A 57,671-nucleotide genomic window follows, 5' to 3' on the forward strand; every position below is an offset into this window, starting at 1 on the left:
CGCGCTGCACAAGGAGCTGGTGGAGAAAGCGGCCGAGAACGACGAGACCCTGATGGAGCACTACTTCGACAAGGGCGAGCTCGATGAGGACGAGATGCGCAAGGGTCTGAAGCAGGGCATGATGAAACGGACCTGCTTCCCCGTGTTCTGCCTGAGCGCGCTGCGCAACATGGGCAGCGGACGCCTCATGGGCTTCATCGACAATGTGGCGCCCGCAGCGCTGGAGATGCCCGCCGAGGAGCGCGCCGACGGCGGCACGCTCGAATGCCGCGCTGACGGTCCGCCGGTGCTCTTCACCTTCAAGACCATGATCGAGCCCAAGGCGGGCCACATCACGCTCTTCAAGGTGATGAGCGGCGAGGTGGCCGAAGGCATGGAGCTGGTGAACGACAACACCGGCAGCACCGAGCGGCTCAACCAGCTCTTCATCGTCGACGGCAAGGAGCGCAAGCCGGTGGAGAAGCTCGCGGCCGGCGACATCGGAGGCACCATCAAGCTGAAGGACACCGCCACGGCCCACACGCTGCATGCGCCCGGCAAGGCGGTGAAGCTGCAGCCCATCGCCTTCCCCGAGCCGCGCCTGCGGCAGGTGATCAGGGCCACCGACCTGAAGCTGGAGGAGAAGCTGCACGCCGCGCTGGTCGAGATCCAGAAGGAGGACCCCACCATCGTGCTCCAGTACAGCCGCGAGACGGGCCAGCAGCTGGTGGGCGCGCAGGGCGAGCTGCACCTGAGCCTGCTGAAGTGGAAGCTCAACCACCACTACAGGGTCGACTGCGCCTTCAGCAGCCCGCGCATCCCCTACCGCGAGACCATCCGCAAGGGCGCCGAGGCGAGCTATCGTCACAAGAAGCAGACGGGCGGCAGCGGGCAGTTCGGCGAGGTGCACCTGCGGATCGAGCCGTGGCACGAGGGCATGCCCGAGCCCACCGGCGTGAGCGTGCGCGGCAAGGAGGAGCTCGAGCTGCCCACCGGCGGCAAGCTGGTCTTCTACAACTGCATCGTGGGCGGCGTCATCGACAACAAGTTCATGCCCAGCATCCTCAAGGGCGTCATGGAGAAGATGGAGCGCGGCCCGCTCACCGGATCGCCCGCGCGCGACATCCGCGTGGTGGTCTTCGATGGCAAGATGCACCCCGTGGACAGCAACGACATCAGCTTCAAGATCGCCGGGCTGCAGGCCTTCCGCGAGGCCTTCACCATGGCCGACCCGCAGCTGATGGAACCCATCCAGGAGCTGGAGGTGCGCGTGCCCGCCGACCTCATGGGCGATGTGATGACCGACCTGCAGGGCCGCCGCAGCATCGTGATGGGCGTGGACAGCAGCGGCCGCTACCAGATCATCCGGACGCTGACCCCGCTGGCCGAGCTGGACCGCTACAGCACCGCGCTGCGGAGCCTCACGCAGGGGCGCGGCACCTACACCGAGAAGTTCCATGCCTACCAAGCCGTGCCGGCCGAGCTGCAGCACAGGCTGGTGAGCGGGCACAAGGAGGAAGAGGTGCTGGCCTAGTTGCCATGCAGTCCGACCGCGCGCGCCCTGCGGGAAACCGCGGGGCGCGCGCGCTCACCTACCTTCACCCTGCCGCCATGCCAACCCCGCCCACCGCCCCTGCCCGCGCGATCGCCGCAGCGCTGGCGCTCACCGCGTTCGGGGCCGCGGCCCAAACGCCCTTGGAGTGGACGCGGAGCATCCTCACCGGCTTCACGTGGTACACCAGCGATGCCCCGCAGCTGTTCCGGGCACCCGATTCGGATCTCCTCGTGGCCGGCAATACCCTGGAAGGGGCATCGGAGAGCGACTTCCTCATCGCGCGCTACACGGATTCCGGCGATGCGCTCTGGACCTTCACCTGGGATGGCCCTTCCGGCTCGTACGATCACCTCGCCGCCGCTGCGGTCGATGCCGCGGGCGCCGTCATCGCAACCGGCTATGCACGCGTGGACAGCGCCGATACCGACCTGGCCGTCATCAAGGTGACGCCCGATGGCGAAGCGGCCTGGACCTACACCTTCGATGGCGGCGTGCAGCGACCGGATGCCGGCGTCGCAATCGCGCTGGATGCGGACGGCTCCATCTACGTGACCGGCTATGCGGCCATTGACACCCTGAGGCCCGCCAAGCTGCTCGTGCAGAAGCTCTCGCCGGAGGGGGCCCTGCTCTGGGCGCATGTGCTCGGCGCGGCAGACGAATACGATTGCAGCGGCCGCCTGGTGAAGGTGCTGGATGATGGCATCCGCGTGCTCGGGCACTACTGGCCGTACATCGGCAGCGCCGGCTTCACGCAGACTGTGGTGAGCGCGGACGGCACGCTGATCGCCCATGCCGAGGGCCCGGGCATACAGGGCTTCGGCAGCGCCCAATGCTACGCCATCGACGATGACGGCTACGGCTACGCGGGCGTGTTCGGCCGGTACCGCATCATGCGCATCCGGCCCGACGCCACCACCGACTGGCTCTACGAGCACCCCTCCAACCTCCCGTGGAACGTCTCGGCCGATGAATGCAATGCCCTGGCCATCGATGCCGAAGGGAGCATCCGGGCCACGGGGCGCATCGCCGGTCCCGACTACCTGGGGCCCACCTACACCAATTGCGATGTCCTCACCCTCAAGCTGGATGCATCCGGCACCCTTGCCTGGTCCGATCGCTATGCCTACCAGGATGCCAACTCGTGCGACATGGGCAACGCCATCGCCTTGGATGATGCGCTGAATGCGTACGCCGCCGGCCAGAGCCAGCATGGCGGCATCACCACCCACTATGATTTCAGCATCACCAAGGTGAGTCCGGAGGGCACGCTGATTGGGGAGCTGCGGTACGACGGCCCGGACTCCGGCGACGATGCGCTCACCAGCATCGCCGTCACGCCGTCGGCCATCTACGTCGCCGGCATCTCCATGGATGCCGCAGGACGCTCGCACCTGGTCACGCAGAAATACAGCAACACCGTGGGCATGGCTGAGGCGGCAGCCCCCCTCATCGGGGCGCCCAGCCCCAATCCGTTCAGCGCACGCTTCCTGCTGGAGACCGGGCCGGGCGCCCGGGACTCCGACCTCGTGCTCACCGATATCCACGGCCGCACGGTGCGTCGGCTGGGCCGTCCGCAGGGCGAGCGGATGACCGTTGAACGGGACGGCCTGCCAGCCGGCATCTATGTGCTGCTGGCCTTGCGGCACGGCGCACCGGTGCTGGCACGGCGCGTGGTGGCGGAATGACGATGGAGACCTGTACCCCGCACCGCATCCACGGCGAAGGCCTCCGGCAGCGATTGCCGCGGCTCCGCATGCGCCGCGCCACCGCGCTCCTCCTCCCGCTTCTCCTCCTCGCGCTTCCCGCCTGCAACCTCGCACGCATGCACGGCCGCATGAGTGACAAGCGTCTGGAGCGCCATGCATACACGGCGAGGCCCTTCCATGCGAGCGGGCCGCATTTCGCGTGGCACCGTGAGACGGGCAAGCCGAAGCTCCTGCTGCTGCATGGCTATACCGGCACGGGCGCGCTGCAATGGAGCAGGACCGCCAGCCTGCTGCGCAAGGACTACGATTGCATCCTTCCCGACCTGCTGAGCCACGGACAGAGCGCCAAGTGGGACAGCAGCCGGGCGGGCCTCAGCCTCGACGATCAGGCCGCCCACGTGCTCCTGATCCTGGACAGCCTCGGGGTACAGGGGCCGATTCCCGTTGTCGGCAATAGCTACGGCGGCGGTGTAGCGGCGCGCCTGGCCGAACTGCATCCGGACCGCATCAGCCGGCTGGTGATCTACGACGGCCTGGTGACGGACTACAGCGCGGCGCTCGCCGACAGCATCGCCCGCGCCCAGGGGGCGCCGAGCATGCTCGCGGTCATGCGCACGCCCTCGGCGGACGACCTGCGCTTCGGCATCCGCCTCTCGCTCTACCGCGATCCGCCGCTCCCCCGCTTCATCCTCAACCAGATCTACCGCGAGTTCGCCGCGCCCTACCGGGCTGCGCAGATCACCCTGCTGCAGGACCTGATGGCGCACGAGGGGGAACTGGTGCACAAGCGCTACGACTGGCGCATGCCCGTGCACCTCATCTGGGGCGAGCGCGACGAGCTCATCCCCAACGCCACCGGGCGCGCGCTGCTGCAGCGGCACGGGCTTCCGGAGGACCGATGGACGGTGATTCCGCGGACCGGTCACGTGGCCAACATCGAGCGGCCCCGGGCCTTCGTGCACGTGCTCCGCGAGATCCTCTCCCGTTAGGGGCGCACCAACCCCCGCGTGCCCTCGGGCAGCTCCACCCGGTCGTTCGCGCGGTCCATGTCGGCGGTGCGCTGCAGCCGATCGAGGATCACGGCCGCCAGCTGCGCGATGTCGCCGGGCACGGTGAGCGTGTAGGCCGGGTCGGTCCATTGCCAGCGCGGCAGCACCGTGAAGGCCGCGCGGTCGCTTCCGGGCGCTTTGGCGCCCCGCGCCAGGGAGAGCGGGATGTGGTAGCTGCGGCGCTCGCCCGTGCGCAACACCAGGTCGAGGTCCACCGGCATCAGCATCTCGCCCTTGCGCGCCACGGTGATGCGCAGCGAATCGCCCACCTGCAGCACCTCGGCGATGGCGTAGTCCAGCCGGCGCGTGGTGTTCACCCACTGGTCGAAGTACCAGTCCAGCTCCAGCCCGCTCTGCTTCTCCAGCGCGCGCTCCAGGTCGATGGGCTCGGGGTGCTTGAAGCGGCACGCGTCCCAGTAGCGCAGCAGCCCCTGCGCCAGGGTGCGCTCGCCCACCACCGCGCCCGCCTGGTGCACCAGCATCTCCCCGAAGCTGTAAGCCGTGGCGCCGTAGCCGGCGTTGGTGAGGAAATGGTCGGCATGCACGCTCGGCGGCTCCTGCTTTCCGCTCTCCACCAGGCCGATGTAGCCGTCGATGGCCGAGGCATGCGGGTCGCCCTCGCCGCCGAAGAGGTGGGCCATCACCTCGCTGCTGGCGTATTCGGTCATGCCCTCATCCATCCACGCGAAGCGCCCCTCGTTGCTCGCCAGCGCGCCATGGTACCAGCTGTGCACGCTCTCGTGCACGCTCACGCCCACCAGGCTACCGATACGGCGGCGGCCGGTGATGAGGGTGAGCATCGGGTACTCCATGCCCCCATCGCCGCCCTGCACGAAGCTGTACTGGGGCCACGGATAGCGCCCGAAGCGCTCGTTCATGAAGCGGAAGGTCTTCTCCATGTAGCCGGGCAGCTCGCGCCACACCGCCTCCAGCTCCGCCTGGTCCTTGTAGAAGAAATGGAGCTCGGGGCCCTCGGCCATCGGGCGCACCACATGCTTGTAGTCCTTGTCGGCCGCCCACGCGAAGTCGTGCACGTCCTTGGCGACGAAGCGCCAAGTGAGGCGCGTGCCCTCCGGGCGCTTCACCGGCTTGCGGCTGGGGTAGCCGTGGCCGATCCGCTCGGGGTTCTGCAGCACGCCGGTGGCCGCCACGGTGTAGGCGCTGTCGAGCGTGAGCTTCACGTCGAAATCGCCCCACACCCCGTGGAACTCCCGGCCCACGTAAGGGATGGCGTGCCAGCCGCGGTGGTCGTACTCGGCCAGCTTGGGGTACCACTGCGCCATGCTGTAGGCCACGCCCTCGGCATTGTCGCGGCCGCTGCGCCGGATCTGCACGGGCACCTGGCCGCGGAAGGCGAAGGCCAGCGCGGTGGTGCGCCCCGGCAGGAGCGGCTCCGGCAGCACGGCGCGCAGCACCGTGCCCAGATGCTCCAGCGCCACCGGCTTGCCGCCCTGCTCCATGCGCTCCACCACCAGTTCGCCCATCTCCTCGGGCTTCAGCTGGGCGATGCGGTCGCGCACCCGCGGGTCGGGGTCGGCGATGGTGCGCGAGCGCACATCCATCTCGCTGCCGGGCCGGAAGGCGTTGAAGTAGAGGTGGAAGAAGAGCTCGCGCAGGGTGTCGGGGCTGTTGTTGGTGTAGGCCAGCGCCGTGGTGCCGGTGTAGCGATGGGTGGCATCGTCGAGGGTGACGGCCATGTCGTACTTCACGCGCTGCTGCCAGCGGTCGCATTGGGCCGTGGCCGCAAAGGCCAGGGCCAGGGCCCCCAGGAGGGCGGCCGAACGGAAGGGAACGGGCATGGTGCAAAGGAACGGCGCATGCCGGAAGCCGCCGCCCCCGCGCCACGGACCGCAGGGAACGACGCAGAAGGCGTGCACCGCGCCGCCGATGGCCGGCATCCTGACGATCTGTCGCGGCCCCGGGCTTGGCAATGATGTTGCTTTGCATCCGCAAAACCTGGAAACGCGATGATGGAGGGCAATCCCATGATGGGCGCATACCTGATCGGTATGGTGATCATGGCCGTGAGCTGGCTGGTGAGCCAGCAATTGAAGAGCCGGTTCGAGAAGTACAGCCGCACCCCGCTGGCCAACGGCATGAGCGGGCGCGAGGTGGCCGAGCGCATGCTGCGCGACCATGGCATCAGCGGCGTGCGCGTGGTGAGCGTGCCGGGCGCGCTCACCGACCACTACAACCCGGCCAACCGCACGGTGAACCTGAGCGAGCCGGTGTACCATGCGCGCAACGCCGCCGCCGCCGCCGTGGCTGCCCACGAGTGCGGGCACGCCGTGCAGCACGCCACGGCCTACCGCTGGCTCACCATGCGCAGCAAGCTGGTACCGGTGGTGAGCGTGGCCTCGCAATGGATGCAATGGGTGCTGCTCGGCGGCATCCTCCTGCTCAACACCTTCCCGCAGCTGCTGCTGGCCGGCATCGTGCTCTTCGCCATGACCACGCTGTTCAGCATCATCACCCTGCCGGTGGAGTACGATGCAAGCAACCGCGCCCTGGCCTGGATCAAGCGCAACGGCATCGTCACCGCCGGCGAATACGCCCTGAGCGCCGATGCGCTGAAGTGGGCCGCCCGCACCTACGTGGTGGCCGCCATCGGCTCCATCGCCACGCTCCTGTACTACGTGATGATCTTCATGGGCCGCCGCCGCGACTGACCGCGCAGGGCCCGTGCACGCGAAGCCCCGGCGGTTGGCCGGGGCTTCGCGGCCATCAGTAGCGGCGCCGCCGCGCGGTTGTGCGGATGCCCAGCACGCCCAGCAGGCCGCGGGTGAGCTCGCGCACGATGGTGTTGCCCACCTGGCGCGCCATGGGGTTCTTCGTCATCTTCTCCAAGGTGCCTGGCTCGGGTTTGGCGGCGCGCTTCGGCTCGGGGGGCGCGGGCGCATCGGCCTCCCTGCCCTGCATCCGCTTCTCCAGAAGCTCGAAGGCGCTCTCCCGGTCAATCTCCTCGTTGTAGGTCCGCGCTAGGGCGCTGCGGGCCACCAGCCCATCGATCTCCAGCGGGCTGAGCACATCCATGCGGCTCACCGGCGCCCGCAGCAGCGTGTGGGCCAGCGGCGTGGGCGTGCCCTTCTCGCTGAGGGCGGTTACCAGCGCCTCCCCGATGCCGAGGGAGGTGATGAGCTCCTCCACATCGTAAAAGGGCGTGATGGGGTAGTTCTGCGCGGTCTTCCTGATGGTAGTGCGATCCTTGGCGGTGAAGGCGCGCAGGGCGTGCTGCACCTTGAGGCCGAGCTGGCCGAGCACGCTCTCGGGCACATCGCTGGGGTCCTGCGTGCAGAAGTAGACGCCCACGCCTTTCGAGCGGATGAGCTTGATGATGGTCTCGATCTGCTCGAGCAGGGCCTTCGTGGCGGTGCTGAAGATCAGGTGCGCCTCGTCGATGAAGAGCACCAGCTTGGGCTTATCGGGATCGCCCACCTCGGGGAAGGTGCTGTAGATCTCGGCCAGCAGGCAGAGCATGAAGGTGCTGAAGAGGCGCGGGCGGTCCTGGATGTCGGTGAGGCGCACGATGTGCACCACGCCCTTCCCGTCCCGCAGCTCCAGCAGGTCGTTCACGTCGAAGCTGCGCTCGCCGAAGAAACGGTCGGCGCCCTGCTGCTCGATCTCGATGAGCTTGCGCAGGATGATGTTCACCGTAGAGCCGCTCACCTGCCCGTACACCTTGCGGATCTCCTCCTTGCCCTCATCGGTCACGAACTGCAGCACGCGCCGCAGGTCCTTCAGATCCAATAACGGCAGGCCGTGGTCGTCGCAGTACTTGAAGACGAGGGCCAGCACGCTCTGCTGGGTATCGTTCAGTTCCAGGATGCGTCCCAGCAGCACGGGGCCGAACTCGCTCACCGTGGCGCGCAGGCGGGCGCCGGGCTCCTTGCTCAGGGAGAGCAGCTCCACCGGCAGGCCCTGCGGGGCGTACGGGATGCCGAGCTTGGCATGGCGCGCCTCGATCTTCTCATTGCCCGCACCCGGCGCGGCGATCCCGCTCAGGTCGCCCTTCACATCCATGAGCAGCGATGGCACCCCGTGCAGCGACAGCTGCTCGGCGAGCACCTGCAGGGTCTTGGTCTTGCCGCTGCCGGTGGCCCCGCAGATGAGGCCGTGGCGGTTCATGGTGCGCAGCGGCACCTTCACGGTGCAGCCGGGCGGCACCTCACCGTGGAACAGCGCTCCGCCCAGCTCGATGCTGCCCCCCTTGAAGGCATTGCCCTCGGAGATGGCACGGATGAATTCGTCGCGATCGCTCATGGCGCCAAGATCGCACCCGATCGCAATGGCGGCATCAGTCCTTGCCGAAGAGCTTGCCCAGACCGCCCAGCTTCCCGGCCGCGCCGCTGAGCAGGTCCTTGCCACCGCCGCCGAGCAGCCCGGAGAGCAGATTCTTGTTGCCGCCCACCTTCTCGGTCACCAGCTGCGTGAGCACGGGCATCACCAGATCCTTGATGGAGCCGGCCTTCGCGGCATCGAAGCCGAGCGGGCCCGTGAGCTTGCCCAGGAAGGACTCGCCCATGCTGCCCAGCAGCGCCGAGCCGTGCGCATCGTTGGCATCCTTGCTGAACAGGTTGAGCGCAGCGCTCAGGTCCAGGCCCTGGCCCATGCCCTCCTTCACGCTGTCGCCAGCGGCGTTCACGATGCCGTCCACCTTTGAGGGGTCGACGCCGAGCTTGCCGGTGAGCTCGCCTTGGAGCTTCGCCTTCAACTGGGGGATGATCTGGTCGAGCATGGTCGTTCGTGTTGATGATCCGGGATTGGGGTGGTGAAGCTACGGTATGCCGGAGGCAATCCGCCGCCGGACGAACCGGGACGCCCTTCCGCCTGTTGCCCTCCGGTGCTCATCCTCAACATCAGCTACAACGACTTGCGGGTGAAGCGCGCCCTGGAGGCCGTGTGCGGCCCGCCCTTCGGCTTCTGGGCGGGCATCCGGCGCGGCGGCACCGGCTCGGCGCGCTTCCGCCTGGAGCAGGGCCCGCCCGCGCTGCTGGAAGCCGTGGACCGCGCGGACGATCGCGGCTACTGCAGCCTGGAGGTGCGGCCCAAGGGACTGGTGATCCGCTTCCGGTCGCGGCTGGAGACCTTGGCCATCCCCATCGCGCTGGAGGACCTGCGCGAGGCGGTGCTGGGCAGCCCGGGTGGAACGCCGCGCGCGCCGCTGCTCATCGCGCTCCGCTCCGGCGAGCGCTTGCACTTCAGCCTCCATCGCGAGCAATTGGGCAGCCTGCACCGCCTGCTGCGGGGCGCGCTGCCGGCCGACCGCCTGCGCCTGAGCGCGGCCAGCGCGCTGGCGGCTACTTGAAGGAGATGCGGTCGACCGCGAAGCGGCCGCTGCCGGTGAACAGCAGCGCCACGAAGGCGAAGAGGTACACCAGCGCCAGCTCCTTCTCCCCGAACGAGGCGTCGCCCTTCACCATGAAGGCGATCACCGCCATGCCGATGATCAGCGGGATCACCGCCAGGCGCGTCCACAGGCCCAGCACCACGAGCGCCGCGCACAGCACCTCGGCCAGGATGATGAGCACCAGCGAGATGGCGCTGCCCAGCCCGAAGGGATCGGCGAAGCTGTCCATGCGCTCGCTGAAGTGCATGAGCTTGGGCCAGCCGTGCTGCCAGAGCATGGTGCCCCCGGCGGTGAGGCGCAGGAAGAGGTAGCCGAAGTCCTCCGAGATGGGTTCGCTGTTGAGCAGCATGGGGAATGGTGGAATCGGGTGCGGTGGCGGGCGGTGGTTCGAAGCGCGGACGGCGGGCCGTTGCAAGGCCGTGGGCGCAAGCGCCGTTCGCCAAGGCAAAATGAAGCCACGGGAAGCGGACCAGCCAGGCCGGCGGCGCCCACTTATCCACCTGCCCATGGGAACTTTCCCCTGGCGGATCCCGTTGCAGGGTCCGCCATGAGGACCTTGACCGCTCCCTTGCTGCTGGCCGCCTCCGCCCTCTGCGCTCAGGCTGACCAGCCCATGCTGGCCGGCATGACCGCCATGCGGCAGCAGGACCACACCGCCGCTGAGCAGGCCTTCTCCAAGGCCGTCGCCGCCGCGCCCGCCGACCTGAAGGCCTGGTACTACCGCGCCGTGAACCGCATCGGCATGGGCGACCTGGACGGGGCCCTGCAGGACCTGGACCAGGCCCTGGCCATCGACCCGCTCGACGCGCACAGCCTGCTCCGCCGCGCCGAGGTGCGCTCGCGCCAGGGCGCCGACCTCGCCGCCACCGCCGATCTGCGCCGCGTGCTGGCTGCCCGCCCCACGGGCCCGGCCGCCGAGCATGCCCTGCTGCACCTGGGCCATTTCGCCATGGGCCGCCGCGACTATGCGGAGGCGCGGGCCCTCTACGACCGCCTCATCGCCATCGCCCCCTACAACGCCTTCGGCTGGTGCGACCGGGGCATCGCCCTCGCCGCCATGCACCAGCACGACGAGGCCCTGGACGACCTGGACCGCGCCGTAGAGCTCGACCCCACGCTCGACCAGGCGCATGTGCAGCGCGCCCTCGTCCTCTTCCGCATGGACCGCAAGCAGGAGGCATGCGCCGCCCTGCACCAAGCCCATGACCTCGGCGACCGATCCGTGGAGGAGATGCTTCTCATCCACTGCGAATAACCGGCTTCCTGTGCCGACAGCCCGAACGGACCCTCGGGCGGTGACGGGGCTTCCGCGAGGAGGCCCCGCTGCTTTACGGATCACTCCTTCACCACGCGCGCATCGAAGCGCTGCCCCTCGGCGACGGCCACCACCGTGTAGAGGCCCGCGGCATGGCCGGTGAGGTCGATCGCATGCAGCCGGCCGGCTGCGCCCCGGCGCTCCATCACGGGCCGGCCCTGGGCATCGAAGATGCGGAGGTCAACCCGTGCGCTCTCCGGCACGCGCAGCAGCAGGCTGCAGGGGCCGGCGGTGGGCGACGGATAGAGGCGATGCGTGCTGCGGTTGAGCTGGTCGAAGCGCACGCGCTTCACCGAGCTGCGCCCCTCCGCCGCGAACGCGATGCGGTAGTGCAGGGTGCTCAGCTCCGGCGGGTCGGCATCGGCCCAGCTGTAGGGCACCGGAACAGCTGGGTCGCCGCAGAGCCCCTCAAGGCGGTGCACCGTCTCGAATCGCTCGCCGTCGGTGGAGCGCTCCACCGCGCTGCCGTCGCAGGTGGCGCCGCCCTGCATCACCCATTGCACCAGCACGCGCCCCTCCTGCACGGTGAGGTCGTACGACTCCAGGAAGGGGTGCTCGCCGCTCTGGGCGCCTGCCGCAAGGGCGAAGCCGAAGCAACCGGCGGTCCACGCGATGCGCATGGCCCCAAGGTAATGCCGCAGCGGGCCGAACTTCGCGCCCATGCTCGCCCACCGCCTGCTGCGCCACGTGCTGTCCTTTTCCCTGGCCGATGCGGAGCTGCCGCCGGGCGTGGGCGTGCTGGACCCCTTCAACGGGCCGCATGCCGCCGAGGTGAAGCGCATCGTCACCGCCTTCCACCGCAAGTATTACAGCGACGACCGCCCGCGCACGCTGATGCTGGGCATCAACCCCGGCAGGCTGGGCGCAGGCAGCACGGGCCTCTCCTTCACCGACACCAAGCGCTGCGAGAGCGACCTGGGCATACCGGTGCATGGCCTGCGGACGCACGAGCCCAGCAGCGACTTCTTCTACCGCATGGTGCGCGCGGCCGGCGGAGCGGAGGCCTTCTACAGCCGGGTCTACGTGCATGCCATCTGCCCGCTGGGCTTCGTGAAGGACGGCCCCAACGGCACGGCCATCAACCTGAACTACTACGACGACAAGGCGCTGGAGATGGCCGTAACGCCCTTCGTGGAGCACTGGCTGCGCACGTTGGTGGGCTGCGGCATGCGCACCGACCTCGTGCTCATCATCGGCACCGGCAAGAACGCCGCCTACTTCAGCAAGCTGAACGAACGGCTCGGGCTCTTCGAGAGGATCATCGCACTGGAGCACCCGCGGTACGTGATGCAGTACAAGGCACGCAGCATCGACATTTACATCGACAAGTATCTGGCTGCGTTGGAAGCCCTGTGAGCGCCTACCGGATGTCCTTCACCACCTTGCCGTCCTTGATGATCACGGTGAGGTTGCGCGCGGGATCGGCCAGGAGCTCCAGGTCGTGGAGCGGGTCGCCGTTCACCAGCAGCAGGTCGGCCCAGGCGCCGGGCTCGATCACGCCCAGCTTACCGGGGTAGGGATCGCGCGCGCCGGAGAGCTTCATCAGTTCGCCGTTGTCCGCCGTGGCCATCTTCAGCACCTCGAAGGGCGTGTACCAGCGCGTCATCTTCACCAGCTGCGCCCCCTGGTTCGAGGCGCCCGTGGGGCTGTGCATCACGTCCGTGCCCCAAGCGGTCTTCACCTTGTACTTCTTCGCCAGGACATAGGCGCGGTCGGTGCCCTCGGAGACCAGCAGCTGCTTCTTGCGCGCTTCGCCGGTCTTGGGGTTGGCGTGCTCATCGTCCAGGAAGGGCTGCAGGCTCCACCACACCCCTTTTTCGGCCATCAGCTTCACCACCTCCTCATCGGCCAGCTGCCCGTGCTCGATGCACTTCACCCCGTTCTCGATGGCGAAACGGATGGCACGCGGCGTGTAAGCGTGCACGGTGACGTAGGTGCCCCAGTTCTCCGCCGCCTCCACCGCCACGCGGAACTCCTCGGGGCTGTACTGCGTCACGTCCAGCGGATCGTACACCGACGACACGCCCCCGCCGGCCATCAGCTTGATCTGCGTGGCGCCCAGCGCCAGCTGCTCGCGCACGCGCTGCCGCACGGCATCCGGCCCATCGGCGATCATGGAGATGCCCTCCTTCTCGGTGAGCGCGGGCGAGGAGCAGCAGCTGCCCACGATCTCGTGCGGCAGGCGGAAGTCGCCATGCCCGCCGGTCTGCGACACCATGGCGCCGCTGGGGTAGATGCGCGGGCCCTTCAGCAGGCCCTGGTCCACGGCCATCTTCAGGCCCTGCGTTGGGCCGCCCACATCGCGCACGGTGGTGAAGCCGCGCATCAGGGTGGCCTCGGCCTCCTTGCCGCTCACGTGGTGTATGTAGGAGGAGGGCGCCGTCATCGCCGCCAGCATGGGGATGGCAGCGATGGTGAGGTGCACGTGCGCATCGATCAGGCCGGGCATCAGGGTGCGGCCGCCGCCATCCAGTACCACCGTGCCGCGCGTGGGGTTGAGGCCCGTGCCCACCTGCGCGATCCTGCCATCCACCACCAGCACGCTGCCCGCGCGCAGTTCCGGCGCGGTGCCGTTGAAGATGCGCACGTTGGTGATGAGGAGGGAATCCTGGGCCTGGGTGGCAGAAGGCAGTGCTGTGATGGCGAGCAGCAGGCGAAGGAGGCGATGCATGAGGGCGGGTGTTCGCTCGAGATGTAGGGCCCGCTCGGGAACCTGATCCGCAGGCCGCGAAGCTGCCGCAGCGCCCCGATCGCGCACGCCCCTATCTTGGGCGCATGCCCATCGAGCGCCTCTTCGACATCCCCGGCCACCAGCTGGCCAGCTACCCCAAGGCCGATGCCATCGCCACCAAGGAGGACGGCGAATGGCGCCCCTACAGCACCCAGGAGATCATCGACATCAGCGAGCGCCTCGCCCTCGGCCTCATGGCCCTCGGCGTGCAGCCCGGCCACAAGGTGGCCATCTGCAGCGGCAACCGCAGCGAATGGGCGCTGGTGGACCAGGCCATCCTCCGCATCGGCGCCGTTACCGTGCCCATCTACCCCACCAGCAGCAAGGAGGACTACGCCTACATCCTCAAGCATGCAGGGGTCAACGTGTGCTTCAGCGCCAACGCCGAGATCCACGCCAAGGCCGCGCAGCCCGGCGGACCCGCCCACTGCTTCACCTTCGACCGCGTGGCCGGCGCGCGCCATTGGCGCGAGGCGCTGGAACTGGGCCACCCCGACCAGCTGCCCGGGCTGCGGGCCTGCGAGCTGGCGGTGAAGGGCGCCGACCTGGCCACCATCATCTACACCAGCGGCACCACGGGCAAGCCCAAGGGCGTGATGCTCACCCACCGCAACATCATCAGCAACCTCGAGGCCAGCATCGAGCGCTTCCCGGTGGACCACAAGGCCCGCGCGATCAGCTTCCTGCCGCTCTCGCACATCTACGAGCGGATGCTCATGTACATGTACATGCGCACCGGCGTCAGCATCTACTTCCAGGAATCGCTGGAGGACCTCGGCGACCGCATCCGCGAGGTGCGGCCCGACGTGTTCACCGCGGTGCCGCGGCTGCTGGAGAAGATCTTCGACAGGATCATGGCCAAGGGCGAGGCGCTCACGGGCATCAAGCGCGCCCTCTTCTTCTGGGCGGTGGAGCTGGGCTTCAAATACGACGTGCATGGCCGCAGCTGGTGGTACGATGCGCAGCTGGCCGTGGCCCGCAAGCTCATCTTCAGCAAGTGGATCGAGGCGCTGGGCGGCCGCGTGCGCGTGGTGGCCAGCGGCAGCGCCGCCCTGCAGGTGCGGCTGGCCCGCGTGTTCAACGCCGCGGGCGTGCCCGTGATGGAGGGCTACGGCCTCACCGAGAGCAGCCCGGTGATCAGCGTGAACGACCTGCGCAACGACGGCCTGCGCTTCGGCACGGTGGGGCGCCCCATCCCCGGGGTGGAGGTGCGCATCGCGCCAGACGGCGAGATCCTGGCGCGCGGCCCCAACATCATGCAGGGCTACTACAACGAGCCCGAGCTCACCCGCGAGGCGCTCGACGCCGATGGCTGGCTGCACACCGGCGACATCGGCGAGCTCACCCCCGAGGGATTCCTGCGCATCACCGACCGGAAGAAGGAGATCTTCAAGACCAGCGGCGGCAAGTACGTGGCCCCGCAGGTGCTCGAGAACCGCCTGAAGCAGTCGCGCTTCATCGAGCAGGCCATGGTGATCGGCGAGAACCGCAAGTACCCCGCCGCCCTCATCGTGCCCGACTTCGCCTTCCTGAAGGACTATTGCGCGCTCAAGGGCATCCCCTTCACGGGCAAGGAGCAGGTGGTGCAGGAGCAGCGCATCGTGGACCGCATCTTCCAGGAGGTGGAGGAGGCCAATGCCGAGCTGGGCCAGTGGGAGAAGGTGAAGAAGATCGCCCTGCTGCCGGCCGAGCTCACGATCGACGGCGGCGACCTCACCCCCAGCCTCAAGCTGCGCCGCAAGCCCATCCTGGCCAAGTACGCCGCCGTGGTGGAGCGCCTCTACGCCGAGTAGCCCCCTGCGCCCCGGCGCATGTCACCGTGGCCCCGTGCCATGACCCGCTCGTGCGCGTCCCGCTTCTACATTTACGGTCCCTTAACCTCCGCGTGATGCTCCGTTCACTGCTGCCAGTGCTCCTGGCCCTCCCCCTGCTGCTCACCGCCTGCCGCAAGGAGCCCGGCGAAGGCGGCCGCGCCGAGATCCGCGGCTTCGTGTACGAGCAGCGCTACGGCGCCTCCAGCGGCAACCCCCAGGGCGACCCCTACCCGCTGGCGGAGGCGCGCGTCTACATCATCTATGGCGACGGCCAGTATGCCGATGACGACACCCGCACCGGGCCCAACGGCGAGTTCCGCTTCGCCTGGCTGCGCCAGGGCGACTACCGCATCTACGTGATCAGTGAGTGCAACGCCTACATCAACTGCACCGAGGGCATCTACCTCAACACCGAGGTCACCAGCCGCAAGGATGTGGTGAACGTGGGCCGCATCACCGTGCGCAACTACTGAGGATGCGCGGCCGCTCCCTGCTGATCACCGCCCTGCTGCTGGCGGCCCTCTCGGCCTCCGCGCAGGAGCCGCTGCGCCCGGAGCGCCGCCAGGAGCTCTGGCTCTCGGTGGCCGCCACCGGGCGCCTGCCGGGATTCCTGAAGGACCCCCTCGGCGACCGCTACAAGCGCTTCCGCCTGCGCGCCGAGCTCGGCTACCGCAGCGCCGACGTCTTCTTCGCCGGCCGCCAGACCTACCTGGACGTGAACCTGCGGTACAAGGCGGCCAGCTGGCTCAACGTGGCCTTCGAGCACCGCTTCGCCGCCCGCTCCGCGCAGACCGGCCTGCGCCACCGCAGCATCCTGCAGGCCGAGGCCAGCCACGAGATCGACCGCTTCACCGGCGAGTACCGCTTCGTGTACCAGCACACCTACATCCCCTTCGGCGGCCAGCGCGAGGTGCTGCGCAACCGCTTCCGCCTCGGCTACGACTTCCGCAAGTGGAAGCTCGACCCCGAGGTGAGCGTGGAGTTCTTCACCTGGGCCGGCTACAAGGGCTGGAGCTACTTCGGCACCCGCTGGTCCGTGGGTACCTCCTACGCCTTCTCCAAGGCGCACAGCCTCTCGGCCGCACTGGTGCACGACCGCGAGCGCGACATCGCCTGGCCCACCCACCGCTGGATCGCCTCGGTGACCTATGGGCTCAGCCTGCGCGATCTTTGAGGCGTGAAACGCCCGCTGCTCATCCGCCTGGCCGCCTTCGCCGCCATCACCGCCGCACTCATCGGCGCCGCCTACCTCATCATCCGCCCCTCCGATGCGCTGCCCGTGTTCCACCCCCGGCAGCTCGATCCGCGCCTGGTGGACCCCGCCGTGCGCAAGCACGAGGGCGAGCACCGCATCAGCGACTTCTCCCTGGTGGACCAGCAGGGGCGCACCGTCACCCTGGCCGATGCCGAGGGCCGCATCATCGTGGCCGACTTCTTCTTCACCACCTGCGCCACCATCTGCCCCAAGATGACCGCCAACCTCGAGCGCGTGCAGGAGGCCTTCCGCCAAGAGCCGCGCCTGCTCATCCTCTCCCACTCGGTGACCCCCGAGATGGACAGCGTGCCCGTGCTCGCCGACTACGCCGCACTGCACGGCGCCGACCCCGAGCGGTGGCGCTTCCTCACCGGCGACCGCGCACAGATCTACGCCCTGGCCCGCCGCAGCTACTTCGCCTGCCTCGATGAGGGCGACGGCGGCGCGCAGGACTTCGTGCACACCGAGAACTTCGTGCTGGTGGACCCCCTGCGGCGCATCCGTGGCTTCTACGACGGCACCCGGGCCGACGAGGTGGACCGCCTCATCGGCGACATCGGCCGGCTGCTGCAGGAGCAGCCGGAGCACCGCAACTGAGCCGCGGCAGCCCGCGCTCCGGGGCGGCCGCCTACTTTTCGGCCATGCGCAAGCTGCTCGACCGCTACTACGGCACCCTGCGGAAGCTCAAGGCGAGCTACGTGCTGCTCAACCTCTTCAACCTGCGGCGCCTGGCCCACACGCGGCGCATGTACCGCAAGTACGGCGTGCACCGCAGCGTGCTGCTGCCCATCAACAGCGCCCACATGCCCCAGGGGCCCGTGGAGACGCCCTGGCTCGACGGGCCCGACGCTGCGCAGCGCCTGGCCGCCGCCCCGGGCCTGCACGCCTTTCCACCGGACGTGCAGCAGGCCCTGCTCCGCTGGCCGCACGACGGCTATGTGGTGCTGCGCGGCCTCTTCAGCGCCGAGGAGGTGGCCGCCATCAACGCCGAGGTGGACCGCCTGATCCGCGACAAGGTGGTCGACTTCAACTTCACCGGCCGCAAGATCATGTTCGCCTTCCGCCACAGCGAGCTGCTGCGCCGCGCCACGCACGACCGCCGCATCCTCGACGTGATGGACTTCCTCCTCGGCCGCAAGGTGCGCGTCTTCCAGAGCATCAACTTCCTCACCGGCAGCGAGCAGCGCGCCCACAGCGACAGCATCCACATGACCACCCACCCGCTCGGCTACATGATCGCCGCGTGGATCGCCCTGGAGCCCATCACCGCCGACAATGGCTGCCTCGTGTACCACCCCGGCAGCCACAGGCTCCCCTACCTGCTCAACGACGGCTACGACCACGGCGGCAACCGCTACGTGATCGGCGACGATGCCTACGCCCGCTACGAGGAGGCCATCGCGCAGGCCATCCGGCAGGGCGGCTTCCCCGCCACCGAATTCCACGCCCAGCCCGGCGATGTGCTGCTCTGGCACGCCAACCTGCTGCACGGCGGCAAGCCCATGGCCACCCCGCACGCCAGCCGCAAGAGCATGGTCATCCACTGCTTCGCCCAGGATGTGCTCTGCTACCACGAGCTCACCCAGCGCCCGGCCATGATGGACGAGGACGGGCACTGAGGGCGCTGCATTGAACCGGAGCCTGGCCTGAGCCTGAGGTGCAGTTCCCCTGGGCAGCTTGTCCGGCAACGGCAGGTTCTCAACACGCCTTGCATATCCGGTGCGGGCCGATTACATTCGATTGCCCCAAACCCTACCACCATGTTCACGGTTCACGGGCGCTGGCTGGCTGCAGCGCTGCTGATCATGGCCGCCGCTGAAGGCGCTGCCCAGCTCACCGTCAGCCTGGCGCCCTCGGACTACAACGGCTACGGCATCTCCTGCTTCGGGCTGAAGGACGGGGCCATCAACGCCACGGTTTCCGGCGGCACGCCGCCCTACGCCTACTTCTGGTCCAACGGCGCCACCACGGAGGACCTCAGCGCGATACCCGCCGGCTACTACCGGCTCGATGTGCGCGATGCCGATTCCCTGACGGCCGGCGCGCAGATCACCCTGGTGGAGCCCACCGCCATGCGCGTGGCCGCCGTGCCGAACAGCTATCCCAACGGCTTCAACATCAGCTGCCACGAGTGCTTCAATGGCAGCATCGAGGTTACGGTGACGCACGGCGTTGCACCCTATGCCTACGATTGGGGCGACGGCACCTACACGCAGCAGCGGACCGGGCTGGGCGCTCAACGCTTCCGCGTGGCCGTCACCGATGCCAACGGATGCGTGGCCGAGTCGGAGACCATCATCCTCACCCAGCCCGAGCGGCGCGACTGGACCATGGTGGGCAACGCGAACACCAGCGACAGCCTCCACTTCTTCGGCACCCTTGACGAACAGGACGTGGTGCTCAAGAGCAACGGCGCCGAGCGGCTCCGCCTCACCAGCGAGGGCCAGGTGCGGCTCTCCGGTGACGCATTCGCGCCCGGTCCGGTGTACATCGACGCCGATGGTACCCTGCGCGGAGGCGGATTCCCGCCGGAAATACCGCCCAAACCCCCGGGGGTGCCCTGCTACAACCTCGACCAGTTGACGCCCTTCTGGGAAACCCAAGGCAACGATTTCGACGATCTATGCGCAGAGGACATGCCCTTGCTCGGCACGCGCAGCAACCACAACCTCTACTTCATCACCGGCGGCGAGGAGCGCATGGTCATCACCACCTCCGGCAAGGTGGGCATCGGCACGGCGCCACCTGCCGGCCCGGTGGAGGGCTACCGGCTCTACGTGGCCGACGGCATCGCCACCAACGATGTGCTGGTGAAGCTCGGCCCCTGGCCCGACTTCGTGTTCGCCGAAGGCTACCGCCTGATGCCGCTGAGCGCGCTGCGGGCATTCGTCAAGCGCCACAGCCACCTGCCCCACGTGCCCTCGGCCAAGGAGCTCGGGGCGAAGGGCGGCCTGCCCCTGGGCGAGCTGGCCCACCGGCTCACGCGCACCGTGGAGGAGCAGGCGCTCTACATCCTGCAGCTGGAGGAGCGGCTGGAGCGCCTGGAGCAGCGATTGGGCGCACTTGAAGCGTCGAAGTGATGCGCGCGCACCGGCAGATAGCAGGATCGCTGGCCGCGCTGATCGCCATGCACGCCGCGGCCCAGATGCCCTATCCCGAACTGACCATCCAGGATGCGGCGTGGACCGATGGCACGCACCAGTACGCGGTCTCCAACCGCATCCTCTCGCCCGGCGCGCCCCACCTGCCCGTTGACATCTCGGGCACCGCCGACGCCGAGTTCGTCTCCGCGGCATCGGTGCGCCTGCGGCCCGGCTTCCACGCCGGCGGATTCGCGGTGAACCAGGGGCGCTTCAGGGCGCGCATCGATGAAGGACTCGGCCAGCCCGCCGACCTGGTCATCATCAGCCCGGCACCCGATGGCAGCAGCCCCTATGGCAGCATCGAGGACAACGTGGTGCATGTGCACAAATGGGAGAAGGTGGAGCTGGGCTTGCGGCTGCCGGCCATCTATCAGGCGGCGATCGACAGCTTCTTCCACCACTACTATCCCCATCCGAATGATCCCTACCTCAGCGCCCCCGGCAACACGGACCCCGTACACGACCTCAATCCCTACGCGGACGACTCGCTGCAGCTGGTGATGACCCTTACGCGGCCCGATGGGTCGAGCACCATGCGCTGGGGCTTCTTCACGCGCGAGGCCACCTGGGACTCCACCGTATCCGACCCCGACATGGCCTGGCTGATCGAGGGCACCGGCAGCCCGCTCCAACCTTACGCCGTGCGTTTCCGCTTCGCGCCGGACCAGGAAGGCGCATGGAGCTTCAGGATCTCCGCGAAGGCACCGCTTACCTCCGATGCCCAGGGGGCGACGCTCCCCGAACTGCTCCACACGGGCTTCGGCCTGCAGTGCATGCCACCGCTGGCCGACAACAACGGCTACTTGCAGGTGAATGCCGCCAACCGCCGCCACCTGCAATTCCAAGGCGATCCGGCGCTGCAGGGCGACGAGACACCCTTCTTCGGCCTGGGCACCAACATGGCCAACATCAACCACGGCAGCTTCGGGGCAGGCGTCGTCCCGCCGGGCGTCACCTACATCAAGCGCGACCACCGCAACTTCCAGGAGACCATGGAGCGCCTGCATGCCGTGGGTGGCAATTACCTGCGCATGTACCTCCTGGAGAAGATCTTCTCGCCCGAATACGTGAACCTCGGGGTCTACGACCAGTACCGGTCGCAGCCGGCCTGCGCCAATGGCAATGCGCCCTCCTTCCGGGGCAACTGCCAGTACCAGTGCTGGGCCTTCGACCAGATGATCGACTGCGCCCGCGCCAACAACATCTACCTGCAGGTCTGCGTGGATGCCTACCCGCCGGGGATCAACTTCGAGAGCCTCGGCTGGGGCGCCAACGCCTACTGGCTCGCCTTCATCGAGCCCAACCCCCTGCCGCCGCCCCAGCGCTTCAACATGCGGAAGTTCTTCTACACCTACGGCGAGGGCCACCCCGACCGCTACACCAAGGGCGTGTTCTATTACTGGAAGCGCAAGTACAAGTACATGATGAGCCGCTGGGGCTGGTCGGTGAACATCGCCGCCCTCGAACCCTTCAACGAGATCGACCAGCTCCTCACCTACCGCACGGACACCATCGACGGCAACTGCAACGAGAACGACGGCGCCTGGGCCGCCGATGCGCAGCTGCCCGATACCATCAGCGCATGGTTCGGCGACATGGCCCGCTTCGTGCGCGGCACGCAGGACCCTGAGCACCCCGCCCGATCGCCCTTGGGCGAGAACAAGCTCTTCCTGGCCAGCTATGCCATGAACGACCCCGGCATGCCGGCCGCCGAGAGCTTCTATGCGCCCCTCACCAACCCCGAGGTGGACCTCATCGATGCGCACCTGGGCCTGTACCCCGACCTCCAGGCGGAGCGCGACCTGACCGACGAACGCATCCACCAAGGCATCCGGAATGCCACAGCCTTCTGGAACCGCTTCCCCGCAGCGCAGTCCGACTGGCAGGAACGCAAGCCCTTCAACCAGGGCGAGTACAACCACTACACGCAGTTCACCATCCCGAATCCCAACTTCCCGAACCTGGTGCTCTGGCGCAACGATGTGGAGAAGATCTTCCACAACTACGACGTCTCCTTCCACAACGAGCTATGGAGCAGCGCCTTCAGCGGCAAGTTCGCCGCAGGAACCACCTGGCACTGGGAGCGGGTATTCTGGTGGGAGGATGCGATGCCCCTCCCACCAGAGGATGACCTGAACAATGAACAAATTGGACTATTCACAAATCATTACCCTGGCACCAATAATTTGGATTTAGGCTTAGGTATTCCAATCCCAATCGCCAATCGTCCAATTCATCACCATTTTCAAGCAATTGCGGATTTCTTGAACCGCCCAAGTATACAAGATCTCGGAATATTCTCTGGCGCTTTCACCCCGAACGAGTTCTTTGATGACGATGATTCGGACGGTATCAACCCCTTGGAGGCGTACTACCTAAGGAGCGACCAGAGCACCGCTATTGGCTGGGTGCATAACCGCAACGCCTCGGTGGCCAAGAGCTTCTATGTGATGAGCGGGGCGGGCAATGAGAACTTCCTGGGGTGCACCGCCCCTGATTCAGCAAGCATCACGCTCTCTGGATTCTTTCCGCTGCATTCGCATTACATCACTTGGTTCCCCACGCGCATCGGTGCCACGGACCTTCCGCAAGACAGCGAATTCCCCAGTACGCTGCAGAGCGATGCCAATGGCGACATCGTCATCAACCTGGATGGTGAGTTCAACGGTGTGGACAACAACTACTTGGATACACTGCATGCTGATTATGCATTTGTGATCACGCCTGGTCCTTTCGTGAAAAGCCTCGCCCAAGACGCTGTTGAAACCGAAACGGACACAGACTGGGACTTCTCGCTCTACCCCAACCCCACTCGCGACTTGCTCACTCTGAGTTTCGCGGATGACACAAACAAGGATGTGGCATTGCTTGATGTTTCCGGTCGGATAGTAGCGCGACACCAGAACATTGTTACCCTGATGCTCCAGATACCAATAGGCCCACTCGCCAAGGGAGCTTATTGGGTGCATGTCACATCGGGCGACAACATGAAGGTCAAGAAAATGATAATCCGTTAAACCATGAGATCAAGTATCGCAGTGGTTACCATTTCGTTGGCTTGTGTTTCACAAGCGCAGCCCACTTTTGAGAAGATCTACTTGGCAACAGGAGCCTATAAGCGCAATCTTGTCGAACTCCCAAGTGGTAACATCCTTACCTCGATGGCCATCTATCCGGGCATTACAATACTGAACTCGTCCGGCGATTTTGTGTACTCTAATTGCTTCTGGGGAGATTCGGTGTTGACGATGCAGTCCATTCGTCCTATCACAGAGAACAACTATTTGTTCCTTTGTCTTTATCGCAAGGACTCGTGCAATTCATTCGGGAGTACTACCGTGCCATTCACCCATCCCGCCCTCGGGCGGATGGACAGCTTGGGGAACATCTCCTCCTTCAAGCATTATAGGCTGGCGCCTGCCGGATGCCTCACCCGTGCGGGCGACCTGGTCGTTCTGAGCGACTCTGGTGCGATGATATGGGGTCGGGATACCAATTTTTATGCGTTCAGGGTCGATGCGGACCTGAACGCGCTTTGGGGGCGGCGCTTTGCGGAGGATGGTGGGATCCATTTCATGAAGGAGCTCCCCAATGGGGACCTCATCGCTGGCATTAATCTTCGGGAGGGAGGAGCATCGGTGGCGCGATTTGATACTCAAGGCAACCTCGTTTGGAGCAAGTCATACTTCCGACCGAATGGCGTAATACACGACGCCTACGTAGATCCGGATGGTTCGTTAATTGTTACCGGCTTCACGGACAGCACCACCACCAGCATGTTCATACCATTACCAGCGGCATTTCAACCAAAGCTCTTCATGATGAAACTGAGCGGAGATGGAACAGTCCAATGGTGCCGTGGTTTCGATAGTGCGCCTTACTACTGGCATACACCAAGGTGGTCACGATTAATACGATCCTTGGATGGGAACTTCGTCATTGCAGTAACGTTGGGAACCGCAGGATACAACCTGCCTTCCCGGCCCTTGTTACTGAAGTTGAATTTCAATGGCGATACGCTATGGTCCAACGCCGTGGGCCACAATGGTTACTTGCACTACGTGTCTGATCTACTTGAGACAGCAGACGGAGGCTTCATGATTAATGGCAGTATACAGGGCGACCTTCCTGGAGGCTGGTCGGGTGCGCCGTATGTTTTCAAAGCTGATTCCTTAGGTCGGTTTCCCTGTTGGGATGAGCATCATTCAATTGAGACCTTAGAACTTTTCCCCACCGATAGCAGTGTAACGCTTACGCCGATAGATGGCATCACAACGCATGAAGCTTACGTGAGCGATACGACATTAGCTTCTCTTGCAACCTACGATGGTTGCACCTTCGCCACCAACATGCCCCCCCGCATGGAGCGCCGCGCGCCCATGTCCATCCGCCCCAACCCCAACACCGGCCACTTCACCCTCTCCTTCCCCGACCCCCTGATGGCCGAGAGCTACTACAGCGTGTACGACACCATGGGCAAGTTGCTCTTCCAACGGCCCTTGCCCCAGGGCAAGGAGACCGAGGAGGTGGACCTCTCGCGCTTCGGGCGCGGCACCTATGTGGTCCGGTTCACGGATAAGGAGGGGAGCTGCTACGAACGGGTGGTGGTGGAGTAGCTTTAGGGCATGGGCAGTCCGGCGCCCCCCTATGTGCAGGGTCCCCTCGTTCCTCGGGAGACCCTGCAGCGGTCTGAGGGCCTTGCGCGCGGCGCCTACTGGGTGCGCGCAACGGATGGCACATTCAGCGCCACAAAAAAACTCTTAGTGCATTGAGCCATGATGAATCGGTTGTTATTCTCCGTCGTGGTTGTGTTGCCAGCATCGCTTATGCAGGCGCAGCAGGGCTTCATCAAGTACACGAGCGCGGTTGGCGCATCCAAATTCAGCATGCATCAATTAGCTGAAGATAGAATCCTGATCGCATTGGCGAACAATTCAGGGTTCTCGATTCTGAATAGCGAAGCAATCATAGAACAAACGGTGCGCTTCGAGGTGGATACGTTGCTCGGAATTCAGGCTGTTAAACCGACACCGGACGGCGCGATACTCGCAGTTGGAACTTACCGGAAGGGAACTTGTCCTGTGAGCCAATGGGGAATGAATTACCCTGCGTGGTTCAAGGTGGTTTCGGATGGGAGTATTCCTGTCTCCTCGTATTACGAACTGAATGCAGAATACTGCTCCAACTATGCAGGTGATGCTGTTCTCACTAGTGATGGAAGTGTGATTCTATGGGGCTTCGACAAGTTCTTCTTTGTGCTAAGGGCGGAGCAGACAGGAGATATTGCTTGGGCAAGGAGATTCAGCCATACTACGAACGGTAGTATCCGCTTCATCAAGGAGCTCGCCAACGGCGACCTTTTGGCGGGCGTCAACATGGATACGGCTGGCGTCGCCGTGGGCCGCATGGATGCCGAGGGCAATTTCCTCTGGCTGAAGAGCTACTTCCGCCCCAAGGGCATGATCGCCGACGCCCTCATCGAGGACGATGGCTCTTTCATCATCACCGGCTTCACCGACAGCCTCGCCGCTCCCGGATTCCTCGACCCCCTGCCGCCCGACTACTGGCCCAAGCTCTTCGTGATGAAGCTCAGCGGCGACGGCGAGGTGCTCTGGTGCAAGGGTTACGACATAGCGCCCTACCGGTGGTACACGCGCCCGGGCGCGCGCATCGAGCGGCACCATGATGGCAACTACATCCTGCTGGGCAACATCGGCGGCCTCAACCACCCCTTCGGCTACCGGCCCCAGCTGATGAAGCTGGACCACAACGGCGACACGCTGTGGACACGCTCGGCGGGCCGCGAGGGCCATGTGCACGACATCATCAACATGACGGTGTGCTCCGACGGCGGCATCCTGTACAACGGGCAGAGCCTGAGCAACAGCCCTGACATGTTCATCTTCAAGACCGACTCCCTGGGCTACCTGCCGTGCTACAACCGCTGGCACGCCACCACCATCGTGGATCTCTTCCCTACCGACAGCAGCTTCACCCTCACCAGCATCGATGGCGCCACGGCCCATCCGGCCTTCATCACCGAGGCGGAGAACCCGCCCATCACCATCATCGATGGCTGCTCAACCGGCATGGAGCACACGGGGATGCGGCCCAGCGGCTTCCGCGTGTATCCGAACCCCACTCCGGGCCAATTCACCGTGCAGTTCAATGACCCGCTCATGGCCGAGAGCTATTATAGCGTGTACGATGCGCTGGGCAAGCTCCTGTTCCAGCGCCCGCTGCCGCCGGGCCGCGAAACGGAGGAGGTGGATCTATCGCGCTTCGGGGCGGGCACCTACGTGATCCGGTTCACGGATAGGGAGGGGAGCTGCTACGAACGGGTGGTGGTGGAGTAGCTTTAGGGCATGGGCAGTCCGGCGCACCCCTATGTGCAGGGTCCCCTCGTTCCTCGGGAGACCCTGCAGCGGTCTGAGAGCTTGATGGAAGCTGACGAACCGGAGATCCCTATCACGGGTGGCTGGGATTTCATGATTTATCCCAATCCCACGCGGAGCGAGTTCACCCTACGCTTTCAAGATGATAGCCCCAAGGATATCGCCATCATGGACCTCACAGGACGGCTGGTGGCTCGCTACGGCAACATAACGGGTGGCTTGGTGCAGTTCCCGCATTTGCGCCTATCACAGGGCGCCTATTGGGTGCGTGCATCGGATGGCCTCAGGGCTAAGGCCAAACAACTCATCATCTACTGAGCCATGGAACGAAGGCTGCTACTTGGGCTGTGTTTGTTCATTGCGTTTACTGTCAACGCGCAATCTAACTTCATGCGAATGTACCAGTCTGGTCCGAGCTTTGGCTTTGAGATCAATGAGTTACCCAGTGGGAACAACCTGGTCAATATGGGGCATTCGCATGTCATTGACGGTAATGGGTATATCAACCATTCCATGTCCTATATTGAGACCAATGTTGTTTACGGTTTGCAGAACATGAAGTACGTGGGTGGCGACCGGGTGCTCTTCGCTTCTGCAACGTGGGGTGTTCCATGTTCGTTTGGTTCTGGCGGTTATGAAGAGCCTGTCATCGGGCTTATGGATACAGTGGGAGCGATCATGACAATGAAACGCTATGTGTTGAATACCGGGGTTTGCAATGGCATTACCAAAGGGTTGCTACCCACAGCGGATAGTGGTGCGATCGTTTGGGGCAGGTATTATGGTCCCTTCGCGCTGCGCGTGGACGGCACATTGGACCCCGTCTGGTCCAAGCGCCTCATGGACGCGGGTGCCTTCAGCTTCTTCAAAGAACTGCCGAATGGCGATCTCTTGGCAGGCATCAACATGCAAACGGCGGGTGTGGTGGTGGCCCGCATGAACGCTGCAGGCGAAGTGCTATGGAGCAGGAGCTACATACGGCCACGGGGCGTGGTGAGCGATGCCATCATCGAACCGGACGGCTCCTTTGTACTGGTGGGCTATACCGACAGCACGGGTACCACGGATCCGATCTTCACGCCACTGCCGCCGGGATACAACCCGAAGCTCTTCATGATGAAGCTCAATGGCGAGGGCGATGTGCTCTGGTGCAAGGGCTACAGAAGCACCACCAACCTCTGGTACACCCGCCGCGATGCGGTGATCGAGCGCACCTTGGACGGCCAGTACGCGGTGCTCGCCACCCTGGGGCCACCGAACCAGCACGATTGGTTCAGGCCCTACCTGATGAAAACGGACCTGAACGGCGACACCCTCTGGACGCGATCCGTAGGACGGAACAACTATACCTACGTAACCCAGGACCTACAGGCCAGTTCCGATGGGGGCTACATGATCAGTGGCTTGATCTATGGCGATATGCCCGGTCCTTACTCTGGAATGAGTTTCATCTATAAAGCGGACTCATTGGGCTATTTCAACTGCTGGCAGAGAGTGCCGTCCATAGAAATAATGGACCTATTCCCAGTAGATAGCACGGTAGTGCTGAACATCATCAGCGGCATCGCCACAGCCACGCCGATGGCGTTCACGGACAGCATACTGGACTCGAGTATGGTCCCCTCATACGACGGCTGCACCTTCACCACGGGCATGCCTCTTACGATGCCGCGCAGCCGCTCCATTTCCGTCCGCCCCAACCCCACCCCCGGCCGCATCACCGTGGAGTTCCCCGATCCCCTGCTGCGCGATAGCTACTACAGCGTGTACGATGCCATGGGCAAGCTCTTGTTCCAGCGCTCCTTGCCCAAGGGCCACGAAACGGAAGAAGTGGATCTAACGTGCTTCGGAGCTGGCACTTACGTCATCCGCTTCACGGATCAGGAGGGCAGTTGCTACGAGCGGGTGGTGGTGGAATAGCTTTAGGGCATGGGCAGTCCGGCGCACCCCTATGTGCAGGGTCCCCTCGTTCCTCGGGAGACCCTGCAGCGGTCTGAGACACCCTTCTTCGGCCTGGGCACCAACATGGCCAACATCAACCACGGCAGCTTCGGGGCAGGCGTCGTCCCGCCGGGCGTCACCTACATCAAGCGCGACCACCGCAACTTCCAGGAGACCATGGAGCGCCTGCATGCCGTGGGTGGCAATTACCTGCGCATGTACCTCCTGGAGAAGATCTTCTCGCCCGAATACGTGAACCTCGGGGTCTACGACCAGTACCGGTCGCAGCCGGCCTGCGCCAATGGCAATGCGCCCTCCTTCCGGGGCAACTGCCAGTACCAGTGCTGGGCCTTCGACCAGATGATCGACTGCGCCCGCGCCAGCAACATCTACCTGCAGGTCTGCGTGGATGCCTACCCGCCGGGGATCAACTTCGAGAGCCTCGGCTGGGGCGCCAACGCCTACTGGCTCGCCTTCATCGAGCCCAACCCCCTGCCGCCGCCCCAGCGCTTCAACATGCGGAAGTTCTTCTACACCTACGGCGAGGGCCACCCCGACCGCTACACCAAGGGCGTGTTCTATTACTGGAAGCGCAAGTACAAGTACATGATGAGCCGCTGGGGCTGGTCGGTGAACATCGCCGCCCTCGAACCCTTCAACGAGATCGACCAGCTCCTCACCTACCGCACGGACACCATCGACGGCAACTGCAACGAGAACGACGGCGCCTGGGCCGCCGATGCGCAGCTGCCCGATACCATCAGCGCATGGTTCGGCGACATGGCCCGCTTCGTGCGCGGCACGCAGGACCCTGAGCACCCCGCCCGATCGCCCTTGGGCGAGAACAAGCTCTTCCTGGCCAGCTATGCCATGAACGACCCCGGCATGCCGGCCGCCGAGAGCTTCTACGCGCCCCTCACCAACCCCGAGGTGGACCTCATCGATGCGCACCTGGGCCTGTACCCCGACCTCCAGGCGGAGCGCGACCTGACCGACGAACGCATCCACCAAGGCTTCCGGAATGCCACAGCCTTCTGGAACCGCTTCCCCGCAGCGCAGTCCGACTGGCACGGTGCTGCGATTCCTATGCCCTTCATCATCGGCGAAACCTCATTCAGCGCCGAGGATTCCAACGACGACAATTTTGACGACCCTTTCAACCATCATCTGGTCGACGACCCCGCCCATGACTATCCGCCCTGGCGAGACGGGCCCGAATCGCAACAATCCGCCTATGCCTCCCAGACCATGACGGCCACACGAGCGTACCTGGGTTCCGGATACTCTTGGTGGGGATTCCAGAACGGCCGTGCGGCGAATCTAACTCCGCCCTCACCTCCAACACCCAGCAACATTCAACACTGGCAAGGGGTCTACCGCGCTAACTTCTACGGTGCACTCAAGTATGGCGATGAAAACGCCAATCCGCCGATTCCTTGGGAAGACAAGCTTGTTGCTGGCACGTTCAGCACTTACTCACTCGCCTCAGCCCCCAGCTCCCTTCCCACCCCTCCAGCCGATTACCATCGCGGCAAGTTCAATGGCTCACTGAGCAGTGGTACCGTGTTGGGAACCGTGAACTTAATTGATCAGGACGGCCAGGCCATAACACACGCCGTGGGTTGGACGAAGCTGATATACTCCGACGCCTCTAACGATCCCGTGCATGAGATTGTGACAAATCAAATCTCGAATGACCAAGGCCTGTTGAATATCCATCGCGGACCGGTAATCAACGGCTGGTATGTGTCCAAGTATGAGATGCGCGTTCACGTGCCCGGTGGTGCCACAAGCCCGGGTGACGCTTCAAACCAGTCCTATCAGTCCTGGCAACAGCTCGGATCATCCCTTACCCTAGCGCGCTCTAAGCTCGCCTTTACGGCGGAGGCCTCCGGCGTCACCGTGCCGATTGGCCAGAGCTATGATCCGAAGGCATGGAGCACCCTCTTTGTGAACAATGTGACTTACGAGGGCAATGGTTCGCAAGGGGCTAGTGGAGATCTGCGCGCCAGACAATTCATTCATATGTCCACAGAGTTCCATGCAGCGCACGGCAGTGAAGTTCACATTCATCCAGAGAATGTCTTCCCCGATTGCGGGGATCCGCATATGCTCGTCGCTGAGGACAATCCTCACATAAACCATGAATCGGCGAAACGTGCTACTGATTCCGCGCATCAACTGGTTCTTCGTTTCAAGGACTTCCCCGCATGCGGGCTTCGTGTTGCGCCAAATCCCTGCGGTGAGTTCCTTGAGGTTTCTGGTCTGCCCCCTGGCGCACCTTATCGGATTGTTTCGGACCAGGGAGCGATTGTGCTCACAGGCATCATAACTGTGCAACCGATTCGCATTCAGGTGAGCGCTATTTCACCAGGTCACTACACACTGCATGCGGAGTTCGAGAACACCACGTGCTCTGCACCATTCGTCAAAATGAACTGAGCGATGAAAGATCTACGTCCCCTCTTCTGGCTCGCGTGTATCTGCGTATCGTTCTCCGGCCAATCGCAAGCGCTGGAATGGCTGCGGCAATTCAACAGTTCGGGACCAAATTTGGGTACGGATGGCACATTGCTAGCCGGGGGAACTGACGGCAGCATCTACGCAGCAGGGACCATCAGTGCAGGCACAATTAACCTGGGCCAGAGTCAGATGGAGGTCTCAGGGCGTGATGATGCGCTCTTAGTGAAGCTGAGCCCGGAAGGTACCGTTGCCTGGGGTCGGCTCATTGGTGGCCCTTGTACAGATGATTTCGGCGCAAACGACGATGCTTATTGTCTACTGTTCGATGCGGATGAGGAGCAAATCGTTGTTGGGGGCGCTTATTCAGGAACCGCGACGTTCGGAGGCATTGAGTATGTGGGTAGCTGCCAGGTCTTCCGTTATGGCTTCATCACGGCCTACGACCAGCTGGGAGTTGAAGCTTGGGGGCAGGTCATTCTGGGCGAGGATGTTCTGGTAAGAGAAATACTGAAGGCCAGTAGCGGTGAGCTGCACGTCTTCGGCGTAGCCTCGGAGTGGGATGCCTATTTCAGCATCAATCCGTTGGTAAGCGTTCCAGTCGGGGGCTTCCATGCCATCTATGGTGCGGACGGCAGCTTCGTCTTTGCCGAGCGCATGCTTGCGCACGGCCAAGTCTTTCGAGGCTGCACAGCCAGCTCAGGGATGCTTGTCTGTGGTACATATTCCGAGAACGATACACTTTGGGGCATGCCATTGCCGCATGCCGGCGCGTACGATAATGGGTTTCTCTGCCTTTCAGACGGCAACGGCCTGGCTCACTGGGTTGTAACCGTGGGCTCCAGCACCAGTGCCAGTTTCATCGATGGGGTGGAATTGAGCAACGGAGATTTCGTAGCCCATGGCAGATACGATGATGATCTATTCCTACCAACGGATACGCTGGAAGCTGTTGGCGCGGCGAACTTCCTGGCCTGCTATTCCGCGGATGGCACTTTCAAGTGGGCCAAGAATATGCCTTCCCCTGGCTTCTTGATCGGCTTCGGCCCCATGCAAGCGGCAAGTGACGGAAGCTTCTACTTCACGGGCACCTTCGCGGATGAACTGAACGTGGGCACCACGACTTTAGCTAGTAACACTAGCCGGGATAATTTCGTCCTGCACCTGGATAGCATGGGCAATGTGCTGCATGGCCTCCACGTGGGCCGCGTTCGCTTCGGCAATTGCCCCGGGCTGGTGGTGAACAGCGATGGCATCTACGTGGGCTCGAACTTTGACAGCACCATGGTCATTGGCGCGGAGACCTTCCTGCCCACGGTACAGGACTATCCGGATCTCTTCGTGGCCAAGTTCGACAGCCTGCCGGCCATTAATTCGATCAACTCTCTGGTCATCGGCAATACCGAGCTGCTCATCTACGCCAATCCGAACAATGGTACGTGCACAGTGGAGCTTCCGGGGTCCATCAGTCCAGGCAGCGAAGTCCAGCTCCGGATCATCGATAACATGGGCCGTCTTGTTGACGCAGTGCCATTGCGTTTGGATCGGCAAGGCCGGGTTGAGGTGGATATCCGTGCACAGGCCAAGGGGCTCTACCATCTGGAGCTCCTTGCTGGGGCGCGGCGGTACACCGGAAAGATCGTGTTCGAGTGAGCACACGGCGAATGTGTGGTTATCGACACGGGTTCACATTTGCCAACGCAAGACGCCCGGCTGAGCAGCGGCCACGGGGATAACTTCCCCGACGATTCCATGCAACAGTACCCCGACCTCCAGGCGGAGCGCGACCTGACCGACGAACGCATCCACCAAGGCTTCCGGAATGCCACAGCCTTCTGGAACCGCTTCCCCGCAGCGCAGTCCGACTGGCAGGAACGCAAGCCCTTCAACCAGGGCGAGTACAACCACTACACGCAGCTCACCATCCCGAATCCCAACTTCCCGAACCTGGTGCTCTGGCGCAACGACGTGGAGAAGATCCTCCACAACTACGACGTCTCCTTCCACAATGAACTCTGGAGCAGCGCCTTCAGCGGCAAGTTCGCCGCAGGCACCACCTGGCACTGGGAGCGCGTGTTCTGGTGGCCCGATCGCAGCCGGTGCACAGGCACCGGCCGCCTGCCGATCCCGGGCCGCTGCGCCCCACCTGCCGCCGGTTGCCGACCTTCGCGCCCCGGCCGCCGCGGCGCCCCCCCCGCGCCGGCCGCCACCGCCCATGAATGTCCTCTCCGTCGAGAAGCTCAGCAAGCGCTACGGCCCGCGCCAGCTCTTCAGCGACGTGAGCTTCGGCCTGGAGAAGGGCCAGAAGACGGCCATCGTGGCCCGCAACGGCACCGGCAAGAGCACCCTGCTGAAGTGCATCGCCGGCGTGGAGAAGCCCGATGAGGGCACCGTCACCTTCAACAAGGGCATCCGCGTGGGCTACCTCGACCAGAACGTGGCCATGTCCAGCGCCCGCAGCGTGGTGGACGAGATGCTGGACCGTGACGATGCGGTGAGCGCCGCCATCAAGGCCTACGAGCACGCCCTGGCGCGCCACGCCGAGCCCCGCGCCCTGCAGCAGGCCATCGACCGCATGGAGGAGCTGAAGGCCTGGGACCACGAGGCCCGCGTGAAGGCGCTGGCCCACCGCTTCGGGCTGCGCGACCTGGAGCAGCCCGTGAACACCCTCAGCGGCGGCCAGCAGAAGCGCCTGGCCATGGCCAAGGTGCTCATCGACCGGCCCGATGTGCTCATCCTCGACGAGCCCACCAACCACCTCGACCTGAACATGATCGAGCAGCTCGAGGAGGAGCTCAACCAGCCCGGCCTCACCCTGCTGCTCGTCACCCACGACCGCTACTTCCTCGACGAGGTCTGCGACGAGATCATCGAGATGGAGTTCGGCAAGTTCACCCGCTACAAGGGCAACTACACCTGGTACCTGGAGAAGAAGGCCCTGGCCGACGAGGTGCGCGAGGCCACCCAGCAGCACCTGCGCGGGCTGATGAAGCGCGAGCTGGAGTGGGTGCGCAAGATGCCCCGCGCCCGCGGCACCAAGAGCAAGAGCCGGCTGGACAAGTTCGAGGACATCAAGGCCGCCGCCACCCGCCGCTTCGACCGCGATGAGGTGAAGCTGGAGGTGAAGACCGACCGCCTCGGCGGCAAGGTGATCGAGGCGCGCAACCTCACCAAGGCCTTCGGCACGCCCGACAAGCCCGAGGGCTACCGCCCCATCGTGGCCCGCTTCAGCTACTCGCTCAAGCGCGGCGACCGCATCGGCATCGTGGGGCCCAACGGCATCGGCAAGAGCACCTTCATCGAGCTGCTCACCGGCCGCATGCAGCCCGACCAGGGCACCGTGAGCATCGGCGATACCGTGGTGCTGGGCACCTTCGGCCAGCAGCTGCCGCCCTTCAAGGAGGACCAGCGCATCATCGAGGCCGTGCGCGACATCGCCGAGGTGATCCCCTTGAGCAAGGGCAAGACCCTGAGCGCCTCGCAGCTCCTGGAGCGCTTCCTCTTCGACAAGGAGCAGCAGTACCAGCAGATCGGAACCCTCAGCGGCGGCGAGCGGCGGCGCCTCTACCTGTGCATGGTGCTCATGCGCAACCCCAACGTGCTCATCCTCGACGAGCCCACCAACGACCTGGACATCCCCACGCTGAACGCGCTGGAGGACTTCCTGCTCGACCTCGACGCCTGCCAGCTGATCGTGAGCCACGACCGCTTCTTCATGGACAAGCTCTGCACCAAGTTGCTGGTGTTCCAGGGCGGTGGCGCCATCAAGGAGTGGGTGGGCAGCTACACCGAGCTGCGCGAGGCCCAGAAGGCCGAGGCCGCGCGCGAGCGCAGCAAGGACGCGCGCCCCGCCCCGGCCCCCGCCGCCACCGCGGGCGAGCCCGCTGCGGCGGCGCGCAAGAAGCTCACCTACGCCGAGCGGCTGGAGCTGCAGCGCATCGATAAGGAGATGCCCCGCCTGGAGGCGCGCAAGGCCGAGCTGCTCGCCATCATGGCCGCCGGCGGCGCCGACCACCACGCCATGATGGAGCACAGCATCGCGCTGGAGCGCGCCATGAAGGAGCTGGACCGCCTCACCGACCGCTGGCTGGAACTGAGCGAGCGCGACCAGGGCTGACGCCGGTCAGCCCGCGCCACGCCGCAGCTGCGGCGCATCATCCCGCTTTCCTGACGAATGTTCTTGGATGCACAGGCAGGGACGGATAATTTCACCGCCCCTTAACCTGAATCGCGCCTCGTGCCCGCACCATGGCACGATGCGCCCCGCAATCCGCTGCGCCCCGTGCAGCGCACCGCCACCAGGCCTCCCCGGCCTTGCCCTCGTACAGCGGCACGGACGCCGCAGTGAATGCTGGAACCCTTAACCAAAACAAGAGAGACATGAAGAGTCGAGACAAGATGATCAGGCGAACGCGCTGGTGGGCCCCTGCGGCGATGCTGCTGGGCGGCCTCTTTCAGGCCAATGCTGCGCAGGCCCAGTTCTGTAATGCCACGGTCACGAATGGAGGTGTTGTTACACCGACAGGTACCGTTCAAACAGTTGTTGGAGCATCAGGCACCCGCACGTATTGGACGTTCAACACTACGGCTGGCACGAGTTATACGTTCCAGAACTGTGGTTCAGGTGGTGACACCTACCTCCGCCTGTATTCCACCGCCACTGGAGGCACGGTCCTGGCCAGCAACGACGACGGCTGCGGTACACAATCCACGGTGACCTATGTGGAAACAGCCAGTTCCACACGTTCCATCCTGCTCACCAATTTCAGTTGCAATACGCTCTCCGCCAACACCACGCTGAGCTATTCCAGCGCGGCTCCGTGGGATCCCTGTGCCACCATCCCGACGATCTCCGCCTGCGGGGTGAGCACGGTTTCCTCGCACACGGGCGCGGGCTCTTGGAGCCCTGGCACCTGTGGATTCAGCACCCCGGGACAGGAAAAACTCTACACCTTCACCCCCAGCGTCACCGGAGCCCACGCCTTGCAGGTGACGGCCGCTACGGGTGGCTATGTGGATTACTTCTGGAAGCTGGCCTCTGATGGATGCACCAGCACCGGTTGGACCTGCATTGATGACCTGAACGCTGCGGCAACGGTCAACCTTCCCTCTTGGACGGCTGGCGTTCCCGTGTACATCATGCTGGATCCGGAGAATACGGGGGCGATGACCCACACCTTCCAGATCAACTGCCCGGCGGCCTGCACCGCGCCCACCTCTTCCGCTGCCACGAGCATCACAACCGGCAGCGCATTGGCCAACTGGACCTGCGCCGGTTGCACGGGCACCGGTCCCTTCATCGTGGAATACGGCCCTGCGGCCACCTTCACCACCCCTGGCAGCGGCGCCACCGCCGGTCCCAATGGCACGGTGATCCCCGGCGCCACGGCCCCGCAATTGATCAGCGGCCTGGCCAGCAGCACCCAATACCGCTACTTCGTCCGTCAGGACTGCGATGGCGGCAACACCACCTTCAGCCCCAACAGCGCGGGCCAGACTTTCACCACGCTGGCGGCTCCCCCGCCCAACGATGCCTGCAGCAATGCGATCACCATCGCCTGCGCCAGCACGCCGGTGACGGGCTCCACCATCCTGGCCACCGTTGATGCTGAATACAGCGACTGCGGCGCGGGCAACGAAGGCCCCCAGGGCGGCGTGTGGTACCGGATCGTGGGCGATGACAACCAGTACACCATCACCACCTGCGATGCCAGCGGCACCGGCTACGACACCCGCCTCACCGTGTACAGCGGCAGCTGCGGCGCCTTCACCTGCGTGACGGCCAACGATGACATGACCCCCGCCTGCACCACCGGCAGCTTCCGCAGCCGCGTGCAGTTCAACGCCAACAGCGGCACGGACTACTACGTGTTCGTGCACGGCTACGGCACCCCCGGCGCCACGGGCAACTTCATCCTCAACATCACCTGCGCGCCGCTGTGCCTGCCGGTGCCGGGCAATGACGTGTGCGCCAGCGCCACGGCCCTGACGGTGGATGCCGCCCCCACGGCCGGTACCAACACCTGCGCCGCCGCCACGGTGGGCAACCCCACCTGCGAGAGCGCCTTCGCCACGCTGCCCGATGTGTTCTACTCCTTCACGGCCAGCGCTGCGGGCACCAACCTCATCACCTTCAACCTCTACACCGCGAGCAACCTGGGCTATGCCCTCTACGATGCCTGCGGAGGCACGCAGATCGCCTGCAACCCGGGCGTGACCAGCGGCACCACCTACACCCACACGGGCCTCACCAGCGGCAACACCTACTGGGTGCGCGTGTGGACGGACGACATCACCACGGGCACCTTCGATGTGCAGGTGAATCAACCCTGCCAGCCTGCCGCCACCCGCACCGCGGTGCCCAGCTGCGGCACCAACGAGTTCTTCATCGATGTGAACGTGACCGACCTGGGCACGAGCAGCGACCTGGACATCACCACCGACTTCGTGGGCGATGCCGAGCCCACCAGTGTGGGCCTGGGCGTGACGCAGATCGGCCCCTACCCCAGCGGCACCACGGTGGTGGTGACCCTGGTGCACGACAACGGCGGCATCTGCAACCTCACCCTGACGGGGCTCTCCTACAACTGCCCGCCGGCCAACGATGCTTGCGCCAACGCGATCAACGTGAGCAGCTATCCGTACGCGAGCCCGGTGGTGAACAACAGCCTGGCCACGGACGATGTGCCCGCCTCGGTGTGCACCGGCCCCTACAAGAACGTGTGGTGGCGCGTGGAGGGCGTTTGCGGCACCATGACCGCCAGCACCTGCGCCGGCTCCAACTTCGACACCGAGATCGCCGTGTTCAGCGGCGACTGCCTCACCCCGCTTGAAGTGATCTGCAACGACGACTTCTGCGGCGTGCAGAGCCAGGTGACCTGGAACTCCACCCCCGGTGCGTTCTACTACATCTCGGTGGGCAGCTACTCCAGCTTCTCCAGCACGGGCAACATCGCGCTCACGGTGACCGCCACGGTGGACGACACCGATGGCGACCTGATCGCCGACTGCGACGACAACTGCCCCACCACCCCCGGTGAGCAGGGCGATGCCTGCGACGACAGCAACCCGAACACGGTGCTGGATGTGCTCAACGGCAGCTGCGTGTGCGCGGGCCAGGCCTGCACCACCGACCTCGACCTGATCTGGCAGCCCGATGGCGTGAGCAGCATCACCTGGGAGCTCCGCCAGCAGGGCACCGACATCCTGGTGCAGGCCGGCGGCGGCATCTACCCCGAGACCCCCGCCTACAGCGAGGCCACCTGCCTGCCCGACGGCTGCTTCTACCTGGTGGTGACCGATGACGCCGGAGACGGCATCGCCGGCGGCGGCTACCAGCTGAAGATCAACAGCGGCGCGCGCATCATCGACAACCTCACCGATGCCTTCGGCAGCGGCGGATTCACCAGCGGATACACCAGCCAGGTCGCCAATGGCGAGGGCTTCTGCCTGCCCCTGGGCCAGGACCGCCTGATCTTCACCAGCTGCGACAAGACGGACTGGAAGACCAGCCCCTGCGGCGGCGAGTTCGTGGTGGCCAACACCAACGCGGCCGTGAGCACCGAGTACGGCGTGAGCAACGCCACCAGCGGTTACCAGATGTGGTGGTTCGACCCCAACGGCGGCTACAGCTTCAAGCGCTTCCAGAGCCACAATACCTCCAACGGCCTGCCCGCCAGCGCCACCCGCGCCTGCCACTTCCAGCTCAACAGCTGGAGCGGCAACCAGCTGCAGGAGGGCGTGGTGTACAACGTGAAAGTCCGCGGTCGCGTGGCCGGCAACTACCTGCCTTGGGGACCGGCCTGCCGCCTCACGGTGAACAACGCCGCTGCGCAATGCCCCCGCACCAAGCTCATGGACATCCCCGGCAACCAATACCTGAGCTGCGGACAGACCCGCCCGGTGGGCACCAGCCAGGCCAGCCTGGTGCATGCCAAGCCCGTGCGCCGCATGAACAACAACTGCAACTGGGTGAGCGCCAACCGCTACCAGTTCCGCTTCCGCCTGCCCGCCGAGAACTTCGAGCTGGTGAAGACCAGCGCGCTGGGCAAGTACTTCGTGAACACCAACGGGCTGCAGTGCGACAAGACCTACGAGGTGGATGTGCGCGCCAGCTTCGATGGCGGCGCCACCTGGTGCCACAGCAGCGATCCCTGGGGCGATGTGTGCCTGCTCACCACCACCTGCAGCAATGCACTGGCTGAGGAGGGCACCAGCACGGGCACCGCTGCGGGCACCCTGCGCATGTACCCCAACCCCAACCAGGGCGACCAGCTGATGCTGAGCCTGAGCGCGGTGGCCGAGGGCGTGCAGACGGTGAGCATCGACCTCTTCGATGTGTTCGGCAAGCGCGTGGCGGCCCGCACCATCCCCGTGCAGGACGGCTTCGTGAACACCATGCTGGAGCTCAACGGCGAGCTCGCCAACGGCCTCTACATGGTGAGCATCACCGCCGGTGCCGACAGCTACACCGAGCGACTGGTGATCCAGAAGTAAGCCTCGGCTGAACCGACCCCTTGTGCGCGGCCCCCACCCGAAACGGTGGGGGCCGCTGCATTGGGGCCCAGGCACCTGCCTCGTCTTGCGCAGCGCAACGGACCGGCAGGAGCCCGGGCGGTCCGCAAGGCTTTTCGTCGATGGCAAATGCATATTCATATGAAACTGTTGATTATTCGTCGATAGAAAAACTTGACAATCGTCATCTTGCCCCGCTAGTTTCGATCGTCGATTCACCAGAATACGTCGCCGAACAGGCGTTCTGAGTCGACCGATCCGGAAGCGGACTGCAAGCCGCGCCGGTGGGGAACCCGTCCGAGCCGGTTGGGAGACCGAAAGCCCACCCATCCCCCTAACACCTTCCTTCCATGCACCACGCCAACCCTACCTGGCCTGCTGCCTTTCTGCGGCTGCTGCTCCTGATGGCCCTGCTGGTACCTCCAGCCCTTGCCCGCGCCCAGGTGGCCTCGATGTACGCCTTCAGCCAATCCCCGGGCACCTTCACAGCAATCACCGGCGGCACCCAGCTCTGGGCCACCACCTTCGATGACAACGTGTCGGCAGCGCAGACCATCCCGGCCTTCACCTTCAACGGCACCGCGTACACCCAGCTGTACGTCTCCACCAACGGCTTCATCACCTTCGGATCGGCGCCCGCCGGCAATAACTACACCCCGCTCAGCAGCACCGCCACCTACCAGCGCTGCATCTCGGCCTTCGGCGCCGACCTCGTGAACGCCTCCTCGGGCACCCGCGACGTGCGGTGGCAGACGGTGGGCAACGAGGTGGTGGTGCAGTGGCGCGGCCTAAGGCGCTACAGCTTCTTCGGCCTCTCGGAATCCTTCTCCTTCCAGGTGCGGCTGAACACGGCCACCGGTGAGATCCGCACCGTGTACGGACCCTTCGCCAGCGGCCCGGCCAACAGCACGGCGCAGCAGCCGCAGGTGGGGCTGCGCGGCCCGAGCAACGCCTTCGCCACCGACGTGAACAACCGCCTGGTGGGCACCGGCAGCGAGAACTGGGCCACCAGCCTGGCCGGCACCGCCAACACCAGCGCCATGCGCTTCACCAGCGCCAGCCCGGCCAAGAGCTGGAGCAGCGGCCTCACCTACACCTGGACCCCCGTGAACTGCACGGCCCCGAGCGCGACGGCCAGCGTGGTGACCGATTGCGCCACCGGCACCTACGGCATCCAGGTGAACGTGACCGGCATCGGCGATGCGCCCAGCGTCACCATCCAATCGCCCACGGGCACCAACGTGCACAGCAACGTGGGCCCGGGCACTTACACGGTCAGTGGCATCCCCTTCGGATCGCCGCGCACGGTGACGGTGGTGCACAACGGCAACAGCCTCTGCAACCTGGGCCTGGGCAGCTTCAACTTCACGGACCAGGGCAGCACCTGCCACGGCGCCGCCGCGCACCCCATCCCCGACAACGGCTGCGGCACCGGCAATTACACGTCGGTCCCCTTCTGCCTCTCCAGCACCGGCACCGCACTGGGCACCGACGTCTTCGTGCGGAGCGTGGATGTCATCGTCAGCCACACCTGGGGCAGCGACCTGCGCATGTTCCTGCGCGCACCTGACAACACCGAGGTGGGCCTGCTCACCGCCGCGGCCGGCGGCAGCGGCACCCAGTTCGGCAACGCCGCGGCCTGCCCGGGCGGCCTCTTCACCTTCCAGGACGGCGGCGCTCCGCTCAGCGGCGTGGCGGGCAGCAGCACCAACGTGGGCACCTGGGCGCCCAGCCAGTCGCTCAGCGGCTTCCACAACGGCCAGGACCCCACCGGCACCTGGACGCTGCGCGTGTGCGACGCGGTGGGCCAGGACGCAGGCGCCGTGCGCTACGTGCGCGTTAACCTGTGCACGCCGCCCACGGCCACCTTCACGCCCGTTGACGATTGCGGCAGCAACCAGTTCAGCGTGCAGGTGAACGTGACGGGCTATGGCGCCGGCACCACGGCCCACCTCGTGTACACCGTGGATGGAACGCCCTTCGCCCTCAACAGCCTGCCGCTGGGCATCACCACCATCGGCCCCTTCGCCGTGGGCAGCGAGGTGGCCTGCTCCCTCAACAACGGCATCAGCAATTGCGGCGCAGCGGAGGCCACGCTCTACTCCAACTGCCCCATCCCCATCGCCTGCGGCACCAGCCAGACGCTCTCCCATTGCTACCGCAACGGCGACACGCGCACCTTCCACTTCATTGCCAGCAACCCCTTCGAGACCATCACCCTCAGCTTCGTCTCGGGCACCATGGACCCGAACGATGTGATCCGCGCCTACAGCGGCAGCGACAACAACGCACCCCCCATCGCGCAGCTCACGGGCAGCTTCACCGACCTGTTCGGCGTGTCGGGCACCTCGGCGGGCGATGAGCTCTTCCTGGAGATCGACAGCGACGGATCGAACAGCTGCGCCAGCGGGCAGCAAAGCCCCTGGGTCTTCGAGGCTGAATGCACCGCCGGCTGCGTGGACCCGGATGCCGTCATCACGGTGAACACCGACTGCAACGCGTACAGCTTCACCATCGATGCGGAGGTGCTCTTCACGGGCGATGCGTCCACCACCACGCTGCGCTACACCGTGAACGGCGGCCCGCCCACGGACATCCCCGGCCTGCTCGACTACGATGTGCAGACCATCGGGCCCTTCGCGATGGGCGATGCGGTGAACGTGTGGCTGCTGCACGAGACCGATGCGCTCTGCAACCGCAACTTCGGATCCTTCACCAATGCGCCGGGCTGCCCCAGCGCGGAGAACTGCGTGAACGCGCTGAACCTCGCCGCGGAGACCAGCCCCCTGCCAGGCACCACCGTGGGCCGCACGGCCGATTTCAGCTTCGCCTGCGGCACCGCGAGCGGCAACACGGCGGCCGATGCCATCTACTTCATCGACGTGCCCGACGGGAACCAGCTCCGCATCCGCCAGCAGGCCAACAACTATGATTCACAGCATTACGTGCGCTACGGCGGTGCCTGCCCCGGCAGCACCGTGATCGCCTGCGTGGATGACGACGGCGGCGAGGTGGCCTGGGTGGAATGGACCAACACCACGGGCAGCACCCAGCGCGTATGGTGGATCCAGGACGGCTACGGCAGCGGCACGGGCACCTACACGCTGGAGTGGCAGCTGCTCACCTGCCCGTCGCCCACCGCGGCGGCGGCCACGGGGATCACCAACAGCCAGGCGGGCGCCAATTTCTCCGGCCCTCCCGGCAACTACCTCGTGGAGTACGGGCCGGCGGCCACCTTCACCGCACCGGGCGCTGGCCCCACGCCGGGGCTGAACGGCACGGTGATCAGCGCCAGCGTGTCGCCGGCGCTGATCACGGGCCTGGCGCCGAACACGCAGTACCGCTACTTCGTGCGGCGCGATTGCGGCGGCGGTGACTACAGCACCAACAGCGCGGGCATCCTCTTCACCACCACCAACGCGCCCACCCCCATCGGCAACGGCGCCTGCGGCAACAACCTGGCGATCGCCGACAACGGCTGCGGCAGCAGCACCTACCTCAATGCCGGCATCACCATCAGCGGCCAGCCCAACGCCTTGGGCACCAACGTGGGCCTGAGCAGCGTGGAGCTGATCATCACCCACACCTACCGCAGCGACCTGCGCATCAGCCTGGTGAGCCCCGGAGGCCAGGAGGTGCAGCTGGTGAACGCACGCGGCGGCAGCAATGACAACTTCGGAAGCACAACCGGCTGCCCGGCCAACCTGTTCCGCCTCGTCGCGGGCGGTGCGGCGCTGTCCTCCATCCCCGCTTCCAACAACGTCACCGGCAACTACGCGCCCGAGCAGCCGCTCACCGGCTTCAACACGGGCAACCCCAACGGCACCTGGATCCTGAAGGTCTGCGATGCCGCCTCGCTCGACCTGGGCGCGCTGCGCTTCGTGCGGCTCAACTTCCTGCCCATCGACTGCCAGGGCGTGCTCGGCGGCTCCGCCATGCCCGGCACCCCGTGCAACGACGGCGATGCCTGCACCATCAACGACACCTGGAGCCCCGGCTGCGCCTGCGCCGGCACCTTCCAGGACACCGATGGCGACCTGACCTGCGACGCCGTTGACGGCTGCCCCAGCGATCCGGCGAAGACCGCGCCCGGGCAGTGCGGCTGCGGCAATCCCGACACCGACACCGACGGCGACCTCACCGCCGACTGCGTGGACGGCTGCCCGAGCGACCCGGCGAAGACCGCGCCCGGCATCTGCGGCTGCGGCGTGCCCGACACCGACACCGATGGCGACCTCGCCGCCGATTGCGTGGACGGCTGCCCCAACGACCCGGCGAAGACCGCGCCCGGCATCTGCGGCTGCGGCGTGCCCGATAGCGACACCGATGGCGACGCCCTGGCCGATTGCGTGGACCCCTGCCCGCTGCTGGCCGGCCTGCAGAACGGCGACATCTGCGATGCCAACCCCGATGCGGGCTACACGCTGGGCCAGGTGGCCGGATGCGCCTGCGTGCCGGTGCCGTGCACCAACGCCATGAATGTCGAGTTCCAGAGCGACGGGCTCAGCGACATCACCTGGGAGCTGCGCCAGCAAGGCACGAACACGCTGGTGCAGAGCGGCGGCGGCCTGCTGCCCCCCAGCCCGGGATTCAACATGAGCACCTGCCTGCCCGACGGCTGTTACTACCTGGCGGTGCTGGACGATGGCGGCGACGGCATCGCCGGCGGCGGATACGCGCTGCGCGATGCGGACAACAAGCGCATCATCGACAACCGGCGCGATGCCTTCGGCAACGGCGGCTTCACCGCGGGCTACACCAGCCAGATCGCCAATGGCGAGGGCTTCTGCCTGCCGCTGGGCACCGACCGCATGATCTTCACCAGCTGCGACCGGCTCGACTGGAAGACCAGCCCCTGCGGCGGCGAATACGTGGTGGCCAACGGCAATGCGGCCGTGAGCGCTGAATACGGCGGCGCCAACGCCAGCACCAGCGGCTACCAGATGTGGTGGTTCGACCCCAACGGCGGTTACAGCTTCAAGCGCTTCCAGAGCCATGCCACCAGCAACGGCATGCCGGCGGGCCCCACCCGCGCCTGCCACTTCCTCATCAACGGCTGGAGCGGCAACCAGCTGCAGGAGGGCGTGCTCTACAACGTGAAGGTGCGCGGCCGCATCGCCGGCAACTACCTGCCCTGGGGCGCCGCCTGCCGCTTCATGGCGGACAATACGCTGGCGCAATGCCCCCGCACCAAGCTCATGGACATCCCGGACAACGCCTTCCTCTCCTGCGGCCAGCTGCGGCCGCTGGGCACCGGCCAGGCCAGCCTGGTGCATGCCCGCCCCGTGCGCCGCATGAATGCCAACTGCAATTGGGTGAACGCCAACCGCTACCAGTTCCGCTTCCGCATCCCGGCAGAGGGCTTCGAGCTGGTGAAGACCAGCGCCGCCGGACAGTACTGGGTGAACACCAACGGCCTGGCGTGCAGCAAGACCTACGAGGTGGAGGTGCGCGCCAGCTTCGATGGCGGCGCCACTTGGTGCCATGGCGGAGCGCTGTGGGGCGATGTGTGCCTGCTCACCACCACCTGCAGCAGCGCCCTGGCCGAGCAGGACGTGGACTCCGGCAGCGCCACCGCCGGCACCTTGCGCATGTACCCCAACCCCAACCAAGGTGACCACGTGATGCTGAGCCTGAGCGCGGTGGCCGAGGGCGTGCAGACGGTGAGCGTGGACATCTTCGATGCCTTCGGCAAGCGCGTGGCCGCTCGCACCATCGCGGTGCAGGACGGCTTCGTGAACACCGCCCTGGCGTTGAACGGCGAGCTCGCCAATGGGCTGTACATGGTGAGCGTCACCGCCGGCGATCGACAGATCGTGGAGCGCTTGGTGATCCAACGGTAGGCAATACCCACCCCGCATCGGACGGCGCCCAGCAGGGCGCCGTCCCTGCTTGGTGGCAGCGCAGACCGGCTTGGCCCAGGCCGGGCGCGGGAAGGCCCATGCGATCGACCGCTCAGCCTTCCAACGCGCCGCCACAAATCGCAGAGCCCTGCATGCGGAGTAAGGGGCCGCCCGCTACTTTCCCGCCCCCTTAACCGAAATACCATGTTATACCTCCACGCAATCGCCAACACAGGAACGGCGGCGCGCGCACTGGCAGCAGGCGCGCTCATGCTGGCCTCCGGCGGGCTCTGGGCGCAGTGCAGCCAGGGCACCCTCATCTCCGCCGTTACGCCCACAGCGGTGTTCCAAACGGTGAACGTACCGGCGGGCGCACCCTCCCTGAACGACCCCACCTATTTCGAGTTCACCGGCACGGCGGGCACGCAATACACCTTCAGCTATTGCCAGGGCGGCGGTTCGGCCGGGTATGACACCTACCTCACCATCACCAACGCCGTGGGGACCGCCCAGCTGTGGAACGATGATTTCTGCGGCTTGAGCTCCGAGGTGGCCTTCACGCCCACCCTCACCGGCACCTACCGCGTGTACACGTCGGCGTGCTGCCCCTGCGGCACGCGCGGCGCGGCGGCCACCCTGGCCTATCGCGCGCTGGCGAGCGGCGGCGGCGGCAACGACAACTGCTCCGGCGCCATCGCCCTCACCTGCGGCACGCCGGTGGCCGGCAGCACCACGGGATCCACGGTGGACACCTACCCCACCTGCGGCTCCGCCACGGGCGGCCACCCCGGTGTGTGGTACAGCATCGTGGGCGACGGCGGCCAGTACACCGCTTCGCTCTGCGGATCGAGCTATGACACGCAGCTCAGCGTCTTCGGCGGCACCTGCGCCGGCCTGGTGTGCATCAGCGACAACGACGACGATTGCGGCCTGCAGAGCCAGGTGACCTGGTCCACCACACCCGCCACCCCCTACCTCATCTTCGTGCACGGCTACGCCGGCACCACCGGCGCCTTCACCCTGCAGGTGACCTGCGCCGCACCCTGCGCCCCGGCCATCACCAATGACGATTGCGCCGGTGCCGAGCCCATCCCGGTGAACACCACCGGCTGTGCCCTCACCGTGAGCGGCAACAACAACTGCGCCGCGCCGCTGGCCCCCAACCCGAACTGCTTCAGCCCCTTCGCCACGCTGCCCGATGTGTGGTACAGCTTCACGCCCACCACCAACGAGCTCTCCCTCACCGTCACCTACGGCACGGCCACCAGCCTGGGCGCCGTGGTCTACAACGGCACCTGCGGCACCCTCACCCAGGTGTCGTGCAACAGCTTCCTCACCTCCGGAAGCGGCTCGGTGATCAGCGGCCTCACGCCCGGCCAGCCCCACTTCCTGCGCATCCTGGGTCCGCAGGGCAGCCGCGGCTCCTTCACCGCCTGCCTCAGCCTGGTGGTGCCCGGCTGCGCCACCTACACCACGCCCGCACAGGGCGGTTCGGCCGAGGCCACCGGCACCAACCTCGCTTGGAACCCGGCCACCTATGCCTCGGGCTACCGCCTCTACTTCGGCACCGACGGCGGCGGCGTGACGCTGCCCACCAGCATCGCCAGCAACGTGGACCTGGGCAACGTGCTCAGCTACGCCACCGGCGCCCTGGCACCGAACACCACCTACTACTGGGCCATCGTGCCCTACAATGCGGCCGGCGAGGCTTCGGGCTGCACCATCCGCAGCTTCAACACCAATCCGCCCGCCTGCGTGGCGGCCCCCACCGCCCCGGCTGACGGCGGCAGCGGCTGCGGCGGCGGTGCCATCCTGCTCAGCTGGCCGGCCAGCCTAGGCGCCACGGGCTACACCGTGGTGCTCAACGGCAACACCGTGGCCGCCAACCAGCCCGGCACCAGCTACGATGCCGGCATCCTGGCCGCCGGCCCCTACACCTGGAGCGTGACCCCCAGCAACGGCAACGGCCCCGCCACGGGCTGCCCCACCTGGAGCTTCACGGTGATCAACGCGCCGCCGGGCGACAACCTGGCGCTCGCCATCCCGCTGGACCTGGCGCCGAACGGCTCCACCGCCGTGGCCGGCAACAACCTGGCGAGCAACTGCTACACCAACCAGATCGGCAACGCTTCGCCCGACACCTGGTACCGCTTCAACTCCGGCGCCTGCGCCACCACCGTGTCGCTCGACCTGTGCACGGGCCAGAGCTTCGACAGCTACCTGCGCCTCTACGATGCCAGCGGCACCGTGCAGCTGGCCTTCAGCGATGACGTCTGCGGCGCCGGCGCCTCCATCCAGAACTTCGCCATCAGCCCCAACACCGACTACATCGTGGTGGCCGAGGGCTTCGGCGGCAGCACCGGCAACTTCACGCTCACCCTCAGCGTGAACTGCTATTGCGAGAACCCCGCAGGGGCCGTGACCGCGGTGAACGAGGATTGCGGCAACGGCACCTACACGCTGGGCGTGAACGTCACCGGCACCGGCAGCACCCCCACGGCCACGGTGCGCTACACCGTGAACAACGGCACGCCGGTGAGCATCACCGGCCTGGGCGTTGGCCCCCTCACCATCCCGGCATCGGGCAGCTTCCAGCAGGGCGATGCGGTGGACGTGGAACTGCTCACCGACAACGGCAACTGCGTGCTCGACCTGGGCAGCTACACCGACAACTGCCCCATCCAGATCACCTGCGGGGTCACCGAGGCCATCTCCTACTGCTACAAGAACAACGATGTGAAGACCTTCACCTTCCTCGCCAGCAACCCCAACGAGACGGTGACGGTGAGCTTCATCGAAGGGTCGATGGACCCGAACGACGTGATCCGCGCATACAGCGGCACGGACAACAACGGCGCGCCCATCCCCGAGCTCACGGGCAGCTTCGCCAGCCTCTTCGGCGTGGGGGGCTCCTCGGCGGGCGATGCGCTCTACATCGAGATCGACAGCGACGGCAGCACCAGCTGCGCCGACGGCCAGGAGGACACCTGGGTGTTCGAGGCGGAATGCACGGCCGGCTGCGTGGACCCGGACGGCACCGTGACGGTGAATGCCGGCTGCTCCACCATCGACGTGGAGGTGAGCTTCGAGGGTGACGGCTCGTCGGTGACGCTGAGCTACAGCGTGAACGGCGGCACCCCCACCGAGATCCCCGGACTGGTGAGCGGCAACGTGGAGACCATCGGACCCTTCACCCCCGGCCAGTCGGTGCAGGTCTTCCTGCTCCACGAGTCGGACAATGCCTGCAACCGCAACCTGGGCACCTACGTGATCCCCGCGCAGCCCGTGGCGGTGAACTTCGGCCTCACGGCCACGCCCCCCACCGTGTGCCCCGGCGGCAGCAGCCAGTTGCAGGCCAGCTTCGGCAACCCCACCAACATCACGCTCTACAGCTACTTCACGGAGACGGGCGCCACGCTCGACCCCATGGCGGGCGCCACCAGCCTGGGCGTTGCTGGCGATGACAGCGAGTCGGGCCTCAATGCCATCGGCTTCCCCTTCTTCTACGAAGGCACCTCCTACACCGACTTCTCGGCCAACAGCAACGGCGTGATGCGCTTCGGCGGTCCGGTGGGCGCTGCCTACTTCAACACAGGCGCGCCTTTCCAGCCGGCTTCGCTCTGCGTGCTGTGGGACGACCACTCCGCCACCTCGGTGACCACCCTGCTCACCGGCGCCGCCCCCAACCGCGTGCGCATCATCAGCTACAACCTGAACATCTCGTTCGGGACGGCCTCGGTGCTGCAGATCTGGCTCTACGAGACCACCAACGTGATCGAGTTCCGCTACGGCAGCGCGGCGAGCACCAACAGCGCCACCATCGCCGCCGTGGGCGCCAACACCGCGCAATACCTGAGCGTGCAGAACTTCACGGGCCACGCGGTGAGCTCCTCCGTCCGGCAGGACAACCTCGCCGGCTGGCCGGGCTCGGGCCGCCTGTACCGCTTCACGCCGCCGCCTTCGGTGACCGCGTTGGATTACAGCTGGTCGCCCGCCGACTTCCTCACCAGCACCACCACGGCCAACCCGCAGGCCAACGGCGTCACCGCCAGCACCACCTACACGGTGACGGTGACCGGCTCCAACGGCTGCACCTACGTGAACACCGTGTCGGTGAACGTGGCCACGCCGATCGAATCCGTGGCCATCACCCCTGCGGTGGCCTCCATCTGCGCCGGCAACCCGGTGACGCTCACGGCCACCCCCACCGGCGGCCTGGCGCCCTTCAGCTACGCCTGGACCGCTCCGGGCGGCGCCCCCGCGGGCGGCAGCGCCAACCAGTCGGCCGGCACCGCCGGTGACTGGAGCGTGACGGTGACCGACGCGTGCAGCACCTCGGCCGGCGCCACGCGCAGCGTGAGCGTGAACCCCGTTCCCAGCGCAAGCATCAGCCTCTCCGCGCCGGTGTGCGTGGGCGGCAGCTTCACCCTCACCTGCAACAGCGACATCGGCACCTCCTTCGCCTGGAGCGGCCCCGCCCCCGTGGGCGGCAGCACCGGCCAGAGCGTGACGGTGAACGGCCTCACCAGCGCGAATGCCGGCACCTACACGGTGACGGCATCGGCCAACGGCTGCACCTCGGCCGTGGCCAGCCAGAATGTGACGGTGAACCCCAACCCGGCCATCGCCGCGGTGACCGCCCTGCCTGCGGCCATCTGCGAGGGCGCCAGCAGCCAGCTGAACGTGACGGCCACCGCCGGCACCGACCTCTTCGGCGTGCTCAGCGCCTTCAACGCCGGAAGCGCCAGCGTGGTGGCCGCAGTGCCCACCCCCAGCGGCTTCCAGATGGACCAAGGGGTGAACAGCAACAACATCAGCGACGGCTGCGGTGACATGTATGACGGCGGAAACCGCCTGAACACGAACCTCGGCGCCACCCTGCAGTACTCGGACAACGTGGTGGTGAACAGCGCGGCGCTCGGCGCCGGCGGCCGCTACTTCACCCGCTACATCGCCAGCCCCGGCTGCCAGGCCGGCCCTGCGGCGCTCTTCCTGTGGGCGGGCGACATCAACGGCCTCTCCTCGCTCTCCATCACCGGCAACCTCGGCGCCGATGGCAGCGGATCGCAGCAGCTGAGCACCTTCACCGTTTCGGCCAACGGCACCACCTACACGGTGCTGCTGAAGCGCGTATTCAACGCCTTCGACCCCTCGGTGAACCAGATGTTCATCCTGCCGCAGCCCAACAGCGCCACCCAGAGCATGGGCGCCAGCACGGACGACAACCTGCACACCATCACCGGCCTGGCCGGGGTGAGCCGCTTCTACTACCTGCTCTATGCGGGCGCCAGCGGCGCGCTCATCAACGATGCGCAGGCCACCGGCATCGCGCAGGCCTTCGTCAACCTCCTGCCCGCCGGCACCCTCGCCTACCAGTGGAGCAACGGCGCCACCGCCGCTTCCACCACGGTCACCTCGCCCGACGCATACAGCGTGCTGGTGAGCAACACCGTGACGGGCTGCTCGAGCACCGGCAACGTCACCGTGAGCCAGGACCTCACCGACACTGACAATGACGGCATCATCGACTGCGAGGATTCCTGCCCGGCGCTCGCCGGCGAGATCGGCTCGCCCTGCGATGACTTCAATGCCGGCACCATCAACGACCAGATCAACGGCGATTGCGAATGCGAAGGCACCCCCTGCTCGCACGACCTGACGCTGGCCGTGCAGATGGACGGCGTGAGCACGGTGACCTACGAGCTGCGCGACCAGGGCAACGATGCGCTGGTGCATACCGGCCAGCTCTACCTGCCCGGCCCCGGCGAGATCACCGGATCGGCCTGCCTGCCCACGGGCTGCTTCTACCTGCGCGTGCTCGATGACGGCGGCGACGGCATCGTCAACGGCGGCTACGTGCTGCGCATGGCGGGCGCCAGCACCAAGCGCGTGATCGACAACCGCAACAACTTCACCAGCGGCGCGGTGAGCCAGATCGCCGGCAACGAGGGCTTCTGCCTGCCGCTCGGCACGGACCGCCTCGTCTTCACCAGCTGCGACAAGCTCGACTGGAAGACCAGCCCCTGCGGCGCCGAGTACGTGGTGGCCACCGAGAACGCGCTGGTGAGCCAGCAGTACGGCGTGAACAACGCCACCAGCGGCTACCAGATGTGGTGGTACGACCCCAACGGCGGCTACAGCTTCAAGCGCTTCCAGAGCCACAGCACCAGCAACGGCCTGCCGGCCAGCGCCACCCGCTCCTGCCACTTCCTGATCAACAGCTGGAGCGGCAACCAGCTGCAGCAGGGCGTGCTCTACAACGTGAAGGTGCGCGGCCGCGTCAACGGCGACTACCTGCCCTGGGGCAATGCCTGCCGCTTCTCGGTGAACAACGCGCTGTCGCAATGCCCGCGCACCAAGCTGATGGACATTCCCGACAACCCCTTCCTCAGCTGCGACCAGAGCCGTCCGGTGGGCACCAGCCAGGCCAGCCTCGTGCATGCCAAGCCCGCGCGCCGCATGAACAGCAACTGCAACTGGGTGGGCGCCAACCGCTACCAGTTCCGCTTCCGCATCCCGGCCGAGAACTTCGTGCTGGTGAAGACCTCCGCCACCGGCGCCGGCAACTACTTCGTGAACACCAATGGCCTGCAGTGCGGCAAGACCTACGAGGTGGATGTGCGCGTGAGCTTCAACGGCGGCAGCACCTGGTGCGTGGCCTCGGCCAACCCCAACAGCGTCGATGATCCCGCCTGGGGCGATGTGTGCACCATCACCACCGTCTGCGGCAACTCCCTCGCTGAGCAGGGCACCAGCGCCACCGCGACGGCCGGCACCCTGCGCATGTACCCCAACCCCAACCGCGGCGACCAGCTGATGCTGGGGCTGAGCGAAGTGGCGGAGGGCGTGCAGACGGTGAGCGTTGACATCTACGATGCCTTCGGCAAGCGCGTGGCGGCCCGCACCATCCCCGTGCAGGACGGCTTCGTGAACACCGTGCTGGAGCTCGATGGCGCCCTCGCCAACGGCCTCTACATGGTGGGCATCACCGCCGGTGCCGACAGCTACACCGAGCGCCTGGTGATCCAGAAGTAGGCCTCGGCTGAACGGACCCTTCGCGCGGCCCCCACCGGAAACGGTGGGGGCCGCTGCATTCGGGGCCAGGACGCTGCCGCCGGTGCGATACGCAATCAGACCCTCAATGTCAATGCTAACGAAGGTTGACACCGGCACTAACGAAGGTTGACGATCGCCCAGGGCGCTGGTCCAAAGGGCTTCGGCACTTTCGCTGCAAATGTTCCCGACCATGGCCAAACGCTCTCTTTCACTTCTCACACTGCTCCTGCTGCTGTTGGTCACCAGCGGGCTTCATGCGCAATCATCATGGGTGCCCGGAGAAGTGCTGGTACGCTTGAAGCAGGCCAGCGATACGGCGCTCGTGCGGGCCCAATGGCTGCAGCAAGCACAACAGGGACCGGTCCTTCAGCACATGGCGCTGCTGGGTGAGGGTTCCCGTTATGCGGAGCTTCGGTTCTCCGGTGTGGTTCCCTCGGGCGAGCCCGAACTGGAACGCCTCGTGGCGACCCTGCCGGCGGTGGAGAGCACTTCGCTGAACTATCTGGTGCAGCGCCGCGCACAGCCCAATGATCCACAGTACGGCAGCCAATGGCATCTGGCCGATATGAACGTGGAAGCCGCATGGGACTTCAGCACCGGTGGTGCCACGGCAACGGGCCAGCGCATCGCGGTGGGCATCGTGGACAGTGGTGTGGAACAGAACCACCCCGATCTCGCGGCGAACGTGGTGTTCGCGGGCTCGGCGGCCGATGAGCATGGTACCCAGGTGGCCGGCGTGGTGGGCGCCGTGGGCAACAACGGCATCGGTGTGAGCGGCGTGAACTGGGACGTGGACCTGGTGAGCCCGGCCAATGTGACCACCCTGAGCGATGCCTTCGAACAATTCCAGTTCTGCCTGAACCAGCGCACGCTCTTCAACCAGAGCAACGGCGCGCAGGGCCGCTTGATCGTGGCGCTCACCGTGTCCTGGGGCATCCCCAATGCGCAATGTGGCTTCGGCGATCCGTTGTTCGACGACCTGGGCGCAGCGGGCATCCTGGTGGTGACGGCAGGCCCCAACGACCCCACGGACATCGATGTCGTCGCGGACTATCCGGCCACCTGCCCCAACGCCAATAACATCGTGGTGACCAGCTACGGGCAGCAGGACCAGGTGCCCTTCGCCGTGGGCGACAACACCGTGCACCTGCTGGCACCTGGTCTGGGGATCCCTACCACGGACTTCGGTGGGGGCTATGATGCGGTCGCCGGCAACTCCTTCGCCATCCCCAATGTGGCCGGGGCGGTGGCGCTGCTCTACAGCAACGACTGCTCCTCCTTCGCCCAGGCCATCCTCACCGATCCGCTGGGCACGGCCCTGCAGGTGAAGCAGGCCATCCTCAGCAATGTCGCGCCCTTCCCGGGCGGCAATGCCATCACCATCACCGGAGGCAAGCTCGATGTAGGCGCGGCCTACACGGCCCTGCGCAACCAATGCTGCCCGGAACTGACCGTGACGCTCGACAGCCCTGCCGGAGCGGACGCCCAGTATGAGCTGATGAACGGACAAGGCATCGTGCTGGCCCAAGGCATCGGCGATGTCATCACCTTCTGTGCAGCCGATGGCTGCTTCAGCGTCTCGGTGCTCGGTGGTGATGGCCAGCCCGTGGAGGGGAGCTTCTCCGCAAGCCTGGGCGCCGTCCCCATCACCGCCGGGGCCATCACCAATGGTGAGATGAGCTTCACGCTTGGCACTCCGGTCCAAGGCTGCACCAACCCCGCCGCGTTCAATTACGACCCCGCTGCCGATTGCGACGATGGCAGCTGCTGTCCGGAGGGAATGGTCCAGGTGGCCATCCTCACGGATGAACAGGGCCTTACCGGGACCCTTGATGTCACCGTGACCCTGGCCGGTGCGATCATCCACGATGGTCCCCTGCCCGTTGCGGACCTTCCCGGCTATGGCGTTTCCGGCGTGGCGGTGACCTTCTGCGAAGCACCGGGATGCTTGAGCGTCACCGTTGGTGCCAGCGATGTGCCGCTTGCCGAGCTCTCGCTGATCTCCATCATCGATGAGCTGGGCTTCCAGCAGCAGGGGTTCAATGCGCTGACGGGTTTCTTCGGTCCGCTGGGCGAGCTGAGCGAGACCTGCGACGGGGTGGACAACGACTGCGACGGCGCGGTTGACGAGGAGTTCATGTGGTACCCCGATGCCGATGGCGATGGGTGGGGGGCGAATGTGCCCGCGGTGATCTCCTGCACGCCAATGGCCGGTTCGGTGCAGCAGACCGGCGATTGCGATGACACGAACGCGGACGTCTTCCCCGGTGCGAGCGACCCGTGCCCGATGGCCGATGGCATCGATAACGATTGCAACGGCCTGGCCGATGACCAGGACGGGGTCTTCTGGTTCGCGGATGCAGATGGTGATGGTTGGGGCAGTGAGCTGGACATCGTGCAGGCCTGCACCCAGCCTCCGGGCTATGCGACCGCTGCTGGCGATTGCGACGATGCGGATGAGACGGTCTTTCCCGGCGGCCCCGAACTCTGCGACGGCCTCGACAACGACTGCGACGGCGAGGTGGATGAGGGCTTCACTTGGTACGTGGACGCCGATGGAGACGGCTTCGGCGACGAGGCCTCCGCAGCGGTCTTCTGTACACCTCCGTTGGACTTGGTGCAGCTGGGCGGCGACTGCGACGACAGCGATGCGGACACCTACCCCGGAGCACCCGAGGGCTGCGACGGCGTGGACCGCAACTGCGACGGGGTGATCCCCGGGACCAACGGCACCGAGGTGTACAGCCCCAACTGGACGGCCACCGCCACCACCGGCGCCACCGTGGAGCTCTACGGCCTGCTGGCCCAGGGCAAGACCGTGGTGCTGGACCTCTTCGCGGCCTGGTGCCCGCCCAGCCAGCAGATGCTCACCGCCAACTTCCTGCAGGACTGGAACGCGCACATGGGCCCCGACGGCACCGACCAGATCCGCATCGTGGCCATCGCGGTGGACCAGAGCGCGGGTGATGTAACGCCCTTCATCGACGAAGCGCAATGGCCCGTGATCGTGCAGGACGGCGAATCCTTCGGGACCCTGTACAACGCCATCGGCATGTTCGACAACGCCGTGCCCACCTTGCTGATGATCTGCCCCGATCGTTCGGTGACCATGCTTTACGGCGGACCGGATGCTCTTCCGTACACCGGCCTCTTCGAATATGACGCCCAAGCGGCCACCGCCCTCCTGAACGAGCGCTGCGGCTGCCGCGAAGCCTGCACCACCAACATCGGGTGCATGGACGTGAACGCCTGCGACTACGACCCCAACGCCACCTGCCCAGGCCCCTGCGCACAGGCCCAGGAGTGGTTCGTGGACAACGACGGTGATGGCGTGGGCAGCACCTCGCTCGGCACCGCCTGCACCCAACCCGCCAACAGCGCGCCCGTGGCCGGTGATTGCAACGACGATGACCCCACCGTGCAGCAGGGCTTCACGCTCTTCGTCCTCACCGAGGACCCCGGCGACTTCGGCACCGCGCACTACGTGGTGCAGCACAGCGGCGGGGTGCTGGAAGGCGACCTGGACCTGCCGGCGGAGACCGAGGGGATCGGTGAACTGCCCGTGTGCATCGGAGCGGGATGCTACTCCATCAGCATCACGCAGAACGATGTGCCGCTGTGGGAGGAGACCATCCTGCTCTTCCCCGGTGACGAAGGGGAACAAGTGACCTTCAACACCTTCGACGGCTACCAGGGCGGCGGCAGTGCCGAAGTGTGCGACGGTGTCGATAACGATTGTGATGGCACCGTGGATGAAGGCTGTGGCAACTGCGATGCCGCCGACCGCGCGTGGATCCTGGCGAACCAGGCCACCATCGAGACCATCATCGGCAATAACCTGAACGCCTGCCTGGCCAGCGGCGATCAACTGGCCTGCTTCACGGAGGCCCTGGTGCAGAACACGCCGCTGCCGGAAGCTTGCGCCGCTTGCGTGGCCCAGCGCTACGTGTGCATCATCAGCGAGTGCCTGGCCGCCTGTGTCAGCGGTTTCGGAACCCCTGAATGCCAGGCCTGCGTGAACGCCAGCTGCAACGCCGCCTACTTCGCCTGCGCCGGCTTCACCGATGCCGACGGCGATGGCTTCGTGGCCGAGCTGGACTGCGATGACGCGAACCCGAACGCGTACCCGGGTGCGAACGAGCTCTGCGACACCATCGACAACGACTGCGACGGCCTGGTGGATGAGACGCCCACGCTCTATTACGCCGACCTGGACGGCGATGGCTGGGGCGATGAGAACAACACCGTGGAAGGCGGATGCAGCCCGCCCAACGGCGCCACCAGCCAGGTGGGCGATTGCGACGACAGCAACGCCGACATCTATCCCGGCGCGCCCGAGCTGTGCAACGGCATCGACGACGATTGCGATGGCGCTGTGGATGACCTCGCCGGAACCGCCTACTATGCGGATGCCGACGGTGATGGCTACGGCGACATCAACAGCGAACAGTTCTCCTGCACGCCCATCCCCGGCCTCATCACCCAAGGCGGCGATTGCGACGATACGGATGAGGCCATCAACCCCGGCGCCGCGGATCCCTGCGATGCCATCGACCAGGACTGCAGCGGCGGGCCCGTGCTCACCACCTGGTTCGTGGACAACGATGGGGATGGCTTCGGCAACGATGCCACGACCACGGAGGATTGCACGCAACCCTCCGGGTACGTGGCCACGGGTGGCGATTGCGACGACTCCAACAGCGATGTCTTCCCCGGCAACGGCTGCAGCAACTGCACACCCACGGAACAGGCGTGGATCGCCGCGAACCAGCAGACCCTGCTCAACGCCCTGAGCGATTGCGCCCTGCAATGCCTCGGTGATCCGGGTTGTCTCGCCGGTTGCCTGCAGGCCAACGGAGTACCGCTGGGCGCCGCATGCCTGGGCTGCGTGGACGGTTACCTCGCCTGTGTGCAGGACAACTGTTCGTTCCCGTGCCTCAACGCTCCCGAGTTCTGCTTCTCCTGTCAGGTGCAGGCCGGCTGCCTGGCGCAGCTGGCCACCTGCATGGGCCAAGTGGACGCTGATGGCGATGGCTGGTGGGCCGGCAGCGATTGCGACGACAGCAACGCCAACGCCTTCCCCGGCGCAGTGGAGGTGTGCGATGGCGTGGACAACGACTGCGATGGCAGTGCGGACGAGGGCCTCAGCGTGACCTACTACACCGATTCCGATGGCGATGGCTTCGGCGTCTTCGGCACGGAGATCACCGGCACCTGCGAACAGCCCCCCGGCACGGCCACGCAGGGCGGCGACTGCGACGATGCGGATGATACCGTATACCCTGGCGCCCCCGAGCTCTGCGATGGCCTGGACAACGATTGCGATGAGGTGGTGGACAACGAAGCCGGCATGCTCTACTACACCGATGCCGATGGTGACAGCTATGGCGACGATGCCACGGCCGTATACTCCTGCACGCCCGTCCCCGGCGCGGTGACCGTGGGCGGTGATTGCAACGACGCCGACGCTGCCATCAATCCCGGCGCCGCCGATCCCTGCGACAGCATCGACCAGGACTGCAGCGGCGGGCCGGTCATTGCCACCTGGTACCTGGACAATGATGGCGA

Annotated in this window: 32 protein-coding genes (2 of these 32 cut by a window edge); 26 read left to right on the plus strand and 6 right to left on the minus strand. The window is 65.8% G+C overall.

Annotation, left to right across the window (positions count from 1 at the left end):
- The 3 genes from QY325_08680 to QY325_08690 form a co-directional block, all read left to right on the plus strand.
- Positions 1-1,513, plus strand: the 3' portion of a protein-coding gene (locus tag QY325_08680) for an elongation factor G (GenBank protein ID WKZ64843.1). 617 nt of this gene lie to the left of the window's left edge; the window shows 1,513 of its 2,130 coding nt (coding positions 618-2,130); the start codon falls outside the window, past its left edge; the stop codon is at positions 1,511-1,513.
- A 77-nt stretch (positions 1,514-1,590) separates the two neighbouring features.
- Positions 1,591-3,219, plus strand: a complete 1,629-nt coding sequence (locus QY325_08685) for a T9SS type A sorting domain-containing protein (GenBank protein ID WKZ64844.1) — start codon at positions 1,591-1,593, stop codon at positions 3,217-3,219.
- Between the two features lie 68 nt (positions 3,220-3,287).
- On the plus strand, positions 3,288-4,229 hold the full coding sequence (locus QY325_08690; protein ID WKZ64845.1) for an alpha/beta hydrolase: 942 nt from the start codon (positions 3,288-3,290) through the stop codon (positions 4,227-4,229).
- On the opposite strand, the gene QY325_08695 is transcribed toward QY325_08690, so the two are convergent.
- Positions 4,226-6,088, minus strand: coding sequence for a M1 family metallopeptidase (locus QY325_08695; protein WKZ64846.1), 1,863 nt, complete (start codon positions 6,086-6,088; stop codon positions 4,226-4,228). The genes QY325_08690 and QY325_08695 overlap by 4 nt on opposite strands.
- A 186-nt stretch (positions 6,089-6,274) precedes the next feature.
- Here QY325_08695 and QY325_08700 point away from each other — a divergent pair, with 186 nt between their 5' ends.
- Positions 6,275-6,958, plus strand: a complete 684-nt coding sequence (locus QY325_08700) for a zinc metallopeptidase (GenBank protein WKZ67969.1) — start codon at positions 6,275-6,277, stop codon at positions 6,956-6,958.
- 55 nt (positions 6,959-7,013) lie between these two features.
- Here QY325_08700 and QY325_08705 read toward each other — a convergent pair whose 3' ends face one another.
- Both QY325_08705 and QY325_08710 read right to left on the minus strand, forming a co-directional pair.
- A complete protein-coding gene (locus QY325_08705) occupies positions 7,014-8,549 on the minus strand; it encodes a DUF853 family protein (GenBank protein WKZ64847.1) in 1,536 nt (511 codons plus the stop codon).
- A 34-nt stretch (positions 8,550-8,583) separates the two neighbouring features.
- Positions 8,584-9,024 carry a hypothetical protein gene (locus tag QY325_08710; protein WKZ64848.1) on the minus strand — a complete coding sequence of 147 codons (441 nt, stop codon included), beginning with the start codon at positions 9,022-9,024 and terminating at the stop codon, positions 8,584-8,586.
- 105 nt (positions 9,025-9,129) lie between these two features.
- Between QY325_08710 and QY325_08715 the strand changes: the two genes are divergently transcribed.
- Complete coding sequence (locus tag QY325_08715) at positions 9,130-9,594, plus strand: hypothetical protein (GenBank protein WKZ64849.1); 465 nt, start codon at positions 9,130-9,132, stop codon at positions 9,592-9,594.
- Here the strand turns inward: QY325_08715 and QY325_08720 are convergent.
- Positions 9,587-9,985 (minus strand): DoxX family protein, encoded by a 399-nt coding sequence (locus QY325_08720; protein ID WKZ64850.1) that lies wholly within the window; start codon positions 9,983-9,985, stop codon positions 9,587-9,589. The genes QY325_08715 and QY325_08720 overlap by 8 nt on opposite strands.
- A 198-nt stretch (positions 9,986-10,183) precedes the next feature.
- On the opposite strand from QY325_08720, the gene QY325_08725 reads away from it, so the two are divergent.
- Entirely contained in the window at positions 10,184-10,891 is a 708-nt protein-coding gene (locus QY325_08725) for a tetratricopeptide repeat protein (GenBank protein ID WKZ64851.1), read from the plus strand.
- 80 nt (positions 10,892-10,971) lie between these two features.
- Here QY325_08725 and QY325_08730 read toward each other — a convergent pair whose 3' ends face one another.
- Positions 10,972-11,571: a T9SS type A sorting domain-containing protein gene (locus tag QY325_08730; protein WKZ64852.1), complete on the minus strand. Its 600-nt coding sequence runs from the start codon at positions 11,569-11,571 to the stop codon at positions 10,972-10,974.
- A gap of 40 nt (positions 11,572-11,611) precedes the next feature.
- Here QY325_08730 and QY325_08735 point away from each other — a divergent pair, with 40 nt between their 5' ends.
- Positions 11,612-12,307 (plus strand): DUF4918 family protein, encoded by a 696-nt coding sequence (locus QY325_08735; protein ID WKZ64853.1) that lies wholly within the window; start codon positions 11,612-11,614, stop codon positions 12,305-12,307.
- Between the two features lie 4 nt (positions 12,308-12,311).
- Here the strand turns inward: QY325_08735 and QY325_08740 are convergent, their stop codons facing one another.
- Positions 12,312-13,622, minus strand: a complete 1,311-nt coding sequence (locus tag QY325_08740; GenBank protein ID WKZ64854.1) for an amidohydrolase family protein — start codon at positions 13,620-13,622, stop codon at positions 12,312-12,314.
- A gap of 104 nt (positions 13,623-13,726) precedes the next feature.
- Between QY325_08740 and QY325_08745 the strand changes: the two genes are divergently transcribed.
- The 19 genes from QY325_08745 to QY325_08835 all read left to right on the plus strand — a co-directional run.
- Positions 13,727-15,475 (plus strand): AMP-dependent synthetase/ligase, encoded by a 1,749-nt coding sequence (locus QY325_08745; GenBank protein ID WKZ64855.1) that lies wholly within the window; start codon positions 13,727-13,729, stop codon positions 15,473-15,475.
- Positions 15,476-15,570: 95 nt separating this feature from the next.
- On the plus strand, positions 15,571-15,969 hold the full coding sequence (locus QY325_08750) for a hypothetical protein (GenBank protein ID WKZ64856.1): 399 nt from the start codon (positions 15,571-15,573) through the stop codon (positions 15,967-15,969).
- 2 nt (positions 15,970-15,971) lie between these two features.
- Positions 15,972-16,670, plus strand: a complete 699-nt coding sequence (locus QY325_08755) for a DUF2490 domain-containing protein (protein ID WKZ64857.1) — start codon at positions 15,972-15,974, stop codon at positions 16,668-16,670.
- Positions 16,671-16,673: 3 nt separating this feature from the next.
- A complete protein-coding gene (locus tag QY325_08760) occupies positions 16,674-17,348 on the plus strand; it encodes an SCO family protein (GenBank protein ID WKZ64858.1) in 675 nt (224 codons plus the stop codon).
- Positions 17,349-17,392: 44 nt separating this feature from the next.
- A complete protein-coding gene (locus QY325_08765; protein ID WKZ64859.1) occupies positions 17,393-18,370 on the plus strand; it encodes a phytanoyl-CoA dioxygenase family protein in 978 nt (325 codons plus the stop codon).
- A gap of 141 nt (positions 18,371-18,511) precedes the next feature.
- Positions 18,512-19,831, plus strand: a complete 1,320-nt coding sequence (locus tag QY325_08770; protein WKZ64860.1) for a hypothetical protein — start codon at positions 18,512-18,514, stop codon at positions 19,829-19,831.
- Positions 19,831-22,911: a T9SS type A sorting domain-containing protein gene (locus tag QY325_08775; protein WKZ64861.1), complete on the plus strand. Its 3,081-nt coding sequence runs from the start codon at positions 19,831-19,833 to the stop codon at positions 22,909-22,911. Before QY325_08770 ends, QY325_08775 begins: the two co-directional genes overlap by 1 nt.
- A 1,332-nt stretch (positions 22,912-24,243) precedes the next feature.
- A complete protein-coding gene (locus QY325_08780) occupies positions 24,244-24,510 on the plus strand; it encodes a T9SS type A sorting domain-containing protein (GenBank protein WKZ64862.1) in 267 nt (88 codons plus the stop codon).
- Positions 24,511-24,990: 480 nt separating this feature from the next.
- A complete protein-coding gene (locus QY325_08785) occupies positions 24,991-26,250 on the plus strand; it encodes a T9SS type A sorting domain-containing protein (GenBank protein WKZ64863.1) in 1,260 nt (419 codons plus the stop codon).
- Between the two features lie 84 nt (positions 26,251-26,334).
- Positions 26,335-26,607, plus strand: coding sequence for a T9SS type A sorting domain-containing protein (locus QY325_08790; GenBank protein WKZ64864.1), 273 nt, complete (start codon positions 26,335-26,337; stop codon positions 26,605-26,607).
- Between the two features lie 360 nt (positions 26,608-26,967).
- The gene (locus QY325_08795; protein ID WKZ64865.1) at positions 26,968-28,209 is read left to right on the plus strand and encodes a T9SS type A sorting domain-containing protein; all 1,242 of its coding nucleotides are present in this window, start codon (positions 26,968-26,970) and stop codon (positions 28,207-28,209) included.
- A gap of 9 nt (positions 28,210-28,218) precedes the next feature.
- The gene (locus tag QY325_08800; protein ID WKZ64866.1) at positions 28,219-30,672 is read left to right on the plus strand and encodes a hypothetical protein; all 2,454 of its coding nucleotides are present in this window, start codon (positions 28,219-28,221) and stop codon (positions 30,670-30,672) included.
- 3 nt (positions 30,673-30,675) lie between these two features.
- Positions 30,676-32,343, plus strand: coding sequence for a hypothetical protein (locus tag QY325_08805; GenBank protein WKZ64867.1), 1,668 nt, complete (start codon positions 30,676-30,678; stop codon positions 32,341-32,343).
- Positions 32,344-32,442: 99 nt separating this feature from the next.
- A complete protein-coding gene (locus tag QY325_08810; GenBank protein ID WKZ64868.1) occupies positions 32,443-33,075 on the plus strand; it encodes a hypothetical protein in 633 nt (210 codons plus the stop codon).
- Positions 33,008-34,807: an ABC-F family ATP-binding cassette domain-containing protein gene (locus tag QY325_08815; protein WKZ67970.1), complete on the plus strand. Its 1,800-nt coding sequence runs from the start codon at positions 33,008-33,010 to the stop codon at positions 34,805-34,807. Before QY325_08810 ends, QY325_08815 begins: the two co-directional genes overlap by 68 nt.
- A 263-nt stretch (positions 34,808-35,070) precedes the next feature.
- Entirely contained in the window at positions 35,071-39,186 is a 4,116-nt protein-coding gene (locus QY325_08820) for a T9SS type A sorting domain-containing protein (protein ID WKZ64869.1), read from the plus strand.
- Positions 39,187-39,554: 368 nt separating this feature from the next.
- A complete protein-coding gene (locus QY325_08825; GenBank protein WKZ64870.1) occupies positions 39,555-45,047 on the plus strand; it encodes a proprotein convertase P-domain-containing protein in 5,493 nt (1,830 codons plus the stop codon).
- Positions 45,048-45,251: 204 nt separating this feature from the next.
- Complete coding sequence (locus QY325_08830; GenBank protein WKZ64871.1) at positions 45,252-52,082, plus strand: T9SS type A sorting domain-containing protein; 6,831 nt, start codon at positions 45,252-45,254, stop codon at positions 52,080-52,082.
- 211 nt (positions 52,083-52,293) lie between these two features.
- Positions 52,294-57,671: the 5' portion of a MopE-related protein gene (locus QY325_08835; GenBank protein ID WKZ64872.1), read on the plus strand. The gene runs 2,257 nt beyond the window's last position; the window shows 5,378 of its 7,635 coding nt (coding positions 1-5,378); it begins with the start codon at positions 52,294-52,296; the stop codon falls past the right edge of the window.

It is taken from the genome of Flavobacteriales bacterium (genome assembly GCA_030584065.1).
Taxonomy (GTDB): Bacteria; Bacteroidota; Bacteroidia; order Flavobacteriales_F; family PHOS-HE28; genus PHOS-HE28.

Coding starts and splice junctions, on each gene's coding strand:
- QY325_08685 (WKZ64844.1), top strand. CDS start 1,591: ATGCCAACCCCGCCCACCGCCCCTGCCCGCGCGATCGCCGCAGCGCTG.
- QY325_08690 (WKZ64845.1), top strand. CDS start 3,288: ATGCGCCGCGCCACCGCGCTCCTCCTCCCGCTTCTCCTCCTCGCGCTT.
- QY325_08695 (WKZ64846.1), bottom strand. CDS start 6,088: ATGCCCGTTCCCTTCCGTTCGGCCGCCCTCCTGGGGGCCCTGGCCCTG.
- QY325_08700 (WKZ67969.1), top strand. CDS start 6,275: ATGATGGGCGCATACCTGATCGGTATGGTGATCATGGCCGTGAGCTGG.
- QY325_08705 (WKZ64847.1), bottom strand. CDS start 8,549: ATGAGCGATCGCGACGAATTCATCCGTGCCATCTCCGAGGGCAATGCC.
- QY325_08710 (WKZ64848.1), bottom strand. CDS start 9,024: ATGCTCGACCAGATCATCCCCCAGTTGAAGGCGAAGCTCCAAGGCGAG.
- QY325_08720 (WKZ64850.1), bottom strand. CDS start 9,985: ATGCTGCTCAACAGCGAACCCATCTCGGAGGACTTCGGCTACCTCTTC.
- QY325_08725 (WKZ64851.1), top strand. CDS start 10,184: ATGAGGACCTTGACCGCTCCCTTGCTGCTGGCCGCCTCCGCCCTCTGC.
- QY325_08730 (WKZ64852.1), bottom strand. CDS start 11,571: ATGCGCATCGCGTGGACCGCCGGTTGCTTCGGCTTCGCCCTTGCGGCA.
- QY325_08735 (WKZ64853.1), top strand. CDS start 11,612: ATGCTCGCCCACCGCCTGCTGCGCCACGTGCTGTCCTTTTCCCTGGCC.
- QY325_08740 (WKZ64854.1), bottom strand. CDS start 13,622: ATGCATCGCCTCCTTCGCCTGCTGCTCGCCATCACAGCACTGCCTTCT.
- QY325_08745 (WKZ64855.1), top strand. CDS start 13,727: ATGCCCATCGAGCGCCTCTTCGACATCCCCGGCCACCAGCTGGCCAGC.
- QY325_08750 (WKZ64856.1), top strand. CDS start 15,571: ATGCTCCGTTCACTGCTGCCAGTGCTCCTGGCCCTCCCCCTGCTGCTC.
- QY325_08755 (WKZ64857.1), top strand. CDS start 15,972: ATGCGCGGCCGCTCCCTGCTGATCACCGCCCTGCTGCTGGCGGCCCTC.
- QY325_08765 (WKZ64859.1), top strand. CDS start 17,393: ATGCGCAAGCTGCTCGACCGCTACTACGGCACCCTGCGGAAGCTCAAG.
- QY325_08770 (WKZ64860.1), top strand. CDS start 18,512: ATGTTCACGGTTCACGGGCGCTGGCTGGCTGCAGCGCTGCTGATCATG.
- QY325_08775 (WKZ64861.1), top strand. CDS start 19,831: ATGCGCGCGCACCGGCAGATAGCAGGATCGCTGGCCGCGCTGATCGCC.
- QY325_08780 (WKZ64862.1), top strand. CDS start 24,244: ATGCCCCCCCGCATGGAGCGCCGCGCGCCCATGTCCATCCGCCCCAAC.
- QY325_08785 (WKZ64863.1), top strand. CDS start 24,991: ATGAATTACCCTGCGTGGTTCAAGGTGGTTTCGGATGGGAGTATTCCT.
- QY325_08790 (WKZ64864.1), top strand. CDS start 26,335: ATGGAAGCTGACGAACCGGAGATCCCTATCACGGGTGGCTGGGATTTC.
- QY325_08795 (WKZ64865.1), top strand. CDS start 26,968: ATGACAATGAAACGCTATGTGTTGAATACCGGGGTTTGCAATGGCATT.
- QY325_08800 (WKZ64866.1), top strand. CDS start 28,219: ATGGGCAGTCCGGCGCACCCCTATGTGCAGGGTCCCCTCGTTCCTCGG.
- QY325_08805 (WKZ64867.1), top strand. CDS start 30,676: ATGAAAGATCTACGTCCCCTCTTCTGGCTCGCGTGTATCTGCGTATCG.
- QY325_08810 (WKZ64868.1), top strand. CDS start 32,443: ATGCAACAGTACCCCGACCTCCAGGCGGAGCGCGACCTGACCGACGAA.
- QY325_08820 (WKZ64869.1), top strand. CDS start 35,071: ATGAAGAGTCGAGACAAGATGATCAGGCGAACGCGCTGGTGGGCCCCT.
- QY325_08825 (WKZ64870.1), top strand. CDS start 39,555: ATGCACCACGCCAACCCTACCTGGCCTGCTGCCTTTCTGCGGCTGCTG.
- QY325_08830 (WKZ64871.1), top strand. CDS start 45,252: ATGTTATACCTCCACGCAATCGCCAACACAGGAACGGCGGCGCGCGCA.